This is a genomic window from Photobacterium sp. GB-210, from assembly GCF_003026075.1.
In the GTDB taxonomy this organism is placed as follows: Bacteria; Pseudomonadota; Gammaproteobacteria; order Enterobacterales; family Vibrionaceae; genus Photobacterium.
Genome location: NZ_PYNU01000001.1, coordinates 576,714 through 634,384, shown reverse-complemented (window position 1 = coordinate 634,384; position 57,671 = coordinate 576,714). Strand labels below are relative to the sequence as shown.

51 protein-coding genes and 1 pseudogene (2 of these 52 cut by a window edge) are annotated in these 57,671 nt (G+C 39.9%); 19 read left to right on the top strand and 33 right to left on the bottom strand.

The window, feature by feature from the left end:
- From uhpB to C9J38_RS02865, 10 genes are all read right to left on the bottom strand, one after another.
- Positions 1 to 850 carry the 5' portion of a signal transduction histidine-protein kinase/phosphatase UhpB gene (uhpB, locus tag C9J38_RS02915; protein ID WP_107205788.1) on the bottom strand. Its footprint begins 722 nt before the window's first position, so only the first 850 of its 1,572 coding nucleotides appear in the window; its start codon is at positions 848 to 850; the stop codon falls past the left edge of the window.
- Positions 850 to 1,458 (bottom strand): transcriptional regulator UhpA, encoded by a 609-nt coding sequence (gene uhpA / locus C9J38_RS02910; protein WP_107205932.1) that lies wholly within the window; start codon positions 1,456 to 1,458, stop codon positions 850 to 852. The genes uhpB and uhpA overlap by 1 nt, the downstream gene beginning before the upstream one ends.
- Positions 1,459 to 1,618: 160 nt before the next feature.
- A complete protein-coding gene (uhpT, locus tag C9J38_RS02905; protein ID WP_107205787.1) occupies positions 1,619 to 3,013 on the bottom strand; it encodes a hexose-6-phosphate:phosphate antiporter in 1,395 nt (464 codons plus the stop codon).
- A 349-nt stretch (positions 3,014 to 3,362) separates the two neighbouring features.
- On the bottom strand, positions 3,363 to 4,016 hold the full coding sequence (locus tag C9J38_RS02895; protein ID WP_107205785.1) for an MBL fold metallo-hydrolase: 654 nt from the start codon (positions 4,014 to 4,016) through the stop codon (positions 3,363 to 3,365).
- 86 nt (positions 4,017 to 4,102) lie between these two features.
- Positions 4,103 to 4,651, bottom strand: a complete 549-nt coding sequence (locus tag C9J38_RS02890; RefSeq protein WP_199188045.1) for a YcbK family protein — start codon at positions 4,649 to 4,651, stop codon at positions 4,103 to 4,105.
- A gap of 173 nt (positions 4,652 to 4,824) precedes the next feature.
- On the bottom strand, positions 4,825 to 6,564 hold the full coding sequence (locus C9J38_RS02885; protein WP_107205783.1) for a murein L,D-transpeptidase: 1,740 nt from the start codon (positions 6,562 to 6,564) through the stop codon (positions 4,825 to 4,827).
- A gap of 211 nt (positions 6,565 to 6,775) precedes the next feature.
- Positions 6,776 to 7,897 carry a DUF1513 domain-containing protein gene (locus C9J38_RS02880; RefSeq protein WP_199195405.1) on the bottom strand — a complete coding sequence of 374 codons (1,122 nt, stop codon included), beginning with the start codon at positions 7,895 to 7,897 and terminating at the stop codon, positions 6,776 to 6,778.
- The gene (locus tag C9J38_RS02875; protein ID WP_107205782.1) at positions 7,878 to 8,987 is read right to left on the bottom strand and encodes an imelysin family protein; all 1,110 of its coding nucleotides are present in this window, start codon (positions 8,985 to 8,987) and stop codon (positions 7,878 to 7,880) included. The genes C9J38_RS02880 and C9J38_RS02875 overlap by 20 nt, the downstream gene beginning before the upstream one ends.
- A 16-nt stretch (positions 8,988 to 9,003) precedes the next feature.
- On the bottom strand, positions 9,004 to 10,437 hold the full coding sequence (locus C9J38_RS02870) for a di-heme oxidoredictase family protein (protein ID WP_107205781.1): 1,434 nt from the start codon (positions 10,435 to 10,437) through the stop codon (positions 9,004 to 9,006).
- A gap of 95 nt (positions 10,438 to 10,532) precedes the next feature.
- Positions 10,533 to 11,786 (bottom strand): imelysin family protein, encoded by a 1,254-nt coding sequence (locus C9J38_RS02865; RefSeq protein WP_107205780.1) that lies wholly within the window; start codon positions 11,784 to 11,786, stop codon positions 10,533 to 10,535.
- Between the two features lie 310 nt (positions 11,787 to 12,096).
- Here C9J38_RS02865 and C9J38_RS02860 point away from each other — a divergent pair, with 310 nt between their 5' ends.
- The 9 genes from C9J38_RS02860 (at position 12,097) to C9J38_RS02820 (ending at position 20,228) form a co-directional block, all read left to right on the top strand.
- Positions 12,097 to 12,600 carry a MarR family winged helix-turn-helix transcriptional regulator gene (locus tag C9J38_RS02860; RefSeq protein WP_005367205.1) on the top strand — a complete coding sequence of 168 codons (504 nt, stop codon included), beginning with the start codon at positions 12,097 to 12,099 and terminating at the stop codon, positions 12,598 to 12,600.
- Positions 12,601 to 13,685: 1,085 nt separating this feature from the next.
- Positions 13,686 to 14,573, top strand: coding sequence for a ubiquinol oxidase subunit II (gene cyoA / locus C9J38_RS02855; RefSeq protein ID WP_107205779.1), 888 nt, complete (start codon positions 13,686 to 13,688; stop codon positions 14,571 to 14,573).
- Between the two features lie 28 nt (positions 14,574 to 14,601).
- Positions 14,602 to 16,653, top strand: a complete 2,052-nt coding sequence (gene cyoB / locus C9J38_RS02850) for a cytochrome o ubiquinol oxidase subunit I (protein WP_199187009.1) — start codon at positions 14,602 to 14,604, stop codon at positions 16,651 to 16,653.
- A 15-nt stretch (positions 16,654 to 16,668) separates the two neighbouring features.
- Positions 16,669 to 17,313: a cytochrome o ubiquinol oxidase subunit III gene (cyoC, locus tag C9J38_RS02845; RefSeq protein WP_107205777.1), complete on the top strand. Its 645-nt coding sequence runs from the start codon at positions 16,669 to 16,671 to the stop codon at positions 17,311 to 17,313.
- Positions 17,313 to 17,651 carry a cytochrome o ubiquinol oxidase subunit IV gene (cyoD, locus tag C9J38_RS02840; RefSeq protein WP_005367198.1) on the top strand — a complete coding sequence of 113 codons (339 nt, stop codon included), beginning with the start codon at positions 17,313 to 17,315 and terminating at the stop codon, positions 17,649 to 17,651. Before cyoC ends, cyoD begins: the two co-directional genes overlap by 1 nt.
- Before the next feature lie 12 nt (positions 17,652 to 17,663).
- Positions 17,664 to 18,581: a heme o synthase gene (cyoE, locus tag C9J38_RS02835; protein WP_045082985.1), complete on the top strand. Its 918-nt coding sequence runs from the start codon at positions 17,664 to 17,666 to the stop codon at positions 18,579 to 18,581.
- Positions 18,581 to 19,201, top strand: coding sequence for an SCO family protein (locus tag C9J38_RS02830; protein ID WP_107205776.1), 621 nt, complete (start codon positions 18,581 to 18,583; stop codon positions 19,199 to 19,201). Before cyoE ends, C9J38_RS02830 begins: the two co-directional genes overlap by 1 nt.
- A 17-nt stretch (positions 19,202 to 19,218) precedes the next feature.
- On the top strand, positions 19,219 to 19,716 hold the full coding sequence (locus C9J38_RS02825) for a copper chaperone PCu(A)C (RefSeq protein WP_107205775.1): 498 nt from the start codon (positions 19,219 to 19,221) through the stop codon (positions 19,714 to 19,716).
- 14 nt (positions 19,717 to 19,730) lie between these two features.
- Positions 19,731 to 20,228: a hypothetical protein gene (locus C9J38_RS02820; RefSeq protein WP_107205774.1), complete on the top strand. Its 498-nt coding sequence runs from the start codon at positions 19,731 to 19,733 to the stop codon at positions 20,226 to 20,228.
- An 88-nt stretch (positions 20,229 to 20,316) separates the two neighbouring features.
- Here the strand turns inward: C9J38_RS02820 and C9J38_RS02815 are convergent, their stop codons facing one another.
- A complete protein-coding gene (locus C9J38_RS02815; RefSeq protein ID WP_107205773.1) occupies positions 20,317 to 20,682 on the bottom strand; it encodes a hypothetical protein in 366 nt (121 codons plus the stop codon).
- A gap of 132 nt (positions 20,683 to 20,814) precedes the next feature.
- Here C9J38_RS02815 and C9J38_RS02810 point away from each other — a divergent pair.
- A pseudogene (locus tag C9J38_RS02810) lies at positions 20,815 to 21,351 on the top strand (peptidase T); the annotation flags it as partial.
- A gap of 112 nt (positions 21,352 to 21,463) precedes the next feature.
- Here C9J38_RS02810 and C9J38_RS02805 read toward each other — a convergent pair.
- Both C9J38_RS02805 and C9J38_RS02800 read right to left on the bottom strand, forming a co-directional pair.
- Complete coding sequence (locus C9J38_RS02805; RefSeq protein ID WP_107205772.1) at positions 21,464 to 22,111, bottom strand: hypothetical protein; 648 nt, start codon at positions 22,109 to 22,111, stop codon at positions 21,464 to 21,466.
- 491 nt (positions 22,112 to 22,602) lie between these two features.
- Positions 22,603 to 23,283 carry a hypothetical protein gene (locus C9J38_RS02800; protein WP_107205771.1) on the bottom strand — a complete coding sequence of 227 codons (681 nt, stop codon included), beginning with the start codon at positions 23,281 to 23,283 and terminating at the stop codon, positions 22,603 to 22,605.
- Between the two features lie 341 nt (positions 23,284 to 23,624).
- Between C9J38_RS02800 and C9J38_RS02795 the strand changes: the two genes are divergently transcribed.
- The gene (locus tag C9J38_RS02795) at positions 23,625 to 24,473 is read left to right on the top strand and encodes a LysR family transcriptional regulator (protein WP_107205770.1); all 849 of its coding nucleotides are present in this window, start codon (positions 23,625 to 23,627) and stop codon (positions 24,471 to 24,473) included.
- A gap of 27 nt (positions 24,474 to 24,500) precedes the next feature.
- On the opposite strand, the gene C9J38_RS02790 is transcribed toward C9J38_RS02795, so the two are convergent.
- From C9J38_RS02790 to cmoM, 10 genes are all read right to left on the bottom strand, one after another.
- Positions 24,501 to 25,886: a sensor domain-containing diguanylate cyclase gene (locus C9J38_RS02790; RefSeq protein WP_107205769.1), complete on the bottom strand. Its 1,386-nt coding sequence runs from the start codon at positions 25,884 to 25,886 to the stop codon at positions 24,501 to 24,503.
- Between the two features lie 276 nt (positions 25,887 to 26,162).
- Positions 26,163 to 26,945, bottom strand: a complete 783-nt coding sequence (locus C9J38_RS02785) for a TSUP family transporter (RefSeq protein ID WP_107205768.1) — start codon at positions 26,943 to 26,945, stop codon at positions 26,163 to 26,165.
- A gap of 135 nt (positions 26,946 to 27,080) precedes the next feature.
- A complete protein-coding gene (locus tag C9J38_RS02780) occupies positions 27,081 to 27,533 on the bottom strand; it encodes a group II truncated hemoglobin (RefSeq protein ID WP_107205767.1) in 453 nt (150 codons plus the stop codon).
- 133 nt (positions 27,534 to 27,666) lie between these two features.
- The gene (torA, locus tag C9J38_RS02775) at positions 27,667 to 30,147 is read right to left on the bottom strand and encodes a trimethylamine-N-oxide reductase TorA (RefSeq protein WP_107205766.1); all 2,481 of its coding nucleotides are present in this window, start codon (positions 30,145 to 30,147) and stop codon (positions 27,667 to 27,669) included.
- Positions 30,148 to 30,219: 72 nt separating this feature from the next.
- Complete coding sequence (gene torC / locus C9J38_RS02770) at positions 30,220 to 31,404, bottom strand: pentaheme c-type cytochrome TorC (protein WP_107205765.1); 1,185 nt, start codon at positions 31,402 to 31,404, stop codon at positions 30,220 to 30,222.
- 38 nt (positions 31,405 to 31,442) lie between these two features.
- A complete protein-coding gene (locus tag C9J38_RS02765) occupies positions 31,443 to 31,613 on the bottom strand; it encodes a periplasmic nitrate reductase, NapE protein (protein WP_107205764.1) in 171 nt (56 codons plus the stop codon).
- Between the two features lie 231 nt (positions 31,614 to 31,844).
- Positions 31,845 to 36,308: a chromosome partition protein MukB gene (gene mukB / locus C9J38_RS02760; protein ID WP_107205763.1), complete on the bottom strand. Its 4,464-nt coding sequence runs from the start codon at positions 36,306 to 36,308 to the stop codon at positions 31,845 to 31,847.
- Entirely contained in the window at positions 36,308 to 37,051 is a 744-nt protein-coding gene (mukE, locus tag C9J38_RS02755) for a chromosome partition protein MukE (RefSeq protein ID WP_005367158.1), read from the bottom strand. Before mukE ends, mukB begins: the two co-directional genes overlap by 1 nt.
- Positions 37,032 to 38,354: a chromosome partition protein MukF gene (gene mukF / locus C9J38_RS02750; RefSeq protein WP_107205762.1), complete on the bottom strand. Its 1,323-nt coding sequence runs from the start codon at positions 38,352 to 38,354 to the stop codon at positions 37,032 to 37,034. The genes mukE and mukF overlap by 20 nt, the downstream gene beginning before the upstream one ends.
- On the bottom strand, positions 38,351 to 39,184 hold the full coding sequence (gene cmoM, locus C9J38_RS02745; RefSeq protein ID WP_107205761.1) for a tRNA uridine 5-oxyacetic acid(34) methyltransferase CmoM: 834 nt from the start codon (positions 39,182 to 39,184) through the stop codon (positions 38,351 to 38,353). The genes mukF and cmoM overlap by 4 nt, the downstream gene beginning before the upstream one ends.
- A gap of 119 nt (positions 39,185 to 39,303) precedes the next feature.
- On the opposite strand from cmoM, the gene elyC reads away from it, so the two are divergent.
- From elyC to C9J38_RS02725, 4 genes are all read left to right on the top strand, one after another.
- Positions 39,304 to 40,131 carry an envelope biogenesis factor ElyC gene (gene elyC, locus C9J38_RS02740; RefSeq protein ID WP_107205760.1) on the top strand — a complete coding sequence of 276 codons (828 nt, stop codon included), beginning with the start codon at positions 39,304 to 39,306 and terminating at the stop codon, positions 40,129 to 40,131.
- A 325-nt stretch (positions 40,132 to 40,456) separates the two neighbouring features.
- Positions 40,457 to 41,845 carry an L-cystine transporter gene (locus C9J38_RS02735; protein WP_107205759.1) on the top strand — a complete coding sequence of 463 codons (1,389 nt, stop codon included), beginning with the start codon at positions 40,457 to 40,459 and terminating at the stop codon, positions 41,843 to 41,845.
- A gap of 349 nt (positions 41,846 to 42,194) precedes the next feature.
- Positions 42,195 to 42,554, top strand: coding sequence for a ribosome hibernation-promoting factor, HPF/YfiA family (gene hpf / locus C9J38_RS02730; RefSeq protein WP_107205758.1), 360 nt, complete (start codon positions 42,195 to 42,197; stop codon positions 42,552 to 42,554).
- A gap of 170 nt (positions 42,555 to 42,724) precedes the next feature.
- Positions 42,725 to 42,961, top strand: coding sequence for an RNA-binding protein (locus tag C9J38_RS02725; protein WP_107205757.1), 237 nt, complete (start codon positions 42,725 to 42,727; stop codon positions 42,959 to 42,961).
- A gap of 33 nt (positions 42,962 to 42,994) precedes the next feature.
- On the opposite strand, the gene C9J38_RS02720 is transcribed toward C9J38_RS02725, so the two are convergent.
- The 6 genes from C9J38_RS02720 to C9J38_RS02695 form a co-directional block, all read right to left on the bottom strand.
- Complete coding sequence (locus tag C9J38_RS02720; RefSeq protein WP_107205756.1) at positions 42,995 to 43,723, bottom strand: potassium channel family protein; 729 nt, start codon at positions 43,721 to 43,723, stop codon at positions 42,995 to 42,997.
- A gap of 158 nt (positions 43,724 to 43,881) precedes the next feature.
- Positions 43,882 to 44,628: a 3-deoxy-manno-octulosonate cytidylyltransferase gene (kdsB, locus tag C9J38_RS02715; protein ID WP_107205755.1), complete on the bottom strand. Its 747-nt coding sequence runs from the start codon at positions 44,626 to 44,628 to the stop codon at positions 43,882 to 43,884.
- Positions 44,628 to 44,807, bottom strand: coding sequence for a Trm112 family protein (locus C9J38_RS02710; protein WP_006645988.1), 180 nt, complete (start codon positions 44,805 to 44,807; stop codon positions 44,628 to 44,630). The genes kdsB and C9J38_RS02710 overlap by 1 nt, the downstream gene beginning before the upstream one ends.
- Positions 44,788 to 45,822, bottom strand: coding sequence for a tetraacyldisaccharide 4'-kinase (gene lpxK, locus C9J38_RS02705; protein WP_107205754.1), 1,035 nt, complete (start codon positions 45,820 to 45,822; stop codon positions 44,788 to 44,790). Before lpxK ends, C9J38_RS02710 begins: the two co-directional genes overlap by 20 nt.
- Positions 45,822 to 47,579: a lipid A ABC transporter ATP-binding protein/permease MsbA gene (msbA, locus tag C9J38_RS02700; RefSeq protein ID WP_107205753.1), complete on the bottom strand. Its 1,758-nt coding sequence runs from the start codon at positions 47,577 to 47,579 to the stop codon at positions 45,822 to 45,824. Before msbA ends, lpxK begins: the two co-directional genes overlap by 1 nt.
- 167 nt (positions 47,580 to 47,746) lie before the next feature.
- Entirely contained in the window at positions 47,747 to 50,056 is a 2,310-nt protein-coding gene (locus C9J38_RS02695; protein WP_107205752.1) for a DNA internalization-related competence protein ComEC/Rec2, read from the bottom strand.
- Between the two features lie 31 nt (positions 50,057 to 50,087).
- On the opposite strand from C9J38_RS02695, the gene C9J38_RS02690 reads away from it, so the two are divergent.
- The 3 genes from C9J38_RS02690 to C9J38_RS02680 all read left to right on the top strand — a co-directional run bounded on the left by C9J38_RS02690 (position 50,088) and on the right by C9J38_RS02680 (position 52,725).
- Positions 50,088 to 50,612 carry a DUF2062 domain-containing protein gene (locus tag C9J38_RS02690; protein ID WP_107205751.1) on the top strand — a complete coding sequence of 175 codons (525 nt, stop codon included), beginning with the start codon at positions 50,088 to 50,090 and terminating at the stop codon, positions 50,610 to 50,612.
- Positions 50,613 to 50,905: 293 nt separating this feature from the next.
- Positions 50,906 to 51,466, top strand: coding sequence for an HdeD family acid-resistance protein (locus C9J38_RS02685; protein ID WP_107205750.1), 561 nt, complete (start codon positions 50,906 to 50,908; stop codon positions 51,464 to 51,466).
- A gap of 590 nt (positions 51,467 to 52,056) precedes the next feature.
- Positions 52,057 to 52,725: a DedA family protein gene (locus C9J38_RS02680; protein WP_107205749.1), complete on the top strand. Its 669-nt coding sequence runs from the start codon at positions 52,057 to 52,059 to the stop codon at positions 52,723 to 52,725.
- Positions 52,726 to 52,983: 258 nt separating this feature from the next.
- Here C9J38_RS02680 and C9J38_RS02675 read toward each other — a convergent pair whose 3' ends face one another.
- The 4 genes from C9J38_RS02675 to lolC form a co-directional block, all read right to left on the bottom strand.
- On the bottom strand, positions 52,984 to 53,523 hold the full coding sequence (locus tag C9J38_RS02675) for an outer membrane beta-barrel protein (RefSeq protein WP_107205748.1): 540 nt from the start codon (positions 53,521 to 53,523) through the stop codon (positions 52,984 to 52,986).
- Between the two features lie 676 nt (positions 53,524 to 54,199).
- Positions 54,200 to 55,447 carry a lipoprotein-releasing ABC transporter permease subunit LolE gene (gene lolE / locus C9J38_RS02670; RefSeq protein WP_107205747.1) on the bottom strand — a complete coding sequence of 416 codons (1,248 nt, stop codon included), beginning with the start codon at positions 55,445 to 55,447 and terminating at the stop codon, positions 54,200 to 54,202.
- Positions 55,447 to 56,139: a lipoprotein-releasing ABC transporter ATP-binding protein LolD gene (lolD, locus tag C9J38_RS02665; protein ID WP_107205746.1), complete on the bottom strand. Its 693-nt coding sequence runs from the start codon at positions 56,137 to 56,139 to the stop codon at positions 55,447 to 55,449. Before lolD ends, lolE begins: the two co-directional genes overlap by 1 nt.
- Entirely contained in the window at positions 56,132 to 57,340 is a 1,209-nt protein-coding gene (gene lolC / locus C9J38_RS02660; RefSeq protein ID WP_107205745.1) for a lipoprotein-releasing ABC transporter permease subunit LolC, read from the bottom strand. Before lolC ends, lolD begins: the two co-directional genes overlap by 8 nt.
- Before the next feature lie 253 nt (positions 57,341 to 57,593).
- On the opposite strand from lolC, the gene C9J38_RS02655 reads away from it, so the two are divergent.
- Positions 57,594 to 57,671: the 5' portion of a PilZ domain-containing protein gene (locus C9J38_RS02655; RefSeq protein ID WP_107205744.1), read on the top strand. Its footprint extends 507 nt past the window's final position; 78 of the gene's 585 nt are visible here — the first part of the coding sequence; it begins with the start codon at positions 57,594 to 57,596; its stop codon lies beyond the right edge, outside the window.

Below are 57,671 nucleotides of genomic sequence, written 5' to 3'. Positions count from 1 at the left end.
CTCGCTGATGTTGGATCCCAATCCCCAGCAAGATCCCGGTGATACTTTGTGCTGATAACGACAACAACAAATCAACGGTTTCAATTGAACTCACTTCACTACGAACGGCAATTAAAGCAATACTATTAAGTAAGGTGCCCAGTAATGCCCCTTCCCAACCATAACGAAACGCTAATACGATAATCGGAATTGCCAAACAAAATGGCGCAAACAAACTCAATTGCTCAGGTAAATGCACCTGCAATAAGATGTTGGCAATGAATAATAGGCAGAAAAAGAACAGATGCTGGCTACGAAATTCAACCGGACGAGAAACCACATCGACAGTTAATGGTATCCACTCCTTTTGAAACAAATAATTCCAAATCAAATAACAGCTCGGTACCAACATTAAGCCGCTCGTCATACTAATAAGGAAAATAAAACCGAGTCGGCGAGTATTGAAAAGGTCAAACAAGTGCACCCCATTCAATACCAGCATATTGATCAGTGCTAACGTTGTTATCGCAATCGCCATAACAGTAAGTAAACGCCACTGCACACCTTTATAGTAACGCCGCGCAAGTAAGGTAACAGGTATCGATAAGACACTGGCAATAAATAAAGCCAGCCAACTATATTGCGGCAAAGATAATGCCAGTAACAGTAACCCGCACCATTCCGCGCTATAAATCGCAAGCCAATACTTTTTAGAGCTATGAAGAGTTAAACCAAGCCTAAGTGCAAAAGGAAAAAACACCGTTGCGAGAATAGGATCCATAATGAAGTAATATGAAATACCCCATAAGCAGAACCAACTACAGCAAACAAATAACCAAACACAAAGTGATGTTAGGCTAAAGCTACGCACTAGATAACATCCCCGCTAAAGAACTTAGCAAGCTCAACGTTATTTTTTACGTCCAATTTATCCATCGCATTAGCACGGTGAACATGTACCGTTTTATGGCTTAAACCCAATTTTACCGCGACGGCTTTAACATCAAGCCCTGTTGCGAGTAATTCACTAATTTGATGCTCACGTTTCGTCAATGTTCCTAATGCTTGTTTATTACAATTAGGTGAGACTAAATTAATCGCGATATCAGGAGTTAAATAACAACCGCCTTGCGCTGCTGTTCTCACTGCTTGAACTAATTCATCAGGGCTACAACGTTTACTTAAAAAACCTTTAGCGCCGAAACTTAATGCTTTTTCTACTACCGTTGCAGAGTCATGAACACTCAGCATAATACTGGCAATACCTGATGGAAGATCTTCAAGTAACGTTAAACCACTTTCGTTAGGCATAGAAATATCTAAAATACATACCGTAGCATCTAAACCAGGTAAACCTACTCGCGCTTCTGCAGCAGAGCTGAACTGTCCAACAACCTCCATATCAGGCTCTAAAGCTAATAGCTGAGCAAAGCCAGAACGCACAATAACGTGGTCATCAACCAAAGCAATTTTGATCATTACCTGAATACCTATAGAGAAAAACGCCATAAACTACCCTTTCATATTACTGTGAGCAAGTGCTTTACTTGAGATTTATTCCCTATTGGCATTCATAAATACATGGATACAAAAAAGCGCTTTGGTGATCAAAGCGCTTTTCTAAAACATTAGCTGCTAATTAGTTAGTTGCTAATTGCTGGTTTTCTTTCTTTTCACGGTAAATCTTACGCTCTTCAAGGACAGCAACAATTGCCATGATCACACAACAAATGACTGCAGCCGTATCTAGCGCAACGAATGTACCCGCCCATCCTGTTTGACCGAAAATAGGCGTACCATCAGCGATCATACCTAAACCTAATTTCGCAAAGCTATCACCGATTAGGTAAGCAAACGTACCTTTAATACCATCGGCAACCGCGATACCTTGCTTAGGAACAAAGCCAACTGCCGCAACACCAATAAGAAGCTGTGGACCAAAGACTAAGAAACCAAGTGCAAATAATGATGCTCTGTAAGCAAAAATTGTATCCGCATGTTGGTAGAAACCTAATGTTGCAATCACACCAATAAGCGCAATACACGCAACTAAGCCACGACGACCATTGATTAAGTCAGAGAAGAAACCCCATAAACATGTGCCGATCAATGCGCCCGTTTCGAACATGGTGAAACCAGAAATAGCGGTTTCTTTATCAAAGCCAAGTATTTCGTAACCGTATACCGTTGACCACTGGTCGATACCAATGCGTACCACGTAAAGAAATACATTAGCAAAACATAGTAGCCAAATAACCTTGTTGTACAGCACATAGGTTTTGAAGATTTCCAGCTTGCTCATCTGGTTTTCGTTAACCGCTTTATCTTCTTCAGAAATTGGCTCTTCAAATAGCTCCTCTGCGGTACCTAAACCATAAGATTCAGGGCTGTCGTTACCCATGCTAAAACCAATTAACGCAACAACAATTGCAATAATTGACGGTACGATAAACATACCCGCAACATTACCATTAAAGAAGTAGTTTGCACCAAATAGTGCAACACCTGCGGCACCCGCACCACCGATGTTGTGCGAAATATTCCACATACCAAGGAACGTACCGCGGTTCTTTTTACTGGTCCATTTTGAAATAGTGGAGTACGAGTTAGAGCCACCCACACTTTGGAATAAACCCGATAATGCATACAGGCCAATCATCATGTAAAACGAGCCCATTGATGGCCCCATGACTAAACCAAAGCCCAGCATACATAAACCAGACAATAATAAGCCCAATGGCAAAATATTTTTCGAGTTTTTACCATCACACCAGTAGTTTAATGCTGTTTTACCGATGCCATAAGTAATAGAGAAACCAAGACCAATGGTACCTAGTTGCGTCATACTCATACCGTAATCAGAGATCAGGTCGTTTTGCGCAATATTGAAATTCTTACGGATGAAATACATTACCATGTAGCTAACAAATACTACGAGGTATGAACGTAAGAATGGCGCAAGCCACATTTTCTTACGAACAGCTAAAGGTAAATCAAGCGTTGGTTTTCTTACCTGTGTAAGCAGTTTTAACATGTGAAATCCTCAGATAGTCACTGAAAAATCGATGCTATGGATGTTTTTATGATCAATACGCCCAATCGGAGTACTGTTATTACCATTAACATTCACAGTGCAGGGATCACCATCATTCAAAAACGTGTGATTAAATTGGGATATACCAATAAAAATGGATAGATGATCATTGCCAAGGATTTTATCGATGCCTAACCGTTGAGGCATGAGAAGGCGACCTAAAATAACTAGGAATAATTCCTAATTCAGGTGAAATTGACGTAAAAATGTGACGGAGCGCAAACTGAAGATATGTAGCAAATAGAAGAAAGTGAGGCTAGCGCCTCACTTTATAGAATAGAAAATCGCATTAATATAATGGCATTTCATCAGCAACAAATGGGTTTGTTGCTCGCTCATGACCAAATGTCGATAATGGACCATGACCCGGTACAAAAGTCACATCATCACCTAATGGCCACAGCTTAGTTTTAATCGCGTTGATCAATGTTGGATGATCACCACGAGGAAAATCAGTTCGACCAATTCCCCCTTTAAATAGCACATCGCCAACAAATGCAACATTAGCGTCATTACTAAATAAAATCACATGTCCAGGTGTATGTCCTGGGGTATGGAGAACTTGCAAAGTTTGATTACCGACATGAATTTCATCACCATCGTTTAACCATTGCGTTGGCTCAAATGCTTCCGTCATCGGAAAGCCAAACATTTCACTTTGACGCGGTAGGCCTTGTAGCCAAAACTCATCATCTTTATGTGGGCCAATAACCGGCACATTTAAAGACTGAGATAAAGGCGCTGTACCTCCAACATGATCAAGGTGACCATGGGTTAAAATAAGTTGAGTAACCGTTAACCCTAGTTCGTCAACCACCTTGGTTAATTGTTCAATGTCACCACCAGGATCAACAATCGCCGCTTGGTTTGTTTCATCACACCAAATAATTGAGCAATTTTGCTGAAACGGTGTAACAGGAACAATTTGATACTTAAGACTCATACTCGCTTAACATCCTAGCCATAAACATAAGCCGAAAGAATGCCACGATTATTTATAAAAATATAGCGACGATTTATAGCATCTAATTAACCGCGCCAGTTACGTACCGGACCTGTGTCAATATGCACAAACTGGCTTCCAGGGTAATAACCCACACCACCAATTTTCAGATCCATTGCCGCTTGGCGAACTTTTGATAATGGAACACCTTCAAGGTTAAAATCGATAGCTTGTGCCTTCATGTGATAACTCTTTTTCGCCACGCCACCGCTGCGTTTTGCCAACATTTTGTTGGTTTTTGGCGAACGATAGCCCGAAATAAGTTGAGCATAACCTTCATGGCCTAAATATGTCTGAATTTGTGAGATTGCATCATATAAACGACGATCAATGCGAGCCACTTCATTTTGCCTAAAATCACGACACAGATGATCAATTTGTCTTACCGCAGAGCCGACATACGTTTTCCCATTAAAATACTTTGTTTCTAACTCTTCACCTGTATGAAGATTACGAATCAATAGATCACGAGGATCGGAAGCTTTAAATGGGCTGGCAATTGCTATATTAGGTAATAAACAAGAACCGACAACCGCTCCGCCGAGAGCAAGGAATTTACGGCGATTAATATTAATTTCTGACATACCAACTCATGATAAAAAAACGTGCTATTTATTGGAATAATGCAAGGCGTATACCACCCGCTTTTTCCAGCACGATATCCATCATTAATAAAGTAGTCAAAGAGCCATGTCACATATTTTTAATGGCGAAAGAACTACTATTTATTTTCATGGGGTTATCTAGTTCAGTAATTGTAAGCAGAAATTAACGAACTATTATTTCCTTGATCGCGGTCATACTGATATATGTCACTACGATAATTCACTAAGCCTAACTCATCGACCCACGCAGTCTGATAAATTAAATCTACAGGTACATTTTTACTATCACCTAACACTATCGTGCGCGTTTTTTTACTTTCAGATAAATGATTAAAACGTTCTTCACTACTTCCTGAATATTCTAATAGTATCTTTGCTAAATTTTTTGCCTGTTCAACTCGAATACAACCAGAACTTAATGCACGGTCATGCTTTTCAAATAAAAATCGCGAAGCGGTATCATGTAAATAAATAGCTTGGCTATTCGGGAAATTAAATTTAAATACTCCTAATGCGTTTTTCTTTCCTGGCTTTTGTCTTAAACGATAGGGAAAACGATTCGGTGATAACAAATTATATGGAATTGAATTAATAGCTATTTTTTGTGCATTCTCCCATCCTTTTAGCACTTCATAATTATTGCTAGACAAGTAATTTCGATTTATTCTCACCTTCGGCATAATATCTTTTTTCATAATAGAATGTGGGACATTCCAATAGGGATTAAAGACAACCGATTGAATATCAGAATCAATCATAGGCGTTTGTCTTGATGGGCGTCCAACAATGACTTTACTTCCCAGTACCCTTTCACCGCCAAGCCATAAGTCCATATGATAACTGGGAATATTCACCACAATGCCAGTGTCTGGCTTGACCGACCATAATCGCATACGTTGTGCATTTAGTGCCAATAGCCGAATACGCTCTTTGATATTTAATGCTAACCATTGTTGGGTGTGGGCGCCTATTACGCCATCACTCTTTAAACCGTGTCGCTGTTGAAAACGCTTTACTGCGAGCAAAACAGGGCCTGTTAAATATTTTCTTTTTTGAGTACGTACTTTCTTCGCTTCTAATGCCGTCATATCGCCTAATGTTTCCAGCACAGTGACAACACCCTCAATATTGTTAACATACTGTCCTGGGTGAATATTGCCTTTAAATAAAAAGACAGGCCATCGAGTATCTTTTATCTCGTTAAGTTTATTTAACGCAGTAACAAGCTCTGTATATTCATTATCGAATGGTTTTAACCTAGCAATAAAGTTACGTAAACGTTGTTGTTCATGGCTTGTTAATAATTTGTCTATAAACCCATCAGAAGGTAATGGCAGTATTGTGGGAGGTATATCACCAAATAACCATAAGTTTCCTTTTTTCTGTACCGCTTCAATAAAACCCATATATGCAAATAATGTATCAGTTGCCAACACATCGTAATAGCGCCAATCATCACTCTTTCGATAACGTTTTAAATTATGATAACGACGGGTTAAATCAGGAGAAACTTTTGTTAATGACAATAAATAAAGTTGATCTTCAAATTCAGCCATAGCAATTTGATCTTGCCACACTTGACTATATCCAATCGTAAAATACAACTCAGCCAATTTATCAAGATACTGAATACCTTGTACATTATTAGCAATATCTGTTTTCCAGCCTTTCGCTATTTGATATTGCTGACTAACGGTATGATTATTGCTAAATATTTCTTCACCTGATGAATGTATTAATTCAGACGTAATAATTTGCTTATCTTTTATTACAAGCGTTTTATTTTCTGTTGTAGAGTGAGATGATAAGTCGGATGAAGCAGCAAGATTAATAGAAAATAAGCATAATACAGAGGTGAAATACCAATACTTACAAATAGTCATAGAAGTCCCCAAGCACTACTTCGCTATTACTAATAATAGTATTTAGAGAATTAAATGTAGACGCAATTTAGTTAAAGTGAAATATATCTACAAGAATAGAAAGGAAACGGGGAATTATTAGCAATAATGTTTGCATATTGCAAAAAACAATGCTGTTTCTTAATAATAAGAAGAAACAGCATTTAAGTTTTAACCGTAGAAAATACTGTGATTAGACAGCAGACAGTGCCCAATGGTTATCCCACATAATCGCACTTTGTTTTGACGTCTTTTTAAAATGGGTATCAATACTGAGTATTTTCCCTGCGCCTGAGCCAACAACCCAATGGTTATCTAGCATTGCAACGCCAGAAGCATCAACCAAAGGCTTCACCTCAACTAACTCTCGCGTTGATTGATCCCAAATACCGTAACAATTCCCTCTTGGTGAGGTTGCTAATAAATAGCCATCAATCGAACCAATACTGGCAATGTAATGATTAAACCTCAACCATTGTTCATCTTCCGCCAATAAAGAGTGCAATGCCTGACCCCGTTGATGCGTTGCCACCAGCGGTGCGGCCTGTTCAGGCTCACCACGATACTGTTGACCGCAAGCTATACCGCCATTATCCATTAAGCTAAGGTGGCGAATACTAAGACGCTTATCTGCAAGTTCAGCTTGATCAACAATCTCACCTCGGTGCTTATCTACATACACTAATGCAGGCTGCATTGAATCAAGGTTTAACGGTGTTCTTCCTTGGGTATGCACCCCTCCAACCCCCACCGCTAAGGTATTATTATCAGCCCAAATCACCTCATGAGGACCAATACCAAAATCGCTAAACTCAGCCACTTTAGGTAAACCTTGCCTAACCTCATAGACCCCAATAATACCGCGACTGGTTGCGGATTCTCCTTCCGTTGTATACAAATACTGACCATCATCAGAAAAAACACCGTGGCCGTAAAAGTAACGATTAGGATCTGCTGCTCGTAAGCCCCACTCTGTACCTGATTTATGATCAAACACTTGAACATATTGCCCAGGACGGCGAGAAAACACCGCGGTTAATGAGCCATTACGTTGCAACGCAATACCATGACCTCGTGCAGGTAGCATAATTTTCAGCAGTGGATTTCCTGATAAATCAGCCACAATAGCTGCAAATTTCCCTGCTGCGGTTCGACTACAACCAATCAGTTTGGGCTGACTGTGTGATTGTACTGAAACACCATGTCTCGCGCTGGCATCACAGCCTGTTAACGACATAAACGGTAAAGCACTCGCTGATGAAAGCGCATAACGTAATAATTTACGCCTCGATAAATTAGTCGCCATCGGTTGCATTAAACCCCATCACAATACCTAGCTCTGCCGCAACATCATCGTGTAACGCTAACTGAATATATTCCAGCCCATTAAACACATTAATTAATTCACGGTATCCAGCTTTTGTTTTGAGTAATGCTCCCATGCTCTTTTCTTGAGGCCAATCGGCTAACAACAGTTCAAAGCGCTGATTAATACGATTTGCGGTGATCTCATGTCCTTCATTAATCAATAAAGCATGTAGACCTTTACCATTGGCTAAATATAACTGGTGTAATGCTTCAACACTCGCTTTTAAACTCACCATTGATGTTTGTGAACGCCACGCTTCCGCTTGATAGGGTTTTGGCTTACCCGGTTTACCCATTGGACGCGTCAGTTTTTTAAGGGTGTAATCAAGCTGGTTATTGAGTGCGCCTAAATATTCACCCAAGGCTAATGGCGGTGGTAATGTTTGCCATGGGTTATGTTTCCACTCTGAGACTAAAGCTGAAGCGGTTTGTACCATATGCCCTGTTATTGCATCGGCTAACTGACAATAATTAGCCTGAGATAACTGCTTTTGCTCTTGAAATAAAAACCACTCAGCAGCACCTAAACCTTGCACAACCACACTTTGATCAGCAATGTCTTGGCTACTAAATGTTTTTTCTGACTGTAATAACTGTTTAAGCTTTCTACCTGTGGTGTTCTTTTTGTCAGGCCAAAATTGCACTTGCCAGCTTAACGCTAAAGCTTCTTCACTGCCTTTTTCTCGGCCTTGTAATGCCATCCAGTTTTGCATGGTTGTTAACCATGCCTCTTGCGCCGCTTTTACAGATGCATCACTGTACTGAGTACAAATATGATTCACACTAGCATGCAGTAAACGGGTCGATTGCTGATACTTTGTTGCGGCATCCAATGACAGTTCATAAACAGGCGTAAGATTAAAACCTAACGTCTCCGTAGGTTTTACATTTTCAATCAGTGGCGTTGATTTAGGCTCTGATTGTGAAACGTCAGTACTATCATCAGTACTATCGTCACTACAGCCTGTGGTCATAATACTTAACGCCACTGTACAAACGGTAAGAATAATCTGAGATTGGCTTGTATACTTCTTCATTACAATACCGCTCCTTTTACAGTGAATTTAAAAACGCGACTAATGCTTGGCGATCAGATAACGGCAGTTGCAACACTTTATCGCGGCTCATTTGTGCTTCACCGCCATGCCATAACACCGCTTCCATAACTGTTCTAGCACGCCCATCATGTAAAAAGTTAGTGTGTCCGTTCACTTCCTCGGTATAACCTAATCCCCATAACGGCGGTGTTCGCCATTCTTGCCCATTCGCTAAAAACTCCGGACGATTATCTGCTAACCCTTCACCCATATCGTGTAGCAATAAATCGGTGTAAGGGTTGATAGTTTGTTCAGATAACGCTGGAAGATCAGGGACAGTAGCCGTTTTAATATTCGTGCGGTGACAACTTTCACAGCCAATATCAGCAAACAACTTTTCGCCTTTCATAACTTGAGGATCAGTAATATTTCGACGCGCAGGTACCGCTAAATGCTGCGAATAAAATTCAACAAACTTGAGCACTTTGTCTGTGACTTCATGTTTTCCGCCATTAGGCAGTTCTTGGCAAATTGACTGTTTATCGCTACAGTTTTCTTGTTCAAATAACGCACTGGTTAAGCCTAAATCACCATTAAACGCAGCAGCATTTTGTTGCATTAAAGTGGGTTGCCCCGCTTTCCAACCAAAGCGTCCAATCACCGTTTTATTCGCTTGCACATCCCACACTTGGTTTAATTTTCCGCTTACGCCTCTGCCTTCATCGGCTTGTGCAGTAACAAAAGACTTCAATGTCGCCTCTGGGATATGCTCCAACAAACCCAATCCGATCATTGGTGGCGCAATACGTGCAGATAACATTACATCTTCCACCATTGGGCCATAATTGAGATCCGTAATAGTTAAATTAGGCTTACGTAGGGTTATCACCTCACCGTCAGAAAACGTCACAGGTACATCAGTGTAGGTTAATGCTATTTGCCCTTCTGGTTTAGCTTCAGGCAAGGCAAAATCTTGTAATTGGCCGCCATAAGTCGGCTCTGGAATTGTGCCAGTTTTAATCAACTGTTTTTTCTGGGCATCTGTTAGTGCTGGAATACTTAAACGCACCAGCATAGAGACAGCATTAATATCGCCTTTTTCAGGTGGATGACCGCGCCCATCCTTAATGTGGCAATTCTGACAACCGTTGGTATTAAATAACGGCCCTAAACCATCACGGGCATCGGTTGTTGCAGGGGCTTGTACCCAAGGATTACGAAAAAAACTGTTACCAACACTGAAATCTAATCGCTTAGACATTGGCAAATTACTTGAAGGCAAAGAAAAGGCATTGGCACCTGTTTTTGGCGTGGTGGTATCACCGCCAGATTTAATTTTTGCCAGTTGCTCTTGGGTATACTTTGGTTTTGTATCAGGAAGAGATGATTCTGCCGACGCGATAACAGGCAGTAACCCTAACGACATCAATATCGTTGCTAAATACTTCATACTCACACTCATAGATTCTTATTATTAAAATACGAATAAAGTCGCCCTAACTGCTGGCGACTTATTCTTTATATTTTTGTTGAGCAGTAAGTCGTTTAGAACTGATGATCTGCTGTATCAGGATTTAGGTTACTTACCCCAATAATACTTGCCGCTTTTTCAATTTCAGCCGTTTGCTGCACTAACGCCATAATAGATTTATTCACCAACGCATGGCCGGCTTTATTATCTGTAGCAATAAGTTGATCAAAGTGTTGGTTATCTTTTTCAGCTGAATCAACCAGTGTTTGGAGTTGAGCGCGAGTTTTATCAAATTCAGCTTTAATTTCAGCCGCGGCTTTCTTATCTTTCGCTGCCACTAGGTCATTAATACTTGGACCTGTTAACACTTCACCATTAGTACGGGTGTAAGTACCCGTGTAAACGTTATAGATACCTTGCTCATTGTAGTAATGCGAGTTATGGGTGTTATCTGAAAAACAATCGTGCTCGTCTTCCGTTGAATTGGCTTCTAATGCCACCTTCATACGCTCACCAGCAAGCTCACCTAATGAAAGAGAGCCCATACCAAATAGCATTTTACGCAAACCGTTATCTGCTGATTCTGCTAGTAGTTCACTACGGTAGTTCTTCGCATCTGTTGCTGACCACTGCTTTTCCATCCATTGCAGATCGTTAATCAACAGTTGAGAAGAAGCCGTTAAATAATCAGCACGGCGATCACAGTTACCGTTAGTACACGCTTCGCCTTTTACAAAATCTGTAAATTTACGATCGCCAGCGCCACTCTTAGTACCGTTAAGATCTTGTCCCCATAATAAGAACTCAATCGCGTGATAACCAGAAGCCACATTTGCTTCAGAACCGCCTAATTCATTTAACCCAGCAATCAATTCAGGCGTGATCTTAGTAACATCAATCTCTTTATTACCCACATTCAGGGTTTTGCTTGCTACGATATTCGCTTTTGCACCTTCATTACCAAGCTCGTGTTGGTAATCATTCGCTACGTAGTCAATTAAACCTTCATCTAACGGCCATGCATTTAATTGTCCTTCCCAATCATCAACAATACCGTTGCCAAAACGGAATACTTCAGATTGTTGGTAAGGAACGCGAGAAGCTTTCCATGCGGTACGTGCTGCTGAAAGTGTTTTTTCAGAAGGATTAGCAACAAGAGCAGCAATCGCTTTATCTAAATCTTTTGCGGTCGTTAATGCATCACTATAAACACTGTGTGCAAGATCAGCATAATGCGTCACCACCTCTTGCTTGGTTGCCGCTAGTGTCACGGTAGGCAACGTAAAAATCGCTGCTGCAATCAGAGTGTGAGTCAATGTTTTGTTCATTAAAGCGCCTTCCTTGTTAGAGCGTTTCTTAATAAAATCAAGAATAGAAATCTAATTGATAATTGTTATTATTTACAATAATATCAGATTGGTAACATTTTGAAACACATCAGCCGCATTTAATGATAATAATTTGCATTTAATTTTTTAAAAAAACCATAACTCGAACAGATATAACGATTATCTCGATGTTTTTCACGTATAATCTTTGCTATAGCTAGCGTAATCATACATATTGCAACATTGAGATTTATTACCGCAGTGATAAATCTCAACACGTAATATGCCGCTGTAAGATTTGGAGATTTACATGGACAAGCACGAAGAAGTTCTGATTGCTCTTCGACAAATTATTCGCGCTATCGATCTGCATTCAAGAAAATTGAACAAAAACGCAGGATTGACAGGGCCTCAATTAGTTTTGATGCGAGCGATTAAAGCATCAGGTGAAGAAGTAACTATTCGTCAGCTTTCTAATAACACTAATATGAGCCAAGCAACGGCTACGACCATCCTTGATCGACTAGAAAAACGCGGTTTAGTGGTACGTCAGCGTAGCCAATTAGACAAGCGAAAAGTGCATGCTCACCTTACCGAAGATGGCTTAGCGCTACTTGAAAAAGCGCCATTGCCGTTACAAGATAGCTTTATTTCTCAATACCAAGAATTGGACGATTGGGAACAATCACTGTTACTGTCATCAGTACAGCGTATTTCAACCATGATGAATGCCGAGCACCTTGATGTCGCTCCTCTACTTGAAGTAGGTAGCATTACTCAGCAAGAAAAAACCAAAAGCGAATTAGAAGAATAACTCGCAGATATCATATTGATTTAAAATATAAAAACCGATCAACTGATCGGTTTTTTACTTTCTCTTACTTGGATGTTTTTACAGTGTTTGGAAACGTCCACCGTCCATCTATACTATCAGGTTAGCTTGATAGATCCGAACCATGAAAGCGGCATAATCACTCGCTAAATTTTCTCTGTTTAGCTCATAAACCACCACTAGCGAAACATACCGATCCTTCATTTCTAGGAGGGTATCTGTACTCCAGCAACAACATCAGAACACCCGCCATATAAAGTGTCTCTTGATTCATTCTAATCATTGATTGCGGTTCAATCGATGTTGGTGTGTCTTAACTGATACCCATGATTCACGCCTTTTACTCATTTCTGAATATCGATAAATTTTGCTGGATTCAACATTCGTTCTCAATTCTATCGTCATTGACAGTCCTAACCTATCTAAAGCTAAAGAGTGCAATCAGCCAATAATCAAGAAAAAAACATAGAAAGTTAAAACAAACTAACCCCCATCTTTAATGTTTCGATTTGGTAACAAAACTTAAATTAGCAATAAAAAAAATGAGATCTCAATCACCCAAGCGTTTTGGGTTAGAAAATCATAAAAACATCAGGAACAAAGTGACTCACAAAAATGATCCATATCGTACTTTAAAACATAAAATATTAAGAAAATCATAACCAAAGAGAATGCAAGCAAAATTCTTAAGTTACATAAAAGTCCCTATATTAGTCACTCGAATCATTAAGCTATGTATGTACACATTCATTAAAATTTGAACACAACACCATTGTTTTTTTGTACGAAATCAGTGAAAATTTGCAACGAACATCATCATTTTGCAACAAAATACAACATGTGTTTTACATTGCTTTCTTTTGCCATTAAATTGCAGTCATAAACCTTATGAACAAAAGAAGGAAATCAGACACGGTTAATATCTATAACGCATAACAAATTTCTAAATTTTGTTTACACGTTAAATAATTACAAATCAATAATAAATATTTGACAATTCTTTTAAAGCAGTCTTCTGATTTTCATTACTGGATTAAATGAAAGTAGTACAAGGTCAGGGAGGAAAAATGAAGATAACACGTAGCAGGAAAGTTGGGATAACGATCCTTGCAATATTATCAGTAGCACTTTTAACGTTTCTATTTACTAGCAGTAACATGGTTCTATTCGATTCAAAAGGTTCGATTGGCCAAGCCCAGTCTACACTGATCATTACATCAGTACTTTTGATGGCGATAATTATAGTCCCTGTTTTGCTGATGTCCGTGTATTTCCCTTATAAATACCGTCACAGTAATAAAGATGCGGAATACAAACCAAATTGGGAGCACTCCACAAAAATCGAAGTGATTGTGTGGGCCGTTCCTTGTTTAATCATTCTTGCGCTAGGTTGGATCACTTATCAAACCTCATATTCTCTCGACCCGCGTAAAGAGATTGCGTCTGAAGAAAAACCGTTGACTATCCAAGTTGTTGCAATGAACTGGAAATGGCTGTTTATCTACCCTGAACAGCAAATAGCAACGGTTAATGAAATCGCGCTTCCTGTAAACCGCCCAGTGAGATTCTTAGTTACATCTGATACCACGATGAATTCATTCTTCATCCCACAACTTGGTAGCCAGGTGTACGCGATGGCTGGGATGGAAAATAGACTTCACCTAATGGCAGAAGAAGAAGGCGTTTATCGTGGCATTTCTGCGAACTATAGCGGCTTTGGTTTTACCAACATGAAGTTCAAAGCACACGCTGTAGACAATGCCGACTTTGACCAATGGGTTCAAAAAGTAAAAACATCCGACAAAGTATTGAACGACAGTAGTTACGACGTACTGACAGCCAATGCTAAAGAGCAAATTAAAACAGCTCACCCTGTGACTTATTTTGCTTCTGTCGATCCTCTTCGATTCAAAGATATCATTGAAAAACACGCGGGAGTCCAAAATGGCTTATAAAGGCGATGTCTACGCCGATCCGGATCCTATCTTCGGCAAACTAAATTGGGATGTAATTCCATTTACAGACCCAGTCATATTACCTGTTATGCTAGGCGCTCTTTTGGGTGGACTAGCACTTGTGGCTGCAATCACTTACTACGGTAAGTGGAAGTATTTATGGGAACAGTGGTTTACTTCCGTCGACCATAAGAAAATCGGTATCATGTACATCATTGTTGCGGCAGTGATGCTTTTCCGAGGTTTTGCTGACGCCTTCATGATGCGAACCCAGCAAGCAGCAGCAACCATCAATGGAACGGGTTATTTACCTCCAGAGCACTACGACCAAGTCTTTAGTGCCCATGGTGTAATCATGATTTTCTTCGTTGCCATGCCATTCGTGGTTGGCCTGATGAACATCATCGTTCCACTTCAAATTGGTGCACGTGACGTAGCCTTCCCATTCTTGAACTCTTTGAGCTTCTGGCTATTTGTTGTTGGTGCAATTCTGATTAACATGTCTCTGTTTATCGGTGAATTCGCTGCAACAGGTTGGCTTGCTTACCCACCATTATCTGGTATGGAATACAGTCCTTGGGTAGGTGTCGACTACTGGCTTTGGGCGCTACAGATCTCTGGTATCGGTACCCTACTGACCGGTGTTAACTTTGTTGTAACCATTATTCGCATGCGTGCACCAGGTATGAAACTGATGCAAATGCCTGTGTTTACATGGACATCGCTATGTGCGAACGCACTGATTGTTTTGGCTTTCCCAATTCTGACAGTAACGTTAACGCTACTAACACTTGACCGTTACATTGGCACCCATTTCTTCACCACAGATATGGGCGGTAACGTAATGATGTACGTTAACCTTATCTGGGCATGGGGTCACCCTGAAGTATACATTCTGATTTTACCTGCTTTTGGTATCTTCTCAGAAATCACAGCGACATTCTCACGTAAGCGTCTATTCGGCTATGTCTCACTTGTGTGGGCAACAGCCGTTATCATGATTCTGTCATTCGTGGTATGGCTACACCACTTCTTCACCATGGGTGCAGGGGCAAGTGTTAACGCCTTCTTTGGTATTGCTACGATGATTATCTCTATTCCAACCGGGGTTAAGATATTCAACTGGCTATTTACCATGTACAAAGGTCGCGTTGAGTTTTCAGCGAGCATGTGGTGGACAATTGCATTCCTGATTACCTTCACAATTGGTGGTATGACAGGTGTAATGCTTGCAGTTCCAGCAGCGAACTTCGTACTGCACAACAGCTTGTTCGTTATCGCTCACTTCCATAACGTAATTATCGGTGGTGCGCTATTCGGTTACTTTGCAGGTTTCACTTACTGGTTCCCGAAAGCAACGGGTTTCAAGCTAGACGAAAAACTAGGCAAGCTTTCTTGTCTTCTTTGGACTATCGGTTTCTTTGTAACCTTCATGCCAATTTACGTTCTAGGTTTCAGCGGTATGACACGTCGTCTAAATGTTGCTGATAATCCAGAATGGGCACCACTACTTTGGATCTCTGCATTTGGTGTATTCATCATTGCATCGGCTATTGCGACTCAGTTCTACCAAGTTTACGTAAGTATTCGTGACCGTAAGCAAAACCTTGATCTTACTGGTGACCCATGGGATGGACGTACGCTTGAGTGGGCAACCTCTTCGCCACCAGCGTTCTACAACTTCGCAGTTCTCCCTAAGATTCACGACCGTGATGAGCACCACTATGCAAAAGAGAACGGTTTAGCGTACAAAGCGCCTGAACGTTACAAGCGCATTCATATGCCGAAGAATACTTGGGCAGGTGTTGTGATCAGCGCATTCGCATTAACACTCGGTTTTGCTTTTGTATGGCACATCTGGTGGATGGTAATCGCTAGCGGTGTTGGTATTTTGGCGTCATGGATTGCATACAGCTTTGAGCGCAACAAAGACTACTACGTTGAAGTTGCTGAAGTTGAAGCAATTGAGCGTGCACATCTAGCACGTGTTTATGGCGAACAAGGTTCGACAAGCGAAGAAAACAAAGACGAAGATCAGGATGAAGATGATTCGTCTGACCTAAAACCTGTTACGGCATAGGGACTGACAGCAATTATGACTACAGAAGTTAAACATACATTTGAACCAAACGTCGCTGCTCAGTCACATGGCGGTCATGATCACGACGATCATGACCATCATGATTACGCAGGCGATACAGTCTTTGGTTTCTGGATTTATATCCTTAGTGACTGTTTATTATTCGGTACGCTTTTCGCAGTGTTTGCCGTTTTCTCAAACAGCTTTGCTGGACAAATTGAGCCAACTGAACTGTTCAACTTAACTTTCGTTGCTGGTGAAACTGCCCTACTTCTTCTAAGTAGTTTCACTTTTGGCATGGCAATGCTTAAGGCGAACAAAGAAGACATGAAAGGAATGCTCAAATGGTTGGGCATTACCTTTGCGCTCGGTCTGTCTTTCTTAGTAATGGAGCTTTATGAGTTCTGGCATTTCAGTAATGAAGGTGCCACTTTCCACAGCAGTGCATACTGGTCATCTTTTTATGCACTTGTTGCAACGCACGGCCTTCACGTATTTGCTGGCCTGATTTGGATGATTGTTCTATTCGTCCACTTCAAGCGTGATGGTTTTTCTGAAGATAATAAGACGCGTCTAGCTTGCCTGAGCTTATTCTGGCACTTCCTAGATGTTATTTGGATCTGTGTATTCAGCGTTGTTTACTTGATGGGGGTATTGTAATGGCTAATTCATCTGAGCACGGCCAAGGTGGACAGGCTCACGGTAGTGTAAAAGAGTATTTAAATGGCTTGATTCTATCCATCATTCTAACTGTAGTACCTTTTGTTATGGTGATGGCTGGAATCGGTTCTAAGCCGCTAATTATCGGCGTAATCATGGTTTTCGCCGTCGCGCAAATTTTTGTTCAACTTGTTTACTTTTTACATATGAACACCTCATCAAAGCAGATGTGGAATACCTCCTCCGCTGTTTTTGTTGTGGTAATTGTCGCAATTATCCTCATCGGTTCGTTGTGGATTATGGAACACCTAAATCACAACATGCTGATGGGTCACTAATAGGGTTACAGGATGTATAGACCTTATCTAAAAATCACCAAACCCGGTATTATCGGCGGCAACTTAGTTGCCGCCATCGGTGGTGTGCTTCTCGCTTCTCAAGGCAATATCGATTGGCTATTACTGCTTGCTGTTTGTATGGGTACTAGCCTAATCGTTGCGTCTGGCTGTGTTTTCAACAACGTGATCGATAAAGATATCGATCGCTTAATGAAACGCACCTGTGAAAGAGAGCTCGTTAAAAATGTTATACCTGTATCTCATGCGCTTATCTGGGCTACGGTATTAGGTTTATCTGGCTTTTATATACTAAGTCAATTTACAACAACGGTTGCATTGCAATTTGGTGTGCTCGGGTTCGTTGTTTATGTCGGTTTATATAGCCTTTATTACAAGCGTAAATCCGTTTACGGCACATTGATAGGCGGACTTTCAGGCGCATGTCCTCCGGTTATCGGTTATTGCGCAGTAACAGGTCACTTTGATGCAGGCGCTGCAATCTTATTCATTACTTTCTGTATCTGGCAACTTCCGCATTCCTATGCCATTGCCATTTACCGATTTGATGATTACAAAGCAGCATCTATTCCCGTTCTACCTGTAGAAGTGGGTATCGCACGTGCTCGTTTACACATCATCGCTTACATTATTGCCTTTGCTGTTGCTGCTTTAGCACTTAACTACCTAGGTTATGCGGGTAGCTGGTATGCACTGGGTGTGGGTTTAGTCAGTCTTCACTGGTTATATATTGCCAAAGTGGGCTACCAAAAAGTGCCAGATGCGCAATGGGGCAAACAGATGTTACTTTGCTCAATCGCTAACATCATGGTGTTTTGTTTACTTATTTCTCTCGACTTTTCAGCGGGAGACCTATCAGAAAATTATCAAGCTAGTAATACAGTAGTTTCTACTCTGCTGGAGCGAAGTTAATGACGAAAAACCCTGTAAAAATTGTGCTCCTTCTTGGAGCACTTGCCCTCGCTGGCATTTTCGCGCTTTACATAACTAACAGTACAACCCCGATTGGAGATAGACAGAAAGCACTGAAAGATCTTGGCGGTGAATTTCAACTAAATAGCCGTGATGGCACCGTCAGCCTTGGTCAATTTAAAGGACAAACTGTCGTTCTCTACTTTGGATTCCTAAACTGTGCTGAAGTCTGCCCTTCTTCTATGGGCGTGATGTCGACAGCTTTTTCTATGTTGCCACCTGAAGAATATGCCAACGTACAAGGTATCTTTATCAGTGTCGATCCAGGTCGTGATGATCTTGATTCTCTTGACAAGTTTGCTAAGTATTTTGATAAACGCATTAAAGGGCTAACAGGAACAAAAGAAGAAATAGACGCTTTAACAGAACAATATGGTGTTTACTTTGATTTAGTTGATATGGCGTCTTCTGAACTTAGCTACACCGTAGACCACGCTTCTCGTTTCTATATTATAAACCCAGAAGGAAAGCTGGTTGATGCAATGAGCCATACAACGACACCTATTGAACTAGCTGCTGGTATTGACCGTGCACATAGCAACGCGCTTGCTAAAAACTAAAATGTATAGGGAAAATAATGAAAAAGACCGTATTATCGATCGCGTTGGCACTGGTTGCATTCCAAGCTTCTGCACACGACCACAGTGCTCATGACACTGCAGTGGCTGACACGAAGACATACCATCAAGTACAAACCGTTAATGACGTCCTTACGATTGAAAATGCTCGTGCTAAAGCCACTATTCCAGGGGTAAAGGTTAGCGCAGGTTATATGAAGATCACCAACGATACCGATGAGCCTATCCGCCTTGTAGAGGCAAACTCATCTATCGCAAAACACACAGAGTTCCATCGTATGTTTATGCGTGATAGTCAGATGGCGATGCGTAAAGTTGATGCTCTTGAGATCCCTGCAAATGGTTCTATTGAGCTAAAACCAAAAGATTACCACCTAATGTTTATGGGTGTTAAAGAAGCTTTAAAGCCAGGCCAAGAAATCAAAGTGACTTTAGTTGCTGACAACGGTGAAAAGTTTGACGTGCAACTCACTGTTATGCCGATGACCAAGTATTGATTCGGAGTATAAATATGAAGTTATTTGCTTGTGTGCTAGGTTCGCTACTCGCGTTACCCAGCTTGTTTAATATCGCTCAAGCGAAAACATCAATGGACAGTATTCTTGAGAGCCAAGCTATCCCCTGCTCTTCTGAGCTAAGGGATTTGGCAACAGTCTCGTTAAAAGATAATCCTCATCGAATGCTGCCTTACGTGAGTAAGTCTGATGATGTGCACCTTTTCAATGCACTGGCGGTAACCACTTATCGTGATCGTCAAAGCCATGTGACTTTTCATGGTGTGAAAAATATCGAAGGTGGATGTGACACTTCAGTCACTGAAAGTTATATTTTGCAAACGTCTTGTGCAGACGCTCGCCATGAAGCTTTTAGCAAATGGGATTTCGAAGGGAAACTGAATGAACATACCTATGTGCTAAAGAGCAAAAAAATCAAAGGCAAACAAGCGTTTCTTACAGAGCAATTCTCAAACTTTTGCTTAGTAACAACACGACAAGTGATTAGTAACTAACTACAGTCATAATCAATATCAATGCCCTGTTTCTTGATTATTCAAGTACAGGGCATTTTTTTATTCGTCACGCTACAAAGCATAAACGTTAGCCGTTATAGCCTTTGTTTGAAGTCAGTTTCGCTAAGCCTTTCACCATGCGGAAGATAAACCAAATCCACACAGCAAAAAGCAATAAATAACCGACAAAGAAAGCAATTAACAAAACACCAAGAATGGATAAGCCAAAAAACCACCAAAATGTTGTAATGATATTGCTATAGTGATCAGCAAAGATAGTCCCTTGCGCATCACCTTTTTTTACCATCGCCCAAATTATACCAATAATAGTCAAAAAACCTGTTAACAAACCAACTAGCATCAAGCCATAGGCAATTAATGCGTTTGTTTTTGCAGCTTTATCTTTTTCTGTCATGGTTGGATTAATCACCACTTCTTCTTGCATCTCTGACATGTAAAACTCCTAACGTTGTCAGTTATTCATCCGATCAATATGATGGTGAAAATACTATATAGGTCTTTTTTTACTTGCAACGTAACACCTTGCTATGAAACGAGATACACAATGTTATTCGATGAATATCTAAATTCATTATTTATGGCGCATCAATTCATCAGCATGTTGCCAGCAGGTGAAGCACCACAATATACCGAAGGGCGCGAAGGTTATTACTGGGTAAAAGAAATGACAGGCAACAGTGCTAAAACAGTACTGAAGCTTGATATTCGTGATTTCAGCCAACAGGGCTATCGCGATCGCATGGCATTTTTACAAAACCTTGCCGATAACTGTGCCACATTGTGGGGTGAATCAACCATCTCGATTCAATTAGATAACCGCTACAAGAATGTCGCAAATAGCTTAGAAGGTGAAGCGAGATTCCCTATCGATATAGCCAAAGAAGCATACACACGCAATAACATAGCGATGAACGCGATCCCAATGCGAGGCGGCTATGATGGCGCAGTGTTGTCACAAAAAGGCTTACCTTGCCCTAACCTTTTCACAGGGGCACATAACTTCCATTCTATTTATGAGTATCTGCCGGTTAAGTCGCTACAAGCGGCGAGTTCTGTTGTAACCGAGATAATCAAAATCACCTGCGAGCGATACAGTAAATAAGCTAATAAACTTATTGCTACGCCGTTTAGTAGACTCTGATTAATAAAAAAACCGATCGAATGATCGGTTTTTTATTGAAGATAGAGTGAGCTTATTTTTGGACAGATATGAGCTAAATAACATCGCTAGATACTGAGGATACATAAGAAAGCAAAGATATACATTTAAGCGCATTCAACTTGGTACCATAATCTAAATGCCTTGAATCACCATGTAATATTCCATTTCTATTTGGGGCAATTCCCTTATCTTCAGCGGTAGAGTTATCGATTGTCTTTTGAAACTGAGTGTCCGCAAGAAGTGGTGCTAAGGCAAATCCTAATTCTGGTTTTTCTTCAATTAATGTCTTAATAACTCTATGCCTTTGGTCTTTTTTTGTATAAAGATATTTATTAATTTTTTCAAATAATATACCGTCAGATTGAGTTAATAATAACGGAATACAAGCGATATAGTTTCCACCCCTGAATAAATTAAACGCATTATTTATAATATGGCTTCTATTTGGATGATTTCTTACAATGCTTTTCTCAATATAATCAAGTTCTATAGTAATCTCTTCTGACATGTACTCATCTAATTCATTTTGCCCCTGAAGTACACTGTTTACATAACTAAAATCAATAACATCACAGGGAAACCATCCCATTTCAGCAGATTTTTTATACATTTTACTCTGATGAATATAGGATTCATTCAAAGCTTCTGCCATTTGATAAAAAAGCTCTTTAAGTTCTGCATTTATATCTGAAAAATTCATTAATATACTTTCCTAGTGATTTTAATCATATGCACTGTGAATAATTTAACTCTATAAAATCAACAAAACACTCCCCCTAAAGCCCCACAATCATAATCAATTTAACTCATAAATATCATGAACTTGATCGCATCATTTTGTTTCAAAGTATTTATTTGAAATGTAGAAAGTAAGAAATATTTCAAATAACCCTGATTGACGTAGAATTATATAAACAAAACTAATCCAAAATCACTTTGTAAATACGGGGATTCCATATACGTTGGTTCATAACCGAGTCAACGCAGATCTCGCTGAATCGAAGATGGACAGCAATGTGTTAATTACTTAACTCTATTTGGACTAATAGATATTAGAAATAACTATGAGGGATATTCCTTTTGTTGAGTACTTTAAATTGGCTGTGCAAAAAACATCCTTATTTATTAGTTTTTCTTTTAAGTATTTCAAATTTATATTTTATGTGCAGTGAAGATTTTTGGTTACAAGGTTTAATTTATAAAGTATTTATCCATTTTTCTTTCTTGATTAATAATTTCTGAAATTACCTTATTTATATTGTGTATTCTAGCTATCGCATCAATTTTGAAAAACTCAGTAAATTTTTTATCCTGCTTTGCTCTATTACATTTTATACACAATATAATGGCATTATTGACCAGATATCCATCATTAGTTCTCATTACAAAATTACCACCCTCGTTTTTACTAAATATAAAATGATCTAACTCATAACCATTGTACATATCAAAACAATTAGCGCATTGGCAATTAAAAGCTTTAAGTACTGTTAACGTGTAAAGCTTTTTATATTCATTTTCAATTTTATTTCCCCGCTTGTAATCATTGTCATTAATAACATAGTCAAATCGATTAATAGAAGGTTGTTGTGTTCTTATTTTTTCTAGTATCAATGAATCTTTTAGCTGTTTATTTTCATTATCTTTGCGTAACTTTTCTTCTTTTATTCTTATCGCATTTTGGTGGTTTTTTATACGCTCTGCTTTTGAAGATGCTTTTTTTTCAACTGCTTTTGCTGTGTTTTCTTGCAAATTTATAAAGCGAGAAGTTAAGTTATTGTAGTCAACTTCTTGTTTTATTTTTGTGTCAGTAGAAACAGAAAGATACTGTTGATAACTATATCCTTTCTTCACGCACTCTATTGCTCTCATTTACTCTCTCAGGAAAGTTATAACAACATAAACAGGAGTTCTGTTGTGTAAGTTTAGTTTGAGTAACTATACTCGGTTACGTATATAAATCACGGTACCAGATACATTTTCTTACTATAAAGTCTAAAGACTAAAAATTTTATTAAATTTAAAATAGAGAGGTTAGAGGAATTATAAAATTTATCTTAATTTATGTTAATACTATATGAAGAGTATTAGGCCTAACTTATAATGGAACAATTATGAATTAGCTAGTAAGTTAGCAGCAATAAGTAAGCACCTCGCCTCCTCTCCTATAATCACGTATGATTAATTCCTCTCTTTCATCAATGGAATGAACTATGTTACTCGAAGGTATTGAAACCTTATTAGTGTTAGCGGAAGAAGGCACCATGAGCCGAACGGGTAGCCGTTTGTATATCAGCCAATCCGCAGTGAGCAAACGGATTGCCAAGTTAGAGGCAACATTGGGCACTAAGCTGATCATTCCTGCGGGGCGATTAATTAAGCTAACCCCTGATGCCCATGCGCTGATTAACAATGTAGGGCCGAGTTTTAATGAAATTCGAGGGCTGATTTTTGAACATCAGAATTTAGACGATCAAAGCATTATTACGATTGATTGCTCTGAAACCTTAGTCGCGGGTTATTTATCACAAGCGATGGGGCAATATTTCCAGCACGATAAATACATTTCAATTACCACTCACCATACCCCAGTGATTGTCGAAAACGTGCAATCTGGTAAGGCTTCAATTGGCTTTTGTGCGGGACATCTACCTGCAAACTATAGTTTTATTGCCGAGCATTTAATCGATGAGCCTTTTAAGGTGGTATTTAACCAACCCTTGACGGCATTACCGAAAGCGTTAGTGGTGAATGATTTAAAAAACCCAGCCAATTATTCTCAAGCAGCAATATTGCAAAAAGTCGGGATTGCACCATTAATGGAGATGGATTCTTACACTGCCGCAGCACAGTTAGCCTTGGCAGGTATGGCGCCAGCACTTGTGCCCCTGTCGATTGTGAACACACTACAGATTGAAGATAGGTTCTGTTTTGATTTTGAAGCGTTATCTGGCTTAACCCGCCCTATTAATCTGATTTATCGTCAAAATAGTTACAAGCTACCTAGGGTCAAAAAACTGGTTAAGACTATCACTGATGTTGTGATCCCAAAAACAATATAACTGATCGCTATCCCGCGAGTAAAAACGCTATTTATTCGCGCTTAACTGCCCTAGCGTGACTTTGTTTTTACCCGTTTTTTTAGATGCATATAGCGCTTCATCAATACACTTCATCACACTGGTTATTGTAAAATCTGGAGTGGTGAATTCACATAACCCGACAGACGATGTCACTGAAAAGTGAGTATCACCAGAGGTAATACGATGCTGTGACAAGGTGTGAAGAATCCGCGTACAAATTTCTTGGCCATGATGACTGTCGGTATTTTCCATTAACAACACAAACTCTTCACCGCCCCAACGCGCAATGATATCGGTGGAACGTAAGTTCGATAAACAAATGTTGGCAAACGCAACCAGTACATCATCACCAACATCATGCCCATAAGTATCATTAACCTGTTTAAAGTTATCGATATCGAATATCGCAATACTGTAGGTTTGGTTGTTGGTTAATGTTGAAATAGCGTCTAGTTTTTCATTTAACAAGCGCCTGTTGGGGAGATGTGTTAACTCATCGGTATATGACGCTTTTTGCAGCATCATATTCATATCAAGGATAGAGTTCTGGCTCCGTTTCAGGTACATCTCGCGCTTATAGACATAAATGCAGATCAAGCAAGAGAGAAAGTAAAGCAAGCACCTTAAATAGAGACTGTTGTCTTGGTAGTTTTTTTGTTGGTTTTGAATAACGAACAACCACTCACCATTCGGCACTTTGACGGTAAAAGAGCTATCGGTTTTTTCGCAACTCTTTTCTATGTTATTAAAAATAGTTAATCGATGGCCATCTGGGTTAAAGCCAAGGATTTTATAATAGCTCTTATTTAGCGCGAGTTTTTCTCGAAATGTATCAAGGTAACTGATCGCATTTACAAACCCTGTAAACTCTTTTTTTTCATTAAATAAGGGTAAGCGTAGAATAAACGCTAGTTTACCGTTTTGAATAAGCTTAACGGGGCCAATTAGGCTCACACTTCGGTTTTCAATGGAAAGTAATACGCCTTTTTTGCGCTCTTTAATATGGTTAAGATCGTGCCCTATCGCGGTATTTTTTGTCTGGTTAGGATAAATGTCGGTAATAATACCTAAAGGCGCATATTGAAGTTCTGAAATAACATCGTTATCAGCCATTACTTTTTTAGCTATTACATCAAATGCTTTCGTATTTTTACTATTTTGAATATTTAATGAATAACTTAATGCTTTAAGGCTAACAACCATACTATTAATTTGTTCATTAATTTTTGTTGTAATGGTCTGACTGATATTTGCAGTATCTTTGTTGATTAATAAATCATGTTTCTTTTTGTTATTAAAAAAGAACAACTCGATAACAATTAACAGTAATAATAAAGAAAATAATATAGCAAAGCTAGAATGCGTTATTCTCACTTTAAATTTGTTATCCATAATGAATCGCTGCCAGCATTAGAGTTGAAATATCAATCGCTTAATCGCACAAATATACTTCATTTCGAATGAAATTAATATCTTATGTGCAAAAAACAAAACAATTTCTTACAACGCTAGGATTTATTTAGAATCTTAAAGAGTAAAATATTTAATTATTATGATTTAGCCTTTTTTTATTTGTTATTCCTATCATTTTTCTTATCTCTTCTTTTATGTAGCACATATGCCACGCTAAATATATGTATAGTGTGGCATGCATTTTATTTACTAATTTTAGAAACCAATAAATTGAAACCATTGTGGGTGTTGATCCCAAAGCAACTTAATCGCCATAATCATCGACATGATAATAACCATTGGACGAATAAACTTTTGTCCTTTATTAATCACAATGTGCGCTCCTAATCGCGCACCAATAAAACCACCAGCTGCCATAATTAAACCCAGTTTCCAAAGAGGTAGCCCCGCGATAATAAAAAAGATAAGCGCAGCGATATTAGAAGTGAAGTTTAATATTTTGGTTCTTGCAGTTGCCTCAACTAAGCCAAACTTGGCAATCGCAACGAAACAAATGGTAAATAAAGAGCCGGTTCCTGGGCCAAAGAAACCATCATAAAAACCTATGGATGTACCCACAGCAAAAGCAAACATCGCTTCTGATAGTTTTGGATCGCCCTGCGGTTTACCGATATTAGGGCTAAAAAGAAAATACAGTGATACAAATATTAATAAAAGAGGAATAAGACTGGTTAATGTACCTGCATCAATATGTTGAACCAACAACGCGCCAATCGCTGAGCCTGTAAAGGTACAGGCTATAGCTAGGCGCATGTCTTTAAGTTTCACTAATCCATTACGGACAAAATACAGTGAGGCTGAAAAGCTACCAAATGAGCTTTGTAATTTATTGGTGGCAAGTACTTGTGCTGGCGGAATACCCACCGACAATAAGGCAGGAACGGTTAATAACCCACCGCCACCAGCAATGGCATCAATAAAGCCGGCTAATCCTGCGACAAAAAACAGTAGTACGAAGATCTCTAACGTTAATTCCATTGCAACTCACATTGTAAGTTATTCTTTAATATCGTGATATTAACGTTATGAATAAAAATACAATAGAGAAAAACAAGACGACAACCTATTCCAACTTGGAATAGGTTGCCGATATCGAAAATGATTGCTCAATGATTACTTTCTGTTACGGCACATTTCGGCGGGGAAGGAAAGCTGTACCATGATGTAACGTTTGAAGGTTTCTTCATAAGGTTGGTCGTCTAACGCTTTTTGCATACACAATAGCCAAGCGTCTTTTTCTGCTAAACCAATATCTAAATGACGGTGTGCGCCCGGTATATTGATCGAACCATACATTTCTGCGTAACGAGATGGCCCCCCCATCCAACCGACTAAAAATGTGGTGAGTTTCGCTTTAGATTCCGTTAAATCAGGGTGATGCATAGCACGTACTGTAGCAGCAACGGGCAACGTATCCATATAGTGATAAAAGGCATCCACTAATTGTTTTACACCTTGCTCACCTCCCGCCGCTTGTAAGGTGCTGTCTCCCACCCCATATACGGGTGCTTTGGCTTTCTTTACACCTGAAAACTCATCTTGCTCTGGGTATTCTGAACTATCCAATCTCGACTCACTGTCTTTTACTGCTTTTGTTTATTTTATTATATCTAAAAAAAATAAAGAGCCCTGTTACTGGCTCTTTATTGTTTGCTTGATGTCACAGCAATGGTTGATTTACTGCTGCTGTTATTAAGCCTTAAGTCACATAAATAGGCCCACTGAATGACGTCACAGGTGGCACTTCGCCAGTGAATTTTTCAATATCAACAACAACGGTATTGGCACTGGTTGCTTGCGCTAACTGTGAGGTTGGAATATCAATGGTAACGGTATTAGGATCGCCATAAGTATCAATCGCACCAATGTCGTTATTCAACGGCCCAAACCATGCCCCTTCGTAAATTCTTATTACGCCTGTTGGGTAATCTTCCGATAATACCGCCCCTGCTAATAATTGCCCGCGATCATTAAAGACTCGAACAATATCACCGTCTTTAATGCCTTTTTTCTTAGCATCATCGGGATTAATATAAACGGGCTCATGATCTTTTACTGCATAGGTATTACGGTATTTTTCCGAATCACACATTTGTGAGTGTAAGCGTTTATTGGGATGGCAAGATTGCAGCCAAAATGGAAATTGCTTCGATTTCGGCCCACCATGTGAACGCTCTTCTTTTTCAAACCACATTGGGTGGCCTTGGCAATGTTCATAGTTATAGCGCGCTATTTTTCGACTATAAATTTCAATGAACCCTGACGGTGTACCCAGTGAATTGATTTCAGGATCTTTTCTGAACGCTTCGTGGCTTACGTAGGTTTGGTCGGTTTTAAATTCGACGATGCCATTTTTCCAAAATTCGTTAAATTCTGGCATTGGGTTACTATTTTTGTTTGCCTCACGACAATCATTATACAGCTGATGTATCCACTGCATTTCTGTCATGCCGCGAGTATATTGCTTACTTTTCCCAAATCGTTCGGTAAGTTCGGTGAAGATCTGAAAATCTGTTTTTGATTGGTATAAGGGATCAATCAATTTATGCATCGCCAATACACCAGAGGTAGAATACGTGCCGTATTGGTCGAGATCATTACGTTCAAACTGCGTACATGCCGGTAATACGATATCAGAGAAACGACACGTTGGCGTCCATGTGTAATCAATATTGACGACGGTTTGTAGTTTTCTAAACGCTTCTTTCATTCGGTTACGTTGTTGATGGTGATTCCATGGATTACAGCCACTAAACACCATCATTTTAATATCGGGTAATACGACGTTACCGCCGTTAAATTTGATCTTTTTCCCCGGTTCCATAATCGAATCAATCCAACGAGCAACAGGAATAACTGAACTATAACCTTTGAAATCATTGTTATTCCAAACTGGCACTTGCCCTTCATCGACATTTCGTGGAAAACCACCTGGCCCTGCTGCGGTACTAAATGGCAGCCCAACACCACTATAGAAATGAGAATAAGACACCCCACCACCGGGTAAGCCTATTTGCCCAAGCATGGATGCCAACACGGCTCCCATCCAATACGGCTGTTCACCATGTTGCTGGCGCTGTACTGCCCAGCCAAACATTATCATGGTGCGATCTTTCACTAATCGACGAGCAAATTTACGAATGTCGTCGGCTTTAACACCACAAATTTTTTCTGCCCATTCTGGGGTTTTCTCGATTTTATCTTTGCCAGTACCAAGTAAGTACGGCAAAAATTCGTTAAACCCTAAGGTATACGTTTCTAAAAATTGTTTATCGTAAAGGTTCTCTTTGTATAAGGTATGGGCAATACCTAACATGAAAGGAACATCGGTTTGGGGGTTCACGTATTGGTGTTCACAACCGAAATATTTTTGGCTTTTCGACACCACAGGATCGACGGATATCATGGTGATCTCGCCCTTCGCGACTTTGTCTTTTAATTGGGCGTAATAACCATAAGAGCCGTGCGTTTCACACTGCCAACCAATCTGACTATTTTTGATCGGATCGTTAGACCACCAAATTAAGGTTTTGGTATCTTTTAAAATGGTTGTCCATGTGGTGGCTTGGGCATAAACCTCGGTTGAACCTAACACGTAAGGCAAAATAACTTGTCCTGCCCCAGTGGAATAATCCCCCACTTTTTTAATAAAGTTGCCATGCATCCCCACCGCACGTTGCATGTGTGAGGTACAGCTTTGGAACTGTCCGGTTTCACGCCAGCCTGTTTGCCCCGCATGCAGTGCCCAAGGACCATAATCTTTTTGGATACGTTGTAATTCTTGGTAGAAGAGATCTAACGCTTCATCCCACGTTACTCGAATAAAGCGATTGTTACCTCGTGTTTCACCACTGTATTTGTTTTTCTTAAGCCAGTCTAACCGCACCATGGGATAACGAATTCTTGAAGGACTATAAATTAACCCTTTAATCCCGTTTAGCATATCAGTTGGATGCTTATCTAATTCAAAGGGTTTAATTTCTGCAACTTGACCGTTATAAATACGCGCTCTGAATGCTCCCCAGTGTGAACCTGTCACTTTCCAAATACCGGGCGGCTCTGTTGATTTTGTGACTTCTTCAGCAGCTTTAGCCGCTTGCATCAGCAATCCAGGACCAATAACAGAAGCGGCACTCGTAGTTGCTAAGCCTTGCAAAAATTTACGTCTACTCAGTGACATAAAAAAATTCCTCACGATTAAAACGTAAAAAGGCTGCTGAACATAATGTATGTTTAGCAACCTTTAGTTTGATTAATGTTCAGCTTTAGAAAAGTCTGACGAATGGTTTTGTAAATATTTCAAAACAATAGCTTCGCTATCTGTATCAAAATTCACAAATGCAAGCATACCGTTAAACATGCCAGGCCAAGTATTTGCGTCAAAATGGTTTTCTGCTGGCTGGGTATGACATACGCTACAGTTGGTGTTGTAGGCCGATTTTGCGGCACTCCAAATAGTACTGACATCACTAACAAAGTTCTTTTTCTCAACCCATAATGTTGCGGTTACTTGTTGCCATTCTAGGCCTGTGACGTCATCTTCTTTTTTCTCGAAACCTTTTACAATATCCGCACTTTGCGCAGCATTTTTACTTAAGGCGGCTGTCGGTATATTCATTCCGAAATCTTGATTAATCACCCGACCAAAACCTTTTACTTTTCGCCAACCGTTCAGTTCAATTTGCAGCATGTCGTCTTTAATGGCCAACACTTTCACTGCCGATGCAGGCTCTAAAGAACCCCCGTCTTTGGTTTTGGCTTCATCTTCATAAAGAGGCAAAAATTGCACGCTGTAGTAGGTATCACCGTCTGAGTAATCGGTACTATGTGATGCCGCAGTCAATTCAGAGACAATCCCACCAGACGAGGCCATATCCGCTGGTAAGTGATGGGCTATACCTTTGTGGCAGTCTATACAACTTTGATCTTTAACCGCAGCTTGTTTCATTTGTGCCTGCGCCCGAGGTGACATTTCATCCCATTTCATGCTGGCATAACTGTGGCAACTCTTACATTCTAGCGAACCGTTCGCTGCAAACCGTTTCCATTCGTGTTGGGCTAATTCCAGCCTTTTTGCCTCAAACTTTGCAGGTGTATCAATGGAGCCAACAATGGCGCCAAAGACTTCTTTACTCGCCTGCATTTTTCGAGCGATTTTATCCGACCAATTATGCGGAACATGGCAATCAGGACAGGTTGCCCTAACCCCTGAATTATTCGACCAATGAACGGTGCCTTTTAATTCAGGATATACGGTGTCTCTCATCGAATGACAACTGATACAAAATTTTTCTGTGTTGGTCATATCAAGGGCAGTATTAAATCCCCCCCAAAATATAACCCCCGCGATAAAACCACCTAATGCGAGTACGCCAAGGCTTATTTTTGTTGCTGGGCGCCACAGGGTTACCCAAGCTTTTTTTAAGGACGACTTCATTATTTACCTACCGTTTTTTATTCAATATTGACGTGTGCCTAACCATGACCCGGAGGCCCGAGGAAAAACACTTGCATCGCCCAAATAAAAAAACCATACCCGCCCACAAAAATGACAGATAAAATAGGAAACAGTAAAACAATGATAAAGAGAAATGTTCGCCATTCATAACGGCCTCTCTCTTTATCATCCATTTCTTCACTTAACATTATTGCTCTCTCACTTATTAGTAAGCCTTATTATTCTTAATAGGCTTTTCCAGTGCTTAAAGTGAATTATAGACAATGCTTTTACATTTAATTTTCAAGCTTGTTAAAAAGCCAATTCGATCACATTTTTTTCTTATCTTTTACAACCTTATTTTTTATCTAACCTTTTGTTTTAGATATAAAAAAAGGCCAGCACTTCTGCTGACCTTTTTTGCGATATTTAACGAAAAGTTAGTCTATCGTGTCGATATCTAAGACTGTTTGGATTGGTTTTTCATGTTTCGGTGTATTACCAAAGCCACGTAAACCTACCACGTGTACGTGTTCACGATCTTTGAAAATCTTACGTACTAGTTTGTAGGTTGTACCTTTTTCCGGACTGATATTTTCAGGTGCCGCAATCAGTAACTGCATGTCTAAGCGTTCACATAACTCAAACAATGTTGCGATTGATTTACCATCCAGTCGTGCCGCTTCATCCAAGAACAAGAGTCGACAAGGAATGATATCTTTACCACGTAAACGTCGCGATTCTTCTTCCCAGCTCTGAACAACCATTAACAGAATTGCCTGACCTGTACCAATCGCTTCACCCGTAGATAGCGCGCCTGATTCCGCTTGTAGCCAGCCGTCTGTACCACGGTTAACTTCAATGCTTAACTCTAGGTAATTACGGTAATCTAACAGCTCTTCACCCAAGATTTGCGGTGAACGTTGACCCATATCGATATGTGGATTCAAACGTTGGAACAACTTCGCAATCGCTTCCGAGAATGATAAACGGTTATTACCGAATAGATCGCTATGCTGATCTTTATTCTCAACAAGTCCTGCAAGTAATGATTCGTGCGTATCACGTACTTTAACGTTTAGACGCACACCATTTACCTGACCAAAGCCAATACTTTGCAAGCCTTGGTTTAGCATACGAATACGGTTTTGCTCACGCTGGATTGTTTTACGAATAATATTCGCAACGGAATCTGAACTGATCGCTAAACGTTGTTCACGCGCCGTTAGCTCTTCGGTTAAACGTCCCAGCTCTGCTTCCATTTCTTCGATAGCTTCTACTGGATCGTCAGTACGAATAATATCGTGACGAATACGCTCACGTAGATGCTGGTAAACCGCGATGTAGAACAGAACTTTACGTTCAGGACGCGTCACATCTTCTGACGCGCGTAATGCATCACGTAAATCTTCGTTATCCGCAACTGCAAGACGCAGTGAACCGAGCGCTTTATCCGATAGTGAACGTAGTTCATCTGCCGACATATATGCCATTTCACGACGGTGTAAACGACGTTCAACATCGCTTTCACGTGCTAAACGTAATACCGCGCACCAACCCGCTTTCGCGTTAACCACTAACTTACGGAAGTCTTGGTAATCTTTACCTACTTTACGTAAACGCTTCACTAACGACTTCATTTCAAGTTCGATAGAGGTGGTTGATTTTTCTAACTGGCTACGGCGACTACGTGAACTGTGTAAACGCTCATTGAGTTCATCACGACGAATACGCGCGCGTTCTTCTGCTTCAACATCTGCACGTACACCTAGCTCTTGCAGTTCACGTTCAAATTCTTGAACGGTTTCCATTTTCGCTTGGTGCGAGCTCTTCAGTGACGCCATTAACTGGTTGTACTGGTTTGCTTGTGCGCGCGCTTGTTTTAAGCTTTCACGGCTGCGACCACGGGCTTGTTCTGCGGTTGCAAGTTTCGCTTTAAGCTGCTCGTTTAGCTCTGAGCTCTTGCTTAGTAGCTCTACCGCATCGGCATAGCTAAAGTAGTGACGGCGTTCGGCCAAATCAGCGACCGCAAAGATCAGGGTTTTGAGCTCTTGTAGCTTCTTATCTGCCGCTTCGTAATCAGCTTGTAGCGCATCGAATTGCTCGGGATCAGCGTCCAGCGAAGACACTAATGTTTCAAGCTCGGCTAACGCTTTACCATGACGGTCAAGGTAGTTACGTGCTTCATCCATTTGTGAAAGTTGTTGTTCAACTTCTTCAAAACGTGCGCTTAGGGTGTCATCTTCAAGCAGTGTTACTACTGGGTTTAATTTACCCAATAATGCAAGACCTTCACGTGCTGCCGCTAACTGGCTACGCTGTTGTTGTTCTTGCGCTTGTGATTCTGATAACTGACGTGCAATTTGGTTACGTTGATCACGTGCTTGCTTTAATTCTACTTCTGGATCTGGGTTAAATGCCACAGACATGTGGGTGGCTACAAAGCTATTGAAGCTTTGGTACAAACGCTGAAGTTTTTGCGAATCAAACGATGCTTTTGCGTGATCTTCTACAACTTGATCTTTTTCATCACGTAAGAACTCTAAACGTTGTTCACGTGCTGCACGACCAAATAGTGGCATTTCAGGGAAACGTGAGTAACGCAGTTGGCGATCGTTTAAATGAACACACACTGCATCTTCGAGTTCATCAACATCAAAGCCACTGTCATCAAATGAATCCGCGTCACCTTCGATGATGTAAAGATCATCTGGACAATCATCTAGTGTGACTAATTTTTCTTTAATGCCGCTAAGATCAGGAACAATAATCGCGTGTCGAGCAGGGCCGTACATCGCACTGAAATATGGCGCATCATCAATAGTGATATCATCATAAACTTCAGATAACAGCGTACCGCCAAGGGTATCGGCTAGGCCACGTAAACGTGAGTCATCACTACCGCCAGGCTGTGCTAAACGCTCAATATCAGCATCAAGTTGCTTCTTACGTGCGGCTAATTCATCACGTTGACGCGAAGCTTCACGCTCGTTATCCAACGTTAGCTGCATTGCATCCATCACCGCTTGGCTACTTGAAAGATCAGCATTGGCTTGCTCTGCTAATTTTTCAAGCGCATCAGAAGCTGCAATCCATGTTGGTGCTTGCAATTCTAATGCGGTAATACGAGAGACTAAACGTTGTTCGTCATGGCGCATGTCGTTGCGTTGCTCAACCAGCGTTGCTTGATCTTGCTCTAGGCTTTCAAGCGTTGCTTCATGGCGCGCTTGTTCTTCAACTAACGCTAATTCGCTATCTAATGTGGTGGCGAATTTCTTGGTATACGTTTCAGCTAATTCAACCGCTTGGCGTTGACTACGCACGCTACGCTCTAAATCACGGTATTGCGCTTTTAGCTGCTCACCACGATCTGAAATCGCACGTAGTTGACGACCATGATCAATCAATTCACGGGCTTTGTTACTTGCGTTTGCGCGATCAACGGCACCGGCAATGGTGGTAATGATCGCTAAGCCTTTATCAAACTGTTGCGCCGCCGCTGACGACATATCCAGTTTATGTTTAAGGGCTAATAATGCTGTTGTTTGGGTATCTTGCTGTTGTTTAAGTTGCGCGAGATACGGTGGCGCTTGATCAGGTAGCATTTGATGATCGCCAGACAAATTACGTGCTTTTTCTAATGCCTGTACCGCTTGTTGGTACTGCAATGCACGGGTTTGCTGCATATCTAATGCTTGCTGGTAATCGGCTAACTGGGTTTTTAAGCTATCAACTTCTTCTTCCGTTAGCTGTGATTGTTCTTCGGCAATCGCAAGTTGCTCTGCCGCTTCTTCAACCACCATGACCTGCTCTTCAAGACGCTCTGTTAGCTCTTCAAGATCTTCTTTGTAACGCTCGATTTTCTCAGCTTGACGGACTGCGGTTTGTACTAGCTGTAGGTGATCTGATGCAGCTTGATGATCTTGCTCTAACGCGCCTTCTTGCTCAGTCAATTCATTCAGCTCTGCGGTCATGTTATTAAACGTAGACTGCTGATCGATTAAGGTTTGACGTGAGCCCATTAGCTCACCACGTAAGCTTAATGTTTGCTCTAGCTTCTTCTGACGCTCGTTAGCATGACGCATATAATCGGCAGCAACATAGTTCGTTGCTTCTGAGATCAAATGCTTAAACAAGTCACGGTCACGCTGAGTCAGTTTAATCGCTTCTAATGTCGAACGGTTTTCACGCAGTGCTGCTTCCATATCTTGGAAGGCTTTTTTAACACCGGTGTTGTGCGGTAATAGGTAATCACGTAATGAACGTGTGATCGCACTTGAAATACCACCGTATAGCGATGCTTCAATTAAGCGGTAGAACTTAGAACGATCTTGGCTGTTACGTAATTTCTTCGGTAACACGCCCATTTCAAACATTTGAACGTGGTAATCAGTTACCGAGTTAAATGCTTTAAATTGCACGCCTTCATATTGTGCAACAATGTCTTTAACATCATTAAGCTGGCGAACACGCGCTTGGTTTTCTGATAGCGTTTCAATTAACACATCAGTGGGTTTGATATTTGAAGGCAAGCCTTGAATTAAGAAAGGCTTAATATCAACTTTCTTATCACGACCCGCGACTTGCTGTAATTTTACAGCAAAGATAATGCGTTGCTTTTTCGAGTTAACAACATCAAGCGCTGCATAACAGGCCCCCGGCTTCAGTTTACCGTGAAGACCTTTATCGCGTGAGGCATTTGAACTTCCCGCTTCCGTTGTATTTCGGAAATGAAGCAGGCTTTGATCAGGAATGAGTGTGGTAATGAAAGCAGCCATGGTTGTTGACTTACCCGCACCGTTACCACCTGAAAGCGTTGTCACCAAATTATCAATGTCAAAGGTACGTGCAAAGAAGCCGTTCCAGTTGACCATGGTGAGCGATTGATACTTACCGCGTTCCATTAAATACTACTCTCCTGTTCCACTTGTTGTGCATCTGCATTTTCAAGTGATTCTTGACTGTCTTGTTCGATATCGTCGAGCAAACTTGATTGGCTTGGTTCTTGATGATGCACAACGGCTTCACCGTCACGGATCAAGCGTAGCTGCGCTTCACGCATATCATCACCTGTTCGTACATCGGCACCAAAACGGAATACCGCTTCACTAATACGGAATTTACCGTGATCACCAATTGGAATTAACATCCCTATACGGCGTAAACGACGCAATGATGTTTTCACTTTATCGAACAGTTTTTCACGATCAAGATCGGAACCTGTTGCGCGGTTAGTCACTAATTTCATTAGCTTTTGTTCATCTGCTAATGTCACTAACTCATCAAACAACTCTTGGTTAGTAAAAATACCTTCGTGCGCTAAACGCTCTGGGCTTAGGTAAAGGAAACACAACACTTTACCCACCAGCATGTCGATTTCTGATAATACAGAACGACCAATCAATGAGGTTGAACGTGGACGAAGGTATAAAAAGCCTTCTGGCGCACGGACTAATTCTGCATTGTAACGCTTGTAAAACATGCCGAGTTCTTGTTCAAATTCGATCAAAAAGGCATGGTTATCTAAATCTTCACTAGAAATATGGCGACCTGAACGGAGCGCGTTATCCAGTGCGGGGAAAAGTGGATTAGCAATCGCTTTTGCTAAATTTTCCGGCATGAATTCTTCAATATTTGTCAATGACATGAGCTTGTACCTTGGCTCCGTATTCGTTAATTGCTTCCCAATCTGGCTGAATTGCATTGAAATCAGCCTCTGAGTATCCCATTCTTACTGCTTGATCAATCACGATTCTTGCCAAATCAAAATGCTGGGCAAATGGGTGTTGAGCCAAATAATCTTTGAGCAGTGAGCTTAGGTTGATGGGTGCGCCTGTCGATTTGTGCGCTTTTAGCATTGCTGCAACTTTTTCTGCCAATATATCATTAACTAAGTCGAGCTCTTCAAATTCCATCTCAGCGGGAACAATACCTGTTACTTCATCGTCACGAAGCACTAATGCTTCATCACGCATGTCTAATAAACGTTCAGCATCTGCATAGGTCAATAACCATGGCGTATCAAAATAATCAGTAACCGACTGGCGTAAACGCTGACTAAATGCACGGTTCTTGTCCATGTCTATCGCGGTACGAATAAACTTATGGACATGGCGATCGTAGCCAATCCATAAATCAATCGCTTGCTGACCCCAACTGATAATGCGATCCAGTTTTGCTTGTAGGATATACACCATCCCATCAACATAATCTAAATCATCACGACCTTGTGTGGATTCTTGAATCGTCAGTAACTGCGTTTGTAGCTGATCGCCTGCCGCTTGTAGTGTGTCTTGAAGCTCTTTTAACGTCGCAGACGTTTCATCAAGTAACTGCTCACAACTACTGATTGCCGCGCGCCAGTCTTGGTTTAGCAATTCAGCAATATCGACTTTGACTTGCTGCTGTTGCTCATCCATGGTGCGCTGGTTTAAATCGATGCGATCGAATATTTCAGCTACTGAGTATTTCAATACGGCATGAACATTTTGACGCCAGTGTTTTTCATCACCGTCTTCTTGTGCCGCCGTTGCTGCTTTATTGATTTCGTCTGCCACCATTGCTAACTGGATAGATAGCTTGAGTGTTGAAAACTCTCGTTGGCGAACGTAATAATCAGTAATGCCTAACGCTAATGGGCTTAAACGATAAATACTAGCGCCATCGGTTACTTCACTAGTAAAGCGTGAAATTAATCGCTGTCTTACCAATTCATTAATGGCGTTGTTGGCGCGAAATGCCAGGGTTTCTTTGGATTGGCCGAACATATCACTTACGATGCGAAATGCGTCAACCAGTTCTCCTTCCCCTAATTCTTCATCAAAGCGATCACCGCTTAAAACGGCAATGGCTAACAAGAACGCCAGCCGTTCCGTTGGTAGGTTTAAAGCAAAATCGTTTTGCTTTACCCAGTTAACCAACTCGGGAACCGTCTGGGTAACTTCACTCATCCCTTGTCCTTATTGCTGTTATTAGAGTTTGTCGTTGTTGTGTGCGTTTCTTTCGCAAAAGGCTTACGGGCATACACATGAATATAACGCCCCAACGACAAAAACGGCTCTTGACGGCAAAGCTTCTGCTCCATCTCAAGAACCTGTTCAAAACTGTAGTCACCTACACGGAAAGTTTGCATATAATCATGGAAGGTTCTCACCCCTGTTTTACCCATGATTTCAAACCCTGCATCGGTTAGGCACTGATAAACATCTTCTGGTTTTATCCCTTGCTGCGGCTGTAATTTAAAGCGCTTGCGATGTGGCATTCCTTGCTCAATATGAGTCAAGTTACCGCAAATTAAGTTTTTAAACAGTAGACCGTTATAGTTATAAAACATCACGGAAATGGCACCGCCTGGTTTCACATTGTCTAATAGACCAGTAAGTACCTCGATTGGTTCAGCTAACCATTCCATTACTGCATGAAATAAAATTAAATCGACAGGTTCAGATATGAACTCATCAATTTCCTGCACAGGACAATGCACAAAACGATATTGCTCAAGCAAACCGTTTTTAGCAATTTCTTGTTGAGCTAATGTCAACATTTCGCTAGAAAGATCACATAACGTTACTTGATGTCCAAGTGATGCAATTTTTTGTGACAATTGTCCAATACCTCCCCCTGCATCTAATACAGTAAGAGGTGATACACTGCTAAGCGAGGTAAGAATTTGTTCAATATCTTGCCATACGACAGTTTGTCGTATTTGCCCTTTTGCTGTGCCATATATGTTTTCAGCGAACTTTTGCGCTAAATCATCAAAATTTCGGTCTTTGATCACGGCTGCTTTACGTTATGATAGCGAATCTAAAAAGTGACTCATTTTCTCACAAGCAGTAAAGGAATAAAGGCTTGTGATGCTTTTTCAAGCTCAACTGCTGAAATTTCGGACTACATTTCATGTTTGAATTAAAAAAATTAATCGCAACACTCCTTATGCCCCTCCCAGCACTGCTGATCATTGGGGTTATTGGATTATTGGTTTTATGGTTTACGCGTAAGAAAAAACTCGCTTCGGGAATTATTGCATTCTCTTTTTTAGGTATTTTTGCCGTCTCTTTTCAGCCTGTTTCTACGAGTTTATTGCGACCATTAGAGCAACAATATCCCGCTTTTGTCGGTTCATCTAAACCTATCGATTTTGTTATGGTGCTTGGTAGTGGTCATGTGATCGATAAAACGTTTCCTATCACCTCAGAACTTTCACGTACTGCGTTAATGCGTTTAGTTGAAGGTATTCGTATTGCGCGAATGTATCCGGGATCTAAAATAATCCTCTCCGGTTACGGTGGTGGAACCAATATCAGTCAAGCTCGTATGATGGCTAAAGTCGCCCTAGCATTGGGAGTGAGTAAATCGGATATTCTGTTGTTGGAAACAGCGAAAGATACCTGGGAAGAAGCGCATCAAGCTGCTTCTGTTGTTGGTGATAAAAGCTTAGTACTTGTTACTTCAGCCAGCCATATGCCGCGAGCCTTGTATGAATTTCATCAAGCTGGACTGTATCCAATTCCAGCACCGACTAACTTTTTAGCGACGAACAAAATTAAACAACCTTGGATACGCTACGCGCCAAGCTCGCAGTTTTTAAACCAAACTGAACGTTATTGGCATGAAAAACTAGGGAGTTTATGGCAACAATTGCGTACATTTCTTGCTAACCATAAAGAACAAAGCACGGATGGAAACAATCATGATAGTGCGGATGCGTTAACAGTTGCTGGCTAAAACCATATAAAATGCCCTTATCGCCCAGTAAATCATTACTGGGCTTTTTTTTGCCTACATCACTTACTTTTCTTTACTTTTCTGAGTAGTCCTCAACGTATTATCACAAACGCATATAACTAAAAGCTATATATATAAAACAATTAAGCTAAAAAACGTCATAAAAAATGTATCTGAAAAAAGCGTTAGCCACTATGATTCCCCTCCAATGAGAAACAATAATTGCTTAACATTTTAATTTCTAAATTTTACAAGCATCAGTTTATTTAACTGCAAATAATTGCTTTCTCGTTTTTATTATATTGATAATTTAAAGGTTAGCAGTATGTACCAAATTATAAATTTAGCCGTCTTTACGGTACTGATCGCCTTGTTGATTAAGCAGCAACGTACCGATAGCACCCTGTCAAAACGCGTTTTTACCGGATTAATTCTCGGTGTCTTATTTGGCGCTGCTCTACAGTGGTTATATCACCCACAAACTCCTGTCGTTAGTGACACCCTTGAGTACATTAATATTGTTGGGGCTGGGTATATCAGCCTGTTAAAAATGATTGTTATGCCACTCATTATGGTTTCTATCATTGGCGCAATTATTAAGGTTAAGGATTCAAGTGCGCTGGGTAAAATATCATTTCTCACCATAGGTATTTTATTAGCAACAACAGCAATCTCTGCTTTAATCGGCATAATGATCACTAACCTATTTGGTTTGACAGCTGATGGTATTGTTGAAGGTGCGCGTGAAATTGCCCGTGGCGAAGCATTACAAACACGCTTGGGCAGTATTGCGAATGTGTCGTTTGCCGACATGATAATTTCATTTTTCCCTTCTAATCCTTTTGCTGATTTAGCGGGTACGCGTCCTACTTCTACGATTGCCGTTGTGATTTTCTCTGCATTTGTTGGCATGGCGGGATTAACGGTAATTAAAACAACCCCAGAGTTAGGCGCTAGCTTTGAAAAGTTTGTTAATGTTGCCCAAGAAATTGTTCGTACACTCGTACGTATGGTGCTGAGCTTAACACCTTATGGTGTGATGGCATTAATGACGAAAGTGGTTGCTGGCTCTAACTACGACGATATTCTAGGTTTATTGAATTTTGTTATCGCATCGTATGTTGGCCTTGGGTCAATTCTGGTATTACATTTAGTACTCGTTAGCTTTGTTGGGGTCAATCCTCTGCGCTTTTTCAAGAAGATTTTACCCGTACTAACGTTTGCTTTTACCTCGCGTTCAAGTGCAGGCACAATTCCGTTAAACATTGATACTCAAGTAAAATCGCTTGGCAATGGCGATGCGGTTGCTAACTTCTCTGCTTCCTTTGGCGCTACGATGGGACAAAATGGCTGTGCGGGGTTATATCCAGCTATGCTTGCCGTAATGATTGCGCCGACAGTGGGCATTAATCCATTAGATCCCAGCTTTATGATTTCCCTTATTGCCATTGTAACCGTCAGCTCATTTGGTATTGCAGGTATTGGAGGTGGTGCGACATTTGCCGCTCTTATCGTTCTTTCAACATTAGGTATGCCCGTTGCACTTGCAGGCTTGTTAATTTCGATTGAGCCTTTAATTGATATGGGAAGAACTGCAGTAAATGTTAGTGGCTCAATGACGGCAGGAACTATTACTTCTCGTATTTTAGGCTTAAATAAAACGACTGAGATAGATGAAGAGAAACAACCAAACGTTATTGACACACACGCTTAAACATAATTTAGCTATGATTGCTCTTGTATTAACAAATAAAAATCTCACTTTTTTTTAGTTTTTCACTTTTCAATCAAAGATTACTTTTTTAGTAAAAAACATAAAAATTACATTTCATTAACACTATTTATTATTTAATTTTAATAAATAGTGTTTTTTTCATTCTTATTCGATAAATACTTTATTTTTCATTATTACCATCACTATAAATTGCTTATTAAGCAATCAAGACCTTCCTCTTTTTAACAAATCCTCTTATGGTAATTAATGTGACATAGATCACGTTAGATAATCATTTTTAGACTAGTCTTATTAAGCATAAACTCCAACACATTATGAGTAACTTATTATGAGCATTAAAATTACAGCACGCGGTTTTGAACTTCCAGACTACCTAGAACAACATATTAAAGAAGCATTCTTTAAGTTTGATAAATTCAAAATTACTTTCCAAAGCAAAGATGTATTTATGAAACTTGAGGAAGGCCGTAAGTTTACTGTTGAAATCGCAACTAAGTCTAACCTAGGTAAAATCGACGCTACTGGTGAAGCTAACGAGCTAATCGATGCATTCAACGAAGCCTTTGACCGTCTAGAGCGTCAAGTCATTAAGCACAAAGAAAAACCACAAGCTCACCTCAGTGAAAAAGCACAAAAAGAGAAAGAAAACTTAATTAAAGAAGAAGACGAAACGTTAGCTAAGTTATAAATCATCTTGCCACTAAAAGCGGTCACTGTTTTACATCATTTATTTCGGTGATCGCTTTTCAATATAGGTAATAGAAATATCTGTATTCCTCATTTCTTACTCCGCCATATACCTCTCTTCGATATTTTTCGTGTTAAAATAGTAAAACACACCAAATAAAAGATCTCTAAATGAAAATTCTAGTTCGTAACCTTTCTCGTAGCACCACTGAAATCCAAATTCGTAAAATATTTGAAGAGTTTGGCAAAGTAGGAAACTGTAACCTTGTTTTAGATACAATTACAGGTAAGTCAAAAGGCTTTGCTTTTTTAGAAATGGACGATGAGCAACAAGCAGTCCGTGCGATGAAAGCTTTAAATGAAACGATGGTAGACAAAAGTCGTATCCGTGTAAAAACAGCACAGTAATCAGTCTATCTAACAGGGCAATACATTGCCCTGTTAATCAGCTTTACGCGGACTATTTTTATTATCCTTTACTCTGTAGCTACTATCTTTATAAGTGATATTAATAGCAAAATTGCTTAAAATTAAACCTATAAATATAAAGTTATACATTGCATGTAATATCACCAAGGCTTTCGCATCATGTCCGATTGGTGCCATGTGCCCATACCCTATTGTTGTCGCCGTAATAAAACTAAAATATATCGCATCAAAATTTGAGACTAGATTGCTCACTCCACCTGTCGCTTTATATAAAACAGCAAACCCCAAGCAGACTTCGATATAATTAATAACTAACATTAAAAATGAACGTTTTTTAGATATTGGCGGGCTATAGATATCTGAAAGAAAAATGATACTTAATAAATAAAGCAACGTTTCTAATAGTAAATAAGATATAAATAAAATAGAGAATGGTGATGATTCAAGATTAAAATTAAAGATCAGTATCGGTGTTATTAATTTAAGAATAACATAAACTTCTGAACATATTTTCCTTGCTAATAATCCAAACTTACCAGAGATATGTCGAATATACAGCCCAGGAAAAATATATGATGATAGAACAAGAAAAAGTTTGAATAATCTCTCGATGCCAAATGTATTTTCTTTTTCATCATTCCAGACTTGTTTTACATGATCATTTTGATTTTTTATCGCAGGTTTGACGTAGCGAAAATCAGTGCTCCATTGGCTTAAAAATAACTTCTTAATAAATGCCATGGATTGTATCCTCATCCGTTAAACCAAGTGACGTTATCACTGTAACACTTGTTACTTACGACTTTGTATTTAATAGATATAAAGCCTGATCTCTATTCCATAATCAAGACAAATAAAAAAGCCTAAACTCTGTTTAGGCTTTATCTGTTATTGCATTTTTAACCCACGAACTGACGAACTTTCTCCAGATCTTCTGGCGTATCTACACCCGCAGGTGGTGCATCAATTGCCACATCAACATGGATTTTTTCTCCGTGCCAAAGCACGCGCAATTGCTCTAGAGACTCTATTTGCTCAAGTGCACTTGGTGCCCAATTGATATAGGTTTTAATAAACCCTGCACGGTATGCATAAATACCAATATGACGAAGTAAATTATGATGCACAATTCGTGGCTGCTTGGCAAAATTATCACGATCCCAAGGTATGGCTGCACGGCTAAAATACAATGCATAACCATCTTTATCCGTAACAACTTTTACAGCATTTGGATTAAATACTTCATCATGGTGATCAATTTCAACGGCTAGTGTCGCCATAGGTGCGTCTTTATGCGCAATATTATCAGCAACTTGGCGGATAATAGTTTCAGGAATAAGTGGCTCATCCCCTTGCACATTTACAACAATATGATCATCCGATAGTTGATATTTCTCAACCACTTCGGCTAAACGCTCGGTGCCAGATTCATGATCTGTGCGTGTTAAACACACCTCACCACCAAAACCTTTCACCACATCAACAATGCGTTGATCATCCGTTGCAACAATCACTTGATCGGCACCGGACTTTATCGCTTTCTCGTAAACCCACTGCACCATTGGCTTACCTGCAATATCTGCCAACGGTTTACCCGGTAAACGTGTAGATTGATAGCGCGCAGGAATAATAACGGTAAATGTCATTATTTAACCTCGTCAGAGCTTAACGTACGTGCTTCTGGCTCAAGTAAAACTGGAATGCCATCTTTAATAGGATAAGCTAAACGATCAAATTTACATACCAGCTCATTATTTTTTTTATCGTAACTCAACTTGCCTTTACATACAGGACAAGCAACGATTTCAAGCAGACGATGATCCATACGTTTCCTTTACCTCAATGATCTTATTAATAATGTCTGTTGCCTGAGGCTGAGCGATATCTGCATTAACGGGTAAATACCACCAGTTATCTTCAGCAAACGCATAGCACTTCACGGCATCTTTTTCAGTCATTACTAAATGCTGCCCTTGATGGGCTAACTCTAACAATGTTTGTTTTTCAAATGCTTGATGATCAGCAAAAGGCTGACATAAAACAGGGGTTACGCCTAATTGATTTAGGGTAGAAAAAAAGCGAGGAGGATGACCAATACCCGCAATAGCTACGATATCTTTTAAGTCACCTATCAAGCAACGCTCACCTGTTTTCACATTAATTAAATCGGTTGGGACTAATGTCATTGATGCTTCATTTGCTTGCGCTGAACCACCATTACAAATCAGAAAATCAACGCTATCTAAACGCTCACAGGATTCTCGTAATGGACCCAGTGGCAATAAATGCTCGTTACCAAAACGACGTTGACCATCAATCACTACAATTTCAATATCACGATCCAATGCATAATGCTGAAGACCATCATCAGTGATGATCACATCTACATTGTGATCTAATAGCATCTTCACAGCTTCACTGCGTTTAGGTGCAACAGCAACGGGGGCATTCGTTCTTCGTTGAATAAGTACGGGTTCATCACCTGCAATATCAGTGCTAGTTGTCGCTTCAACATAATAGGGATAATGCGGCGCTTTACCACCATAACCACGAGAAACCACACCCGGTTTTAAACCTTGCGCTTGTAGTTGTTCCACCAGCCACACGACAACAGGCGTTTTACCATTGCCACCCGCAGTAATATTGCCAACCACAACAACAGGTACAGGCGCGCTATACGCTTGTTTTTTACCAGCAGAATATTGTCGTCTTTTATGTTGGCTAATCACCCCAAATAAAAAACTTAAGGGTTTAAATACAGGCCAAAGCAGAATGTAAAGTAACAGCATCCCCCCTTTAGGCGGATGCTGAAACCACATTTTTTCAATAAGGGATGCCATTAGTCACCAAACTGAATTCGATGAAGTTGTGCATATGCACCATCATGGCTAATTAGCTCTGCGTGAGTACCGCGTTCAACAATTTCACCATCATCTACTACTAGGATTTGATCGGCATTTTCAATCGTAGATAAACGGTGAGCAATTACCAGTACCGTTCTGTCTTTTTGAAGTTCATCTAAGGCACTTTGAATTGCGCGCTCAGATTCAGTATCAAGTGCTGATGTTGCTTCATCAAGAATTAACACAGGCGCATCACGTAACAGCGCACGAGCAATCGCAAGACGTTGACGTTGACCGCCCGATAAACTGACACCGTTTTCGCCGATAATAGTATCTAAGCCTTTATCCATGCCTTTGATAAAGTCCATCGCATAAGCCAGTTCAGCTGCACGTTCAATATCTGCACGACTGTATGCACCTTCACTTGCATAAGCAATATTATTTGCAATAGTGTCGTTAAATAAGTGTACGTTTTGAGAAACAACCGCCACTTGGTTACGAAGATTGGAAAGTTTGTAATCTCGAATTTCAACCGAATCAATGTTTATTTCACCTGACTCAATGTCATAGAAACGCGTCAATAAGTTTGCAATGGTACTCTTACCAGAACCCGAACGACCGACTAATGCTAATGTTTTACCTGCCGGTATGCTAAAGCTCACATTACGCAATGCTGGAGTGTCCTTTGTCGGATAAGTAAAGGTTACATTCTTAATCTCTACATCACCCTTCACACGTTTAACTTCAACTTTACCATTGTCTTTTTCGGTTTCTAAATCCATTAATTCAAACAGGGTGTGACAAGCAGCCATACCGCGTTGGAACTGAGAAGTAACACTTGTAAGCGCTTTTAATGGACGCATCAAGCCGAACATCGAACCAAATATAACGGCAAACGTACCTGGTGTTAGTTCCGCTCGTAAAGATGGCGTATTTGCCAAAATTAATACAACGACAAGAGCAAAAGACGCTATGACCTGTATTACGGGGTTTGAAATAGCCTGAGCAGAAACAAGCTTCATGGTCTGGCGACGCATTTGATTGCTCACTTTATCAAAGCGCTCTTTTTCTACTTGCTGACCACCGTAACTTAATACGACTTTGTGACCTTTTAGCATTTGCTCAGCAGATGACGTCACAGACCCCATCGCATCCTGCATATTTCGTGAAATTTTACGAAAACGCTTTGATACAATACGAATACTGATTGCAACAACAGGGGCAATCACAATCAAAATTGCGGATAGTTGCCAACTATTCCAGAACATCAATACCATTAGACCAATAATAGATGCCCCTTCACGTACAATGCTCACTAATGCACTACTGGTAGCTGACGCAACTTGCTCTGAATCGTAAGTAATACGAGATAACAATGCCCCTGAAGATTCTTTATCGAAAAATGAAACAGGCATTTTCATGAAGTGTTGGAATAACTGACGACGTAAGTTCATTACAACATTGCCTGATACCCAAGATAAGCAGTAAGTTGCTACGAAGCCACTTGCACCACGCATTATCATTAAGCCAATTAAATAGATTGGCATCATCGCTAGGAAATTAGAATCAATTTTGTCTAATCCACCAAAGCTTTCATCAAGCAGTGGCTTGATCATTGAAACCAATAAGGTATCACCAATCGCATTGATGATAAGAGCGATCACTGCAACAGCAAGGCCTGCTTTATAAATGCTAATGTAGGGCCATAAACGCTTGTACGTTTCGCTTGATGATTTTTCTGTTAATTGAGTCATGAAAACCAATTTATTACTAATACAGTTTTTATATTCTACCCTTAACTTCCTTCTCTACCAAATTTGTATCTCATCCTTTTGAAAAATTTATCTTTAGCGTAAAAAAAAGCAGCAATAAGTGTTCTTTACCCAAGCGATGAACATCCTAAATTGAAAAAAGGACACTTTTATAACCAACGAGGACGATACCACTGTGTGGCTGAGTGTTGTCGCTCAGTAATAACTTGGTAGTTTCGTCCGTTAATAGTCACGCTTATCTGCCCCGAATTTCCCGTTGATAACCACTCAATCCCTCGATCCTGATACCGTGCTTTGATACTTTTTGCTGGCAAATTCCATGCATTATAATAACTAGTCGAAACAACGGCTAATGAGGGCTTTATCGTGTCAATAAAGGTATGCGTTGATGACGTTTTGCTACCATGGTGAGGAACTAACAAAATATCAGCATCCAGTGACGGTGCGCTCTTTAACATCATCAACTCAGCAATCGCATCAATATCACCCGTTAATAACACGGATGGGCCTTGAAGCTCACTATTTTGAACATGGATAACGCAAGAATGAGGATTTCGGGCATGATACACGCGCTGTAAAGGCCATTGGACTTTGAATGTCAAACCTTGCCAATGCCATGTTTGGCCTTTCTGGCATGGCAAATATCCCTTTTCAAAATTACTACTGTACTTATATTGCGGTGATAACTTCTCGATAATGATTGTTTTTCCACCCGCATGATCACTGTCATCGTGACTAATAATTAAATAATCTAATTGCTTTATACCTAGCTGTCTCAGAATCGGTAGAATAGTGGTTTCAGCAACGGCTCTATCCTCCCATCGATTGCCAGTATCATATAATACAGCCTTGTTATTTTTAATAATCAGTACCGCTAATCCATGTCCAACATCAAGTACCAACATTTTCCAATGCGACTTTACCGGCTCTTTAATAAACCAACACAATGTAATTACTATCACCGAGCTATATAGCCACTTAAATGACGATAAAGGCAATAACATCAATGCAACAAAAATGATGATAACTCCCCAAAGTAAAGGGGTTAGGTTCACTGATAATGGATACCACGCACCTTCCAACCATTGGTTCCCTTCAATGATAGGAATTAAAGACCAGTCAGCACATTGCCAAAACAATGAAGAAACGGGTGGAAACCATAACGTCAGCAGTGCTAATAATACTAAAGGAACCGTGATGATACTGACCAAAGGAACAGCAACTATATTAGCAATAGGAGCTGCTAGCGATACGCCACCGAACCATAACCATTGTATGGGTAACATTAGCACCAATAGCCAAAGCTGAATTTTTGCTAGTTTAAATAAAAACGCTTTGAAGCGATTGCTCGATATCGAGTCATCAAATACGCTTCTTCCTGTAAAATAGCGCTGGCTTAGGGTAACTAAAATTAAAACACCAACGGCATAAAATGATAGCCAGAAAGAAGCACTATAAATGGCGAATGGGTCAATAAATACACTTAATGCTAACGCAGCTAATAATAGTTGCCAATGGCGCCAATACACATCTGTTGTTTTCAAGATCCCGAGAAAGACACACATAATTAATGCACGTATGGTCGGCGTAGTGAAGCCACTTAACCAGGCATAGGAAAATGCGATACATAACCCTGTTATCATCGGTAACCAAATAAAGTAACGCTTCTGCGGCAAGAAAAGCTTACATTTTAGGCCTATTTGCCATCCTAATAACATGGCAAGTGCGATGTGTAACCCTGAAATAGCTAACAAATGAGCCGTTCCACTGTCTCTTAAATGAAGCCAATCTACTTTCGTTAATCCACTTCGGTCACCAAACGCTAATGCTAATAGGTATGCTTTATTCGGCATATTTTCGACATAACCTAACGCCTTATCATAGAGTTGCTGTCGCCAAGTTATTCTTGATGGAAGTAATAATGGCAGCGATGATAATCGATGACGCACCACAGCATTACCATGTACATTTCGACTCACAGCATATCGTTCTGCATCAAAGCCAGCTTGATTTACACGTCCAACAATTCGACTCAACTTAACAGGTAAGTGCCAAATTTGACCTTGCTTTAATGTTGGCGCATCCGGCCAGATCAGAAATAACCTATGAGATGCATCCAAAACAGGATTATCAGGCGATGAATGAAAATAATTATCAACAACCTCTACTTCAATATTTGAAATTGGTATATTTTCATTTATTACAGCACTTATACGAACATTTATGGTAAGATTTGTGCGATTTAGCGGAATGTCTTCAACTTTTTTACGATATTGTTCGGCACATAACACCGCTAGAAAAGCACTTATTGAAAACCAGAAAAGAAAATGGTTTTTACAATAATAAAAAATAACAAGGCTGACTATTATTGCTGTCATATACCACCAGTACGGTGGTAGAAATGATAACCAATGCAGTGAATGAAAACCTATTGCGATACCTAATGATGTTTGTAACATGCTGTTATCGCCATTTTAATAAATACTAATTATGCCTAGACATCTTATAAAAAAGTTCTTACCAAGCCATGAAGTCATTAAGCGCCAAAAAGCACTTAAGATCTTTGGTAATGTACTTTATAACCCGAACTTATGGTGCTTAAACCGTCGTTCTGCGTCAGGTGCATTTGCCGTTGGCTTATTCATGGCTTTCGTACCACTTCCTAGTCAAATGATTATGGCAGCTGGGTTAGCTATTTTATTTGGTGTAAATCTGCCTCTTTCAGTAGCTCTCGTTTGGGTAAGTAACCCTGTGACTATGCCTGTTTTATTCTATGGTGCTTACAAGTTAGGCGCTTGGGTATTGAATAGTCCTAACATCGCGTTTCACTTTGAGCTTTCATGGGATTTTTTACTTAACCAAATGAGCCAAATTGGCCCCCCATTTTTACTTGGCTGCTTTATTTGCAGTGTAGTATCAGCGCTTATCGGCTATTTTGGCATCCGTAGCTTATGGCGTTATTCCGTTGTGAGAAGCTGGAATAAGCGTAAATTCCGAATTGGTAAAACCCACTAGCTTTAATACCTTTAAAATATAAATAAGCAAAAGCCTCTATGACGAGAGGCTTTCTTCTTTTATCTTTATTTTTTAGATCAAAAAAACACATTTAATTACCCGCCTGTTTCATTTTTCACAATTTTCATTGCCAGTTCAATTTTCGTTAATACTCACTATCCATTTTCATCATATGTTTTATTCAAAAACTTAAATTACTGTTTATCAATAGAGGTTTTACTAGCAAATCAAATAATTACGTCTAGTATTAGGAAAACATTTAAATTACACATTTTACTTTTAAGGTACTTATTATGGATAACCCTGTGAGCTCAATGCTTAGCAAAGGCTGGAAATGGTTTATTATTGTTGGAGTTATTGTCGCATTAGCCGGTGTTTTTGCAATTAGCTTACCTATTGCTGCGGGTATGACAATCACAACAATTGTAGGGACCATTTTCCTTGTGATTGGTCTAGTACAGGTCTATCACACCTTTAGTATTCATGATTGGAAAACTAAAATTTGGTACGTTATTAGTGCGCTATTCTATTTAATTGGCGGCTTATTTATTCTAAGCCAACCGTTTATTGGCTTAGTTACTATTACCGTATTAATGATAGCCACAATGATTTTCAACGGTGTTACGCGTATGCTATTTGGTTTTAATAGTCGTAAACACCTTGCAGGTTGGCGCTGGATTGTAATCAGTGGTTTGATTTCTACTGCTATTGGTATCTATTTCTTTACTCTGATGAATAATCCAGAATTCTCTATGTCATTACTGGGTATTTTTGTTGGTGTATCACTACTATTTGAAGGCTTCAGCTTTATTTTCATTGGTACTCAAATGAAAAAAGTGGTTCAAAATAAATAACATAAAAATGGAATCTAAATAAAAAGCCTCAATATTTTTGATATTGAGGCTTTTTTAATTCAGATACCATCGCGTATTTGCAATATTTGTACACAACTAAACGTTTGCTATTTAGTTGTAATTTCAGTACTAATAACGCTGCAGATTACTTTAACTAAGATATAGCAATGCCGTGTATTCAACGATTATACGTTTTCTCATTATTGCTTGGTTGCATTTTCTTTCATCACTGTGCATCTGCAACAGCAAGCGCTATTAATACAAATCAATACCTTAAACAAACGACACCAATAACGTCTGTTGACTCTACTTTTATATCTTCAACGCAGCGCTATCGCGTTTTACTCTCATTACCTAAACTGGTGAGCTCTCCGTTGTCTCATCAACGTGATCATTTGCTTGCTTTGTTACAACAAAAGAGTAGTGTTTCACTCTCTTACATACTGATAGCTATAGAAAATTTTTGTTTAAAACGGAAAAAACTTTTACCTCTAGCCAATTTTCAATTTCGTTTTACACATAGTCGGGAGCAACTGTTTCACTAACGTCAACCGACTTTTATTTTCTACTTTTATTACAAGGACACATAGATGCTTGATTCATTTGTATCTATTTTTTCTGCGCTCTGGCATCAAGATTTTGTTGCATTACAAAACCCAGAAAGCATGGTGATGATTTATGTTTGTGTAACATTTGTCATTTGGTTAGAAAGTGCATTTTTACCTGCAGCTCCCCTACCTTGCGATAGCATTGTTATTCTTGCTGGAACATTAGGTGCAATGGGGATCATCGATTTTAAATTGATTGTCTTCTTACTAATCGTGGCATCTGCCATCGGTAGTTGGCTAGCTTACTTGCAAGGTCGCTGGCTAGATCACCTACCAAAAGTAAAAGGCTGGGTGAATATGGTGCCACCTCATCGAATGAAAACTGTGGATAATTTACTTATTCGTCATGGTATTGTTGCTTTGTTTACCGCACGATTTATTCCTGTTGTCCGCCCTTTATTACCTTTAATGATGGGATTTAGGATTAAAAGTCAGGCTCACTTTTTCCGTTTTGCTTGGTTAAGTGCTACAGCTTGGGTATTACTATTAACAGGGTTAGGTTATTTATTAACGCTTCTTCCAGAAAAAATCGCCAAAGTAGCAACAATGGTATTAATGGTTGCACCATTTGTTACTCTCGCTATTGCTATTGTTAGCTTATCAAGCAATTGGTTACTAAAACGCTTTAAGAAAAACAAAGCCATGTTGTAACAAGCAATATATAACAAAAGTCTGCTGACACACTGCACAATAAAAGTGAGTGGATAAGCAGACTTTTTGGTTCTAAGCATACCCTATAAGCTTTTGGAACTTGATTGACTTTGTATCTTAAATAACACGCTTATGCTAATAAATAACAGGGGCTTATTGTGATGGTTTAAACCACTATTTCGCTATTATGGCACCTATTTTAGATACAAAAAAACCCGCTAAAGCGGGTTTTTTATTACATCGTAATACTGTTTATACTTAGAAGTAGAAACGAGTACCGAATACGATATTAGTTAGGCTGTTCTTAGCTTGCTCGCTTGAGTAAGAATCACTAGAGAAGATCTTATCAGTTGCGATGCTGTAGTTAACTTCAGAAGTGATAGCAACGTTAGGATTAATAAAGTATTTAACACCAGCAGAGAACTTAGCATTTGCACCCCAGTTGCTGTCAGAACCTTGGTTGCTTAGAGATAGACCACCAACTTCAGCAGCAGCACCTACGTAAGGAACCCAGTTAGTAGAGTTCACGAAGTTGTACTCGGTGAATACACCTAGCTGACCACTAAGTTCATCATTAGCGTCTTGAGCACGAACAGTCGCAGTACCACCTACTTCCCAGTTATCTTTAACGAAAGTACCGTAAGTACCGTTAATATTTGCATGCCAGCCACTACCTAGTTTTGCGTTACCTTGTACACCGATCTCTTGAGTACCAGCAGGTAGTTGAACGGCTGCTTGTGCTGCAACAGGAGCTAATACAGATAGTGCCACTAGAAGGCTTAGTGCATTCTTTTTCATTATTTTTCCTAAATGTTTTTATTTTTAAACAAGTTGTCCACTTTAGTGCAATCCCTTTACTTAGTTAGGTTACTTAAATAGAGAAGTAACAATCCGTCTACGACACTTGTATCCATAAATCAGTGGCGACAAAATTAGCACGCAGTTTCATCCCTGTTAAATGAAACAACTTAATTAATTTTCAAATGAACACCATTCACAATTTATAAGAAAAAAGTTTAATTATTCAGTTGAACTCACCCACAAGAGCACAAAAAACAACCAATCAGGTAAATAAAAAAGCATTGTTAAAAATAAAATAAAAATAAAATTCACAATATTGTGAATATTATTTATTTATCGACCAAATAATGACCACTAAAACTAACGTAAGAATCGTCTACCTTTTATTTATTGTTCTTTATTTTTATCACGTAGAGACTTCATCTATTTTTATTAATTAATGACCTTGAATTTAATCACATAATGACAGCAACTTTTCTCTATTTATAAGAGAACAAGATCGCTTAAACACATATCAATAATGACAGTCCTTCCGGGTATTATGATTCAACAATCGCAGATATACGTAATTGAAAATCAAAACGTCAACACTTGAAAAATTCTAAGTAGTTTAATCTATAGATACAAAAACGGAGCCAATGTGGCTCCGTTTGATATCAATAATACAATAAGACTATTTCGCACTTAGTACCCTGGCAGGTTGCAAACTACTTGCCCTACGAGCGGGATACCAAGTAGCAACAAGGCTGAGTATAATTGCTGTTATAGATACAATTAACACATCTTTATAGGCTAACTGAGTGGGTAGGAAATCAATAAAATAAATATCCCCCGATAAGAACCGGTGACCAATGATTTTTTCTATCACTCGAACTATATGAGTTAAGTTAACAGCAACTAAGCTACCAAATATTGACCCCATCACGCTACCTAACACACCAGATAATACGCCATGCCAAATAAAGATGGATTTCACTAAGCGATCACTTGCCCCCATGGTTCTTAAAATCGCGATATCAGAGGCCCGATCTTTTACTGCCATCATCAAGGTTGAAACGATGTTGAAACACGCAACTCCAATAACCAATACCATAACTAAATACATAATCGTACGGACTAACTGAATATCACGGTACATATAGCCGTATTGTTGTGTCCAACTTTTCAGATAAACATAGACAGGAAGCGTATTACCCACTTCTTTTACAATACGCTGCGCTTGTAGTACTTTATCCACTTTAATTTGAATACCTGAGACACCTTGCCCCATATCCATGTATTTTTGTGCATCAGCCATTGGCACTAGCGCCAATTTATGATCAATTTCTCCCCCAAGCGCTAAAATACCCGCTACTTGTAATCGAATTCGATGCGGAGCACGAAGCTGGGTCATTTCAGGATCGGCATCAGGAAGCAATGCGGTTAACCAGTCTCCCACTTTCACATTCAGGCTTTTAGCAACGCCTTGACCTAAAATGACTTCTTTTTTACCAGCAGTAAATTTGCTCCACGCATCATTTAAAACATAGTGCGGTAATTCACTGACTTTAAGTTGCTCTTGAGGGTTAACACCTCGAACACCAACAGCTTTTAACTTTGTGCCTTTTTCAAGTAACGCAGTGAATTCAACATAAGGCGCAGCCGCTGTTACATCCGGGTGTTTTTCTATTTGCTTAACTAGCGGTTGCCAATTATTTAAAGGAGGCTCAACCGCCTGTAACTCACCCTGTGGGATCACAGATAACACACGGGTTTGTAGTTCACGTTCAAAACCATTCATTGCTGACAGACCAACAATGATCACCGCAACACCAACGGCAATACCTAACATCGATGACATTGAAATAAATGACACCATTCGGTTACGTTTTTTCGAACGATTAAAACGACTACCTATATATAAAGAAAGAGGGCGAAACATTAAGCCTCCACAACGACTTGAGATAACACGCCATCTTGCATATGCATACAACGGTCAAGTTTTGCTGCTAATTCACTATCATGGGTCACGACTAAAAATGCGGTACCTGATTCTGCATTTAATTTACGCATTAAATCATAAATTTCTAATGCCGTTTTATGATCAAGATTCCCCGTAGGTTCGTCAGCTAAAACAATAGAAGGATTGTTAACCAAGGCACGCGCAATGGCAACACGTTGACGTTCACCACCACTCAATTCCGAAGGACGGTGCTCATAACGATGACTAAGCCCCACTAAAGCCAGCATATCTTGTGCACATGTACGCGCTTGACTGACACTTTTACCACCAATTAACAACGGCATAGCGACATTTTCAACGGCAGTAAAGTCCGCAAGTAAGTGGTGAAACTGGTATACAAAGCCAATTTCTTGATTACGAATTTTCGCTTGTTTGTTCGCACTTAAAATATCTAAGCGCTGCCCTTTAAAGAACACTTCTCCATCAGTGGGTTCATCTAAAGCCCCCAGAATGTGCAACAGTGTACTTTTCCCTGAGCCAGATGATCCCACAATGGCGACCAACTCATTGTCAGCAATCTCTAAATCAACTTGCTTTAAAACTTCTGTCTCAAACTGCCCTTCTTTATAGGTTTTACAAACTTGGTGACAAGATAACAACGCATTATTCATAACGAAGAGCCTCAGCAGGACGGACAGCGGCCGCACGATAAGAAGGAAAAATAGTCGCTAATAAACTCAAGCTTATAGCGCCTAAAATAACAAACATAATTTGCATCGGTTCAATCACGGTGGGTAACGTGCCACCGATCGATGCTAAATCGACACCCAATACAGAAATAATGGCATTAAGATAGTGCGCCACTAACGCGCCGAGTAAGCCGCCTAATAAGGCACCGATAACACCACTACTTGCCCCTTGAACAATAAAAATCATCAAGACTTGGCGGTGAGTCATACCTTGGGTTTTTAATATTGCAACTTCTGATTGTTTCTCCATCACCACCATCACTAAAGCAGAAATGATGTTAAAAGCCGCCACACCTATGATCAAGCTAAGCATTAAGCCCATCATATTCTTTTCCATTTTTACTGCCTGGAACAGCTCACCGCGCTGCTCGCGCCAATCAGACCATGTCCAACCATTGGGTAATTTCAATTTAGCTAATTCAGGAACAACGAATGGATCATCAAGGTATAAACGCCAACCTGTCATTTGATCCTGTTTATAGCGTAATAAACGTCCAGCATCTGAAATATTGGTGTATACCAATTGGTTATCAACATCAGAGCCCGTGTCATAAATACCCGAAACTTCAAATTTTCGTTGGCTCGGCATACGACCAATTGGCGTAAATTGGCTTGCACTGGTCACCATCAGACGAATTTTATCGCCCGGTTGAACACCCAGTTCAACGGCCAACGCTTGGCCAATAACCACTTTAAAACTCCCAGGAGTAAGATCACTTAAGCTCCCCACCATCATATGACGAGAGATGGGATCATATTGATTAGGTTCAATACCAATCATCGTACCGGCAGCAATAGAGTTTGCACTTTGTATAATCGCTTCACCACGTGTGATCGCCGTTACACCTGTCACATGTGGCAATTGTTTTAATGCCTCTGGTGCGTTTTCTGATAACGGTACTCGTCCATCTGCACTCGATACGACGGCTTGCGGTAGAACACCTAAAATTCGACCTTTTAGCTGATCTTCAAAGCCGTTCATCACAGACATAACGGTAATTAACGCCATTACACCAATAGTAATACCGGCTGTAGACATATAAGAGACAAAGCGACTAAAGCGATCGCCTGAACGACCACGTAAATAACGTAAGCCAATATAAAAAGACACTGGATGAAACATAGGATTGAGAAACCACTCCTTTATTAGGTTGGTAAAGAATACTCGTTCACACCCTCAATTACCATCCGACATAGTAAATGTAATGTAAATTCAGTGACTAAATGATAAACACTTACGCCGCTTTTCTTGCCCTAGCATGATTGCTAAGTAATAATCAGTCCAATTAAATCAAGCTTTATATGCTGTGGCTGTCAGTTATGGCATCCGCTCCTATTATTAGTTTGAAATAGGATTTATTCACAGTGAGTGCGCTATGACACAACAAGATGAGTATTTTTCAGTCCAGCTAGGGCTTACTATTAACGTTGAACGTTTATCATCTAATGAAAGC

Bases quoted from the DNA above. Each gene is read 5' to 3' on its own strand.
- cyoC (WP_107205777.1), top strand. From the start codon at position 16,669: ATGACTACAGAAGTTAAACATACATTTGAACCAAACGTCGCTGCTCAG.
- C9J38_RS02860 (WP_005367205.1), top strand. From the start codon at position 12,097: ATGGACAAGCACGAAGAAGTTCTGATTGCTCTTCGACAAATTATTCGC.
- C9J38_RS02790 (WP_107205769.1), bottom strand. From the start codon at position 25,886: ATGGATAACAAATTTAAAGTGAGAATAACGCATTCTAGCTTTGCTATA.
- C9J38_RS02825 (WP_107205775.1), top strand. From the start codon at position 19,219: ATGAAAAAGACCGTATTATCGATCGCGTTGGCACTGGTTGCATTCCAA.
- C9J38_RS02820 (WP_107205774.1), top strand. From the start codon at position 19,731: ATGAAGTTATTTGCTTGTGTGCTAGGTTCGCTACTCGCGTTACCCAGC.
- C9J38_RS02695 (WP_107205752.1), bottom strand. From the start codon at position 50,056: ATGTTACAAACATCATTAGGTATCGCAATAGGTTTTCATTCACTGCAT.
- C9J38_RS02865 (WP_107205780.1), bottom strand. From the start codon at position 11,786: ATGAACAAAACATTGACTCACACTCTGATTGCAGCAGCGATTTTTACG.
- C9J38_RS02765 (WP_107205764.1), bottom strand. From the start codon at position 31,613: ATGTTAAGTGAAGAAATGGATGATAAAGAGAGAGGCCGTTATGAATGG.
- torC (WP_107205765.1), bottom strand. From the start codon at position 31,404: ATGAAGTCGTCCTTAAAAAAAGCTTGGGTAACCCTGTGGCGCCCAGCA.
- C9J38_RS02895 (WP_107205785.1), bottom strand. From the start codon at position 4,016: ATGAGTCTTAAGTATCAAATTGTTCCTGTTACACCGTTTCAGCAAAAT.
- elyC (WP_107205760.1), top strand. From the start codon at position 39,304: ATGTTTGAATTAAAAAAATTAATCGCAACACTCCTTATGCCCCTCCCA.
- C9J38_RS02720 (WP_107205756.1), bottom strand. From the start codon at position 43,723: ATGGCATTTATTAAGAAGTTATTTTTAAGCCAATGGAGCACTGATTTT.
- C9J38_RS02815 (WP_107205773.1), bottom strand. From the start codon at position 20,682: ATGTCAGAGATGCAAGAAGAAGTGGTGATTAATCCAACCATGACAGAA.
- mukE (WP_005367158.1), bottom strand. From the start codon at position 37,051: ATGTCATTGACAAATATTGAAGAATTCATGCCGGAAAATTTAGCAAAA.
- C9J38_RS02785 (WP_107205768.1), bottom strand. From the start codon at position 26,945: ATGGAATTAACGTTAGAGATCTTCGTACTACTGTTTTTTGTCGCAGGA.
- C9J38_RS02830 (WP_107205776.1), top strand. From the start codon at position 18,581: ATGACGAAAAACCCTGTAAAAATTGTGCTCCTTCTTGGAGCACTTGCC.
- cyoD (WP_005367198.1), top strand. From the start codon at position 17,313: ATGGCTAATTCATCTGAGCACGGCCAAGGTGGACAGGCTCACGGTAGT.
- kdsB (WP_107205755.1), bottom strand. From the start codon at position 44,628: ATGACATTTACCGTTATTATTCCTGCGCGCTATCAATCTACACGTTTA.
- C9J38_RS02680 (WP_107205749.1), top strand. From the start codon at position 52,057: ATGCTTGATTCATTTGTATCTATTTTTTCTGCGCTCTGGCATCAAGAT.
- C9J38_RS02690 (WP_107205751.1), top strand. From the start codon at position 50,088: ATGCCTAGACATCTTATAAAAAAGTTCTTACCAAGCCATGAAGTCATT.
- uhpA (WP_107205932.1), bottom strand. From the start codon at position 1,458: ATGATCAAAATTGCTTTGGTTGATGACCACGTTATTGTGCGTTCTGGC.
- C9J38_RS02880 (WP_199195405.1), bottom strand. From the start codon at position 7,897: ATGCAACCGATGGCGACTAATTTATCGAGGCGTAAATTATTACGTTAT.
- C9J38_RS02805 (WP_107205772.1), bottom strand. From the start codon at position 22,111: ATGAATTTTTCAGATATAAATGCAGAACTTAAAGAGCTTTTTTATCAA.
- C9J38_RS02795 (WP_107205770.1), top strand. From the start codon at position 23,625: ATGTTACTCGAAGGTATTGAAACCTTATTAGTGTTAGCGGAAGAAGGC.
- lolD (WP_107205746.1), bottom strand. From the start codon at position 56,139: ATGAATAATGCGTTGTTATCTTGTCACCAAGTTTGTAAAACCTATAAA.
- C9J38_RS02735 (WP_107205759.1), top strand. From the start codon at position 40,457: ATGTACCAAATTATAAATTTAGCCGTCTTTACGGTACTGATCGCCTTG.
- C9J38_RS02710 (WP_006645988.1), bottom strand. From the start codon at position 44,807: ATGGATCATCGTCTGCTTGAAATCGTTGCTTGTCCTGTATGTAAAGGC.
- mukB (WP_107205763.1), bottom strand. From the start codon at position 36,308: ATGGAACGCGGTAAGTATCAATCGCTCACCATGGTCAACTGGAACGGC.
- msbA (WP_107205753.1), bottom strand. From the start codon at position 47,579: ATGACTCAATTAACAGAAAAATCATCAAGCGAAACGTACAAGCGTTTA.
- lolC (WP_107205745.1), bottom strand. From the start codon at position 57,340: ATGTTTCATCCAGTGTCTTTTTATATTGGCTTACGTTATTTACGTGGT.
- mukF (WP_107205762.1), bottom strand. From the start codon at position 38,354: ATGAGTGAAGTTACCCAGACGGTTCCCGAGTTGGTTAACTGGGTAAAG.
- uhpT (WP_107205787.1), bottom strand. From the start codon at position 3,013: ATGTTAAAACTGCTTACACAGGTAAGAAAACCAACGCTTGATTTACCT.
- C9J38_RS02885 (WP_107205783.1), bottom strand. From the start codon at position 6,564: ATGACTATTTGTAAGTATTGGTATTTCACCTCTGTATTATGCTTATTT.
- cyoE (WP_045082985.1), top strand. From the start codon at position 17,664: ATGTATAGACCTTATCTAAAAATCACCAAACCCGGTATTATCGGCGGC.
- lolE (WP_107205747.1), bottom strand. From the start codon at position 55,447: ATGTTTCGCCCTCTTTCTTTATATATAGGTAGTCGTTTTAATCGTTCG.
- C9J38_RS02725 (WP_107205757.1), top strand. From the start codon at position 42,725: ATGAAAATTCTAGTTCGTAACCTTTCTCGTAGCACCACTGAAATCCAA.
- C9J38_RS02685 (WP_107205750.1), top strand. From the start codon at position 50,906: ATGGATAACCCTGTGAGCTCAATGCTTAGCAAAGGCTGGAAATGGTTT.
- torA (WP_107205766.1), bottom strand. From the start codon at position 30,147: ATGTCACTGAGTAGACGTAAATTTTTGCAAGGCTTAGCAACTACGAGT.
- C9J38_RS02675 (WP_107205748.1), bottom strand. From the start codon at position 53,523: ATGAAAAAGAATGCACTAAGCCTTCTAGTGGCACTATCTGTATTAGCT.
- cyoA (WP_107205779.1), top strand. From the start codon at position 13,686: ATGAAGATAACACGTAGCAGGAAAGTTGGGATAACGATCCTTGCAATA.
- C9J38_RS02875 (WP_107205782.1), bottom strand. From the start codon at position 8,987: ATGAAGAAGTATACAAGCCAATCTCAGATTATTCTTACCGTTTGTACA.
- hpf (WP_107205758.1), top strand. From the start codon at position 42,195: ATGAGCATTAAAATTACAGCACGCGGTTTTGAACTTCCAGACTACCTA.
- C9J38_RS02870 (WP_107205781.1), bottom strand. From the start codon at position 10,437: ATGAAGTATTTAGCAACGATATTGATGTCGTTAGGGTTACTGCCTGTT.
- C9J38_RS02800 (WP_107205771.1), bottom strand. From the start codon at position 23,283: ATGAGAGCAATAGAGTGCGTGAAGAAAGGATATAGTTATCAACAGTAT.
- lpxK (WP_107205754.1), bottom strand. From the start codon at position 45,822: ATGGCATCCCTTATTGAAAAAATGTGGTTTCAGCATCCGCCTAAAGGG.